Raw genomic sequence first — 55537 nt, forward strand, 5'->3', positions numbered from 1 at the left:
TTATTAGCTAAACATAATAATTGAAATTCAAAACCGTCTGCTATTTTCTCGGGGCAAGCCCACGAGGTTTGCTAGCAGACTATAACTTCTATCACACTTTGTTACTACACCCCTGCCGGGAACATCTTTTATTGCCCCTACCGGACAGACACTTACACACATATGGCAGCCAATACATCTGTCTTCATTGATTACTACTGCCCCTGTCTCATTTCTGCCAATAGCGCTGGCAGGACAGACATCCATACAGAGTGGGTCCTCACACTGTAAACAGGTAAGAGGAACGGTCACCATCTCCTCCGGAAAATAAACTGCTTTGATAAGTGCCCGCATCGGATTAAATTCTCCTTCTTTTGTCATTGAGCACACCAGTTCACAGTCACGACATCCAGTACATTTTTCAGGTTCGATAACAATTTTTTTCAACTGTAAATCCCCTCCCTTTATATTTTATATCCTCCTTTGCACAATGGCAGGCCATAGAATTACTCCTATAACCCTGACGCCTGAGCCGCCTAAATATAGGTGGAGACAGGTCGGAAGAAGATTGTAAACAGCTTAATATTTAAATTGATATTTAAAAAATTATAATATTTGCCTTTTTATGTTTTTTGTGTTTATAAATATTTTTCTACAAATATATTTCTATAAAAATTTAAAAATACCTTTTAAAATTAACTAATTTTCATACAATTTGTAAAATTTTCAGTTCTTTAATAAATGTTATAAAATCTAAATAGCACCGATTGAATCATATTATCTCTTTAATTTTTAAAAAAATTATCAGATTAACTGGATTTTAAACATGATATCAGATAAAATTTATATAAATCAACTACATATATATAATTCTGCTGTAAAATGTGGCTGAAAAATACTGATTTGTAAAAAAATTAAAATTAAGGGTGAATAAACTATGAATAGCAATTCGGATTTAAAAAAACTTCGGGAATCTCTTTTTTCTGAAATAGAAAATTTAAAAGAAGAAGCCTTTTACATCAATGATTATATTGCTGAAAATCCTGAATTAGGTTACAGAGAATACAAAGCTGCCTCTCTACTAACAGAAATTCTTGCTGACCACAATTTTAGCATAGAAAAAAATCTCTCAGGTATCGAAACTGCTTTCAGGGCCAGCTATAATTTTAATGGAGATGGACCGACTATTGCTTTTCTCTGTGAATATGATGCACTGCCGAATATAGGACATGGCTGTGGACACAATATGATTGCAGCAATGAGTACAGCTGCCGGAATTGCTTTAAGTAAACTGAACATAAAAGGAGGTAAAATTGTAGTTATCGGCTGTCCGGCTGAAGAAACAGGTGGAGCTAAAGTACAGATGACAGAAACAGGTGTTTTTGATAATATAGACTGTGCAATGCTTCTCCATCCTTCCAATATTAATCAGGTCTATTCTACAACACTGGCAATAAAAGCAATTCAGTTTAATTTTCATGGTCAAACTGCTCATGCTGCTGGAGCTCCAGAGAAGGGCATAAATGCACTGGATGGAGTAATACAGTTTTTTAATGGCATTAATGCACTGCGAGAACATTTGCGGGATGATGCTCGGATACATGGTATTATTACAAATGGTGGAGAAGCTGCCAATATTGTACCCGATGAAGCTGAAGCTCAATTCTACTTCAGGGCCAGAGATAAAAAATACCTGCAGGAAATTATCAAAAAAGCGGAAAATACTGCTGAAGGAGCAGCTTTAATGACAGGATGTAAAGTCGAATGGAAGGAATACGAAAATCCCAATGATGATCTCAGACCAAATCGGATGCTGGCAGATATTTTTGAGCAGAGTATGAAAGAAATCGGAACCAATAAAATAGAACCAGCAGCACACCACTACGGATCATCAGATATGGGAAATGTGAGTCATGTTATCCCTGTTATTCACCCATATATTAATCTGGGCAGTGAACTTACAGGACATACAAGAGAACTCGCAGAAAAAACCACTACTAAAGAAGGTCATACTGTTTTGATAGATGGAATAAAAGCTCTGGCACTAACAGGACTTAAAATTTATGGTGACAGGCAAAAATTAGAAAAAATAAAAAAAGAATTTAAAAAAACCTGCTCTAATTAAAGCAGGTTTTGCAAAAATAAATATACTTCTTCTGGATTATTTAGATAATATTCAGCAGATGTGTGTAAATCACCACTATTTTTTACGTAAATACTCAATCCTTTTTCAATTACAGCAAACGCATCTTCATCAGTCCTATCATCACCAAGATAAATATTATACCCACTATTAAGATTATACTGTTTTTTAAATCTGTCAGCTATATAATTTACTGCTTTTCCCTTATTCCAACCAGCAGGCCTAATTTCTACAACCTGACGTCCGGAAATAACTTCCAGATTATCTAAAGATAATTTTTTAATTTTAGTTTCCAAAGTTTTTTGGACAGATACTTTCTCCAGATCATTATTACAGTGAAAAGCAGCTGCAAAACCCTTATCCTCAATTTTTATATCATCATTTATTTTTAATTCAATATCTGATAATAATTCTTCAAATACAGATCTAAATTCATCTTTTTTATAAATGGGATAAATAACCTCTTCTGCAAAATTGAGATCAATTTCCAGTCCATGGCTTCCTGCATAATTTAAACCCTTTAATTTCAGCATAGACTCCAGATCATTTAGTGCTCTCCCGGAAATCAAGCATATATATAGATCTGACCTGCAAAGCAGCCTTTTTAATACCGCTTTAATTCCCGGAAAAGCATCTGCCTGCTCCGGTTTATCAGAAAAAGGAGCCAGAGTACCATCATAATCGAGAAAAAGAAAAATATTTTCTGCTGCTTCAATTTTATTTTTTACTTCTTTTAGACTTCTCTCCTGCAGAAGGTATTTTTTATTCATATACTTCAGCCCACTGCTTTAAAAAAGAATCTCTCCACCAGTTAATATCATATTTTTTCAGCTTTTCTTTTTCAATCTTTAGACGCTCTTTCCTTTCTTTTTTCGGCATTGTTAGAGCACTATAAATGGAATCTGCTATTTCTTCCTGGTTATATGGATTTACAATCAGCGCATTATCAAGGTACTCTGCCGCACCGGCAAATTCTGACAGTATCAGTACCCCATCTTCCTGGACAGCAAGATATTCTTTTGCCACTAAATTCATCCCATCTATCAGAGGAGTAATCAGTGCTGCATCTGCTGCTTTATAATAGGGGAGGAGCTTTTCCTGTGGTAAGGAACCATAAAAATATTTAACCGGTACCCAGTTATCTTTTTGATATTTCCCATTGATTTCAGCAATCTTTTTATTTATTTTTTCCCTCATCTTCTCATATTCAGCCACTTTATTTCTGCTTGGGGAAACACGCTGAAGAACTGTCACTCTACCTCTATATTCAGGATATTTTTCAAAAAATTTATCGATCCCTTTAAGCCTCTGCCAGATGCCTTTGGTATAATCAAGGCGGTCAACTCCAAAAATCAATTTTTCTATATTATATCTCTTTTTTATTTTTTCTGCTTCTTTATAATAATTTTTGTTATCAATTAATTTAGAAAATTTATCATAATCTATTCCCAATGGTATACTGCTTATCTTAGTTTTTCTACATTTGTACTTTATTTCCTGTTTCCGATAGTTAACTTCTGCTCCGATCTGATCTGCACAGCTGATAAAATTATATAAAAATAATTCTGTGTGAAAAGCAATAAAATCCGACTGCAGCAAATTCTCTAAAATTTCTTTTCTCCAGGGAATGGTTCTAAATGCTTCCCAGGCAGGCCAGGGAATATGCCAGAAAACAGAAATTTTAGTTTGATCAGCTCTTTCTTTAATCATCCCCGGCACAAGAGCAAGGTGATAATCATGTATCCAGACCAGATCATTTTCTTTAATTTCTTCAATAATACTGTCTGCATATTTTCTATTAACCGTCTTATAGCTGTTCCAGTAATATTCTTTAAAATTAGCTTTGCTGATAAACGTGTGACAGATAGGCCACATAACTTCATTGGAAAAACCATAATAAAACCCATCCTGCTCATCAGAACTCAATCTAATTCTCTTAAGAGTATATCCATTTTCATCAGGAACCTTCACCTTATTATCTCCATCTACCACTTCAAAATCAGCATCTCCTCTTCCCCAGGCAATCCAGAGGCCGCCTTCTTCCTGCATAAGTGGATCTAAACCGGTAGTTAACCCACCAGCTAACTTCACTTTTTCTATTCTATCATCTATAAATTCATGTTTATAAGGTTCTCCATTGGAAACAAGTACTAGTCTGCTTTCAGAAAGGTCTGCTCCCATTTTTAACAACCCCCTCATCTCCTTATTATTAATATTAACAGCTAATATGACAGGTGTCAAAAGCATAATCTTAATTTCCTTAATTTTCTAACAAATTGTAGTTAAAATTTTTCTGCTGTGTTATAATAAAGTTAAATAAAGATTTAAGAAAGAAAGATTTAAGAAAGGATGAATATCTTGCAAATTATAACTATTTCCAGACAGACAGCAAGTGGTGGTGACGAAATAGCAGAAGAACTTGCAAATCGGCTGGGGCTAAAACTTATTAATCGTGATTTTATTTTAAAAAACTGGCTCCCCCAGGTTGCTGATGAACATCAGCTGCATATGCTTCAGCAGAGTTCCAAATTTTACACCAAAGCAATAGATAATAAATCCGATAATAATCAGACTTTTGCTGATTACATAGAAAAAAAATTAATAGAGCTGGCTGAAACACAGAATTTATTAATTGTAGGGTTGGGGTCTCATGTAATATTCCGCCATCACCCTGGTGGTATCCATATCAAGATAGCAGCTTCTCAGGAACAGAGAATAAAAAAACTAAATAAAAAATATGGCCTTCCCCGAGAACAGGCTGAACGGTCAATTGAATTAAGTGACCGCAAGCGGAGGCGCTATGTATGGAGAGTTTTTAATGAAGACTGGTCAGATCTCACCCTTTATCATATTTCTCTAAACAGTGATGGATTATCTACAGAACAGGCTCTTACAATTTTAATGAGTTTAATAGACTGCAAAAAAGAAAATCCGGAACCACTTGCTGATCCTGAAAAAAAAGAAAAACCTGAAAAAGAAAAAACAGAATATAATTTTGCCCATCCCAGTGAAAAAGAATTTGCCAAAATACTGGACATGCACCACATTAAATGGAAATATGAGCCGACAGAATTTCCTCTCGAGTGGGATGCTGAAGGTAATATCAGAATGGGATTTAGACCGGACTTTTATTTGACTGAATATGATACTTATATTGAATTAACAACAATGAACCGCAAATATGTTACAGAAAAAAACAAAAAAGTTCGCCTGCTGCAGGAAATTTATCCACATATAAATATAAAGATTGTTTACAAAAAAGACTTTAACAGCCTTATTGATAAGTTTGAATTAAATGGAAATAGTGAGGAGGAAAATAAATGAGAGAAGATGAAAGATTGGGGAAAATAGTACTGTCAAAAGAAAAAATAAAAAATCGAATTTCAGAATTAGCTGACGAAATTAATGCTGATTATCAGAATAAAGAGTTAATAGTTGTAAGTATCTTAAAAAGTTCTCTCTATTTTATGGCTGACCTGACAAGAAAGCTGGACCTTCCATTAAAACTTGATTTTTTAGAGTTAAGCCACTCCACAAATGAAGACAATACAGGTGTTATAAGAGTTATTAGAGATTTAGAATTTAGTATCACCGGCAGAGAAATTCTGGTGATAGAAAATATAATAAAAACAGGTTTAACCCACAGCTATCTTCTAAAAAATCTAAAAGCACGCAGCCCTGCCGGAATAAGCATCTGTACACTGCTTAATAATACTGATAAAAAACTAGTTGAACTTCCTATAGATTATGTTGGATTTGAAATATCTGAGCATTTTGTTGTAGGATATGGACTGGATTATAAAGAGAAATATAGAAATTTACCTTATATTGTAGAATATAATATAGAATAGAAAACAGTAATATATCTGCTGTTAACCCTTTCATATCTGCAGTTTTTCATCTGCCAGTATTAATCGTCCATCAATCTCAACCCGAGGCTTTCTAATAACAAGATCAAGATGGGCAGGGGCAGTATTAGAAACACCAAAACTATTACCTTCTCCAATGCCAAGATGTAGAGTGCCAAATTTGCTCTCATCTTCTCCCATACTTCCTTTACCAAATTCAGAGTTTGGATTACAGCCAATACCAATTTCAACAATATTATAGATATTTTCACAGTTGAAAAATGCCAGCAGCTTACTAAACTTTTGTGCTGACCTGCCCCCCTTAATTTCAGTAATACACCCCTGCTGAATTTCTATTTCGACAGGCCTATCAACATATCCACCGGGAATAATTACTCCATCAACAACAAATATTCCATTTAAAGTTCCAACATCCGGTCCAACTGCGACTTCAATATTGGGAAAGGGTGACCAGCTGCCCGCTTTATCTGCCAGTCCTGTCTGTTTAACACTCTCTCTACCACACAATTCTGCAGTAAAATCTGTGCCAGCCTCAGAACTTACAGAAATAGTTTTTCCTTCGGTCATTAAATTTCCTATCTTATCTATTATTTTTTTCTGTTCTTTAAAATCAACATCTAATGCTGAAGAATCAAAAAGTTCTTCACTGCAGTCTGGGATACTTATAATCCTTGTGCCAGATTCAACTGCTTTTCTTCTTGCTGCTGAATTAGTTAAAGAATAAACTGCTGCCAGTACAGCCGCATCTGCTCTGCATAAAGCAGATATAGCAGGTTCAGGCGGATTTTCTCCATGAGAACTTCTTTTAAAAAAATTAACTACAGCAGCCTCAGCTCCAAGTTCTTTACCATATTCTGCTAACACTTCTGCAACTTTTTTATTTTCAAAATCTGAAACTATGAGCAAGTTTTCTTTTTCACCAACATTCATACAATCTTTCAGAATTATTTCAGCACCTTTTTTTAAATTTTTAAGACTCAACTTCATTCCTCCCTGATAATTAAGTATTACAGCTATTTTATAATATATTATTGTTTTTCTCAATTTTATTATGCATTATTTTCCTATTATTTATATTTTTCTACATTAATTAATATATAGTTAATCACTCATATATAAAATATAGCTATTCAGTATAAGATATTATTATTTTAGTATTAATTATAGATGGTATATAATTATCAGTAGAATATGATTTTGTGAATATAATATTATTTAAAGAGAGGTGACAGGTATTTTTTTGCTTTTTTTTGCGAATTTAAGAACAAAGTTTTTATAAATAATATTTCTGCATATAATAATTTTAATTATGCTCTTTATTAATATAATTATTAAATCTAAAGATATATGAGGGAGGTAACAAAGTGAAAAATTTTGAAAGATTAATAGGATTTGCAGCTGCTTTAATAGTATTAATTGGCGCTAAATTCTTTTTAAAAACAGATATTTTATTTTTTAGATTGCTTGTTGGTACAGGAATAGGATATACACTGACAAGAGCGTACACCGGATTTGCTGGAAGTGTAAACAGAGCCTACAGAACAGGTTCTACTAAATTAATGAGAACCCTGATGTTTATGTTTTTTATAACAGCACTTCTTACAACTGCATTTCTTTTTGGAAAAGATCCTGCCAGCTATAATCTGTGGATCAACCCAATAAATACCGGTCTTCTTTTGGGAGGATTTTTATTTGGATTTGGAATGTCTCTTTCTGTATGCTGTGCAACTGGAGTTTTAACTGACCTGCCAGTAGGACTTCCAAGGGCATTTATTACACTTATTTTTTTCGGCATAGGTGTTTTCCTCGGCTTCCCGATACAAAATACAGCCAGCTGGGTTAAAGAATCATGGTACAGTACTTATATAGGTTATAGAACATCTGGTGGTGTATTTCTGCCTGACCTTTTCCAGGGAGATGGGTTTGAAGGTTATCTGGGAGGACTGGCATTTCTTGGCGGTCTCTGTCTTCTTTTCATAATTTTATCTTATTTCTATGAGCATTATCAGATCAAAACAGGCAAATATAAAGGTCTTCCAATAGAAAAGGTTCAGGATGAAGTAGATTCAATCGATCTAAATAATTTTAAACTATTTAGTTCAGATACCTATTATCACTTTTTTGAAAAACCCTGGACTCTAAAACAGGGTGGAATAGTTCTGGCGATGATCTTTACACTTATGATGGGTATTACCAGAGCCGGATGGGGTGCTTCTACTCCTTATGGAATCTGGTTTGGTAAATTTTTAATGCTATTTGGTATTTCTGCTGAATCTCTGGCAGAGTTTACACATATGTCAGCATCAGTATTTGATCTGCCATTTTTTGAACATCAAATTTCTGTACAGAATTTTGGTATTATTGTTGGTGCAGTAATTTATCCTCTTACAGCCGCTAAATTATCCGAATCATTTACTGCCGGATTAAATATTTCTAAAAAAGAAGCATTACTATATGCACTTGGTGGTATAACAATGGGACTTGGAACTCGTTTTGCAAATGGATGTAATGTTGGAGCTCTCTATACACCAATTGCAAACTTCTCACTGTCTGGATGGTTTTTCCTAGTATTTATGATAATTGGTGGTTTTGTAAGTAATAAATTTACTGATAAAATTTACAGCTAGTAATTTGGCTTTCAAAAATAAAATTTTACAGGAGGAAATTAATTATGAGTAATAAAATTGTTGTTATTGGTGGTGTAGCTGGTGGTGCATCTGCTGCTGCCAGAGCCAGAAGATTGGACGAATTAGCAGAAATAGTTATGTTTGAGAGAGGTCCACATGTTTCTTTTTCCAACTGCTGTCTTCCCTATCGTCTAAGTGATACAATTGACAGCTGTGATGACCTTGTCTTAATGAGTCCTAACTGCTTTAAAACTCAGTACAATATTGATGCAAGGGTAAATAGTGAAGTCACTAAAATAAAAAGAAAAGAAAAAAAGGTAGCAGTCAAAAATTTAGAGACTGGTGAAGAATATGAAGAATCCTATGATAAACTAGTACTCTCACCCGGTGCTAATCCAATTCTTCCAGGAAGTATCAAGGGAGTTAAAAAAGATAATGTATTTACAATCAGAAATGTAGTGGACATTGATAAATTATATAGTTATATTAATGAAAACAATATTGAAGATATTGCTGTTATAGGTGCTGGATTTATCGGTATTGAAGTTGCTGAAAATCTTCATAATGCCGGCAAAAATGTAAGTCTTGTAGAGGCAATGGATCAGGTAATGGCTCCTTTTGATTTCGATATGGCACAGCTGCTGCATAAAGAACTTTATGATAAAAAAGTAAATCTTGTTTTAAATGATGCTCTTGTGGAAATTACTGATGACTCTATTATCTTAAAGTCAGGAAAAAAAATCGATGCCAAAGCTGTTGTAATGGCAATTGGTGTTTCTCCAGAAACAGATCTGGCTAAAGATGCAGGACTGGAAATAGGAGAAACAGGTGGAATCAAAGTAGACCACAATTATCAGACAAGTGATGAGGATATTTATGCTGTTGGAGATGCTGTAGAAGTTTACAGCAGACTAACACACAAAAACACAAGACTGGCTTTAGCAGGGCCAGCACAGAGACAGGCAAGAGCTGCTGCTGACCATATCTATGGTATCCCGCACAGAAACAATGGCACTATTGGCTCCTCAATAGTTAGAGTCTTTGACTTAAATGCTGCTTCTACTGGTTTAAACGAAAAAACCGCAAAAGAAGCCGGTATTTCTTATGATGTTGTATATGTTATACCTGGAGACAAAGTTGGTTTAATGCCGGAAAGCAATCCAATGCATTTTAAACTTATTTATGAATACCCGACAGGAAAAATTATCGGTGCCCAGGCCATCGGTAGAGGTAATGTAGATAAAAGAATAGATGTAATTGCAGCACTTATTTTAATGGATGGAACATTAGAAGATCTCAAAGAAATGGAACTGTGTTATGCACCTTTATTTGGTACAGCAAAAGATGTGGTTAACCATGCAGCACTTGTAGGATTAAATCTACTCAATGGGGTATTTGAACAGGTGAGAGTTACAGAAGTAAGAGAACTGGTAGAAAATGATGCATTTATAGTAGATGTCCGCGAAGAAGATGAATATGCGAAAGGACATCTTGTTAATTCTGTTAATATTCCTTTAAGTGAATTAAGAGAAAGAACTGATGAAATCCCTAAAGATCAGCCTGTATATTTGCACTGCCGTTCAGCACAGAGAAGCTACAATGCTGTAATGGCTCTACAGGGAATGGGTTATGATAATGTGTATAATATCTCAGGATCATTTCTCGGCATCTGCTGCTACGAATATTATCTGGATCAAACAACAGATAGAGAAAAAATTGTAACTGAATATAATTTTGAGTAAAATAATGCTGGCTGGGGACTTTATTGTTTAATTGCAACTTGATAATTTCTTCCAATCAGCTCGGTTAATACTAGTTATAATCGAAAATTAAAAGAGCCCGGGTACCTGGATTAAATTTCTAAGTACCAGGTACCCCAATTAGGCCATCAGGATTAAACTTGGTGGTCTTTTTAATCATTTATCAGCTATTTTGAAATTGATAATTTACAGCAAATATGATATCTTGAATGGTAGTATATGACTTATGTTCAAAAAGATTGTGATAATTATGAGGATGTGTAAAAAATGGCTTTAAATAAAAAGAAAAACAATAAACAAAAAGAAAAGCCAGCAGCAAATCATCCAAAAGTTAACCGCGAATCTGAAAAAAATAAAAAAACTAAAACAGAAAAGGCCCTCACTTTTATAACCTGGGCTTCTATTTTTCTTACCTGGTATATAATTACTAAGTTAGGTATCTTTACTCCCACTCTTCTTCCTGGACCTGCAAGAGTCTGGATGGCGTTTTTAAGAATTCTAGAAAATGGTTATAATGGAGTTCCTCTCTGGCTTCATTTAGGAGCCAGTTTTAAACGCTTATTTGTGGCGCTCTTCTTTGCCATCTTTACTGCTGTTCCTCTTGGTTTATTAAGTGGTTATTTTGACAAAGTTGAAGCAGTAATTGATTCTGTTGTAGAATTTTATCGTCCCTTACCACCACTAGCTTATTATACACTTCTAGTGCTCTGGTTTGGAATCGATGATACCTCCAAACAGATTCTCTTATTTTTAGCTGGCTTTGCTCCTATTTATATCGCCTGTGTTTCTGCAGTCCGGAAGTTAAATCAGGACTTTGTCTTAAGTGCACGCTCACTGGGAGCAGCTCAAAAGGATGTTTTTTTTAAAATTGTGCTTCCTGCTTCTCTACCTGAAATTTTTACTGGAATTAGAACCGCCTTTGGTGTTGCCTATACAACCCTTGTCTCCTCAGAAATGGTTGCCGCAACATCTGGCATAGGCTGGATGGTTTTAGATGCATCCAATTTTTTGAAAAGTGATGTAATTTTTGTTGGAATTATAATTATGGGAATTACAGGTGTGATAATTGATGCTGGTTTAAGATTTCTAGAAAGAAAAATTATTTTTTGGAAGGGTCATGTTTAACTATATCTGGACTTTCCCCATTTTTTATATACTGCTGCAAAAAGGGGAGATGCAGGAATATTGAAATTTTTAGTCAATGAATCTTAACGAAATGTGCCCTATTTCACACCCGAATTGAGTTTTAGATAAATCTAAAAATTTCGTTGATGACTAAAGCCCCCTTTTTGCAGCTTGAAAATAAATTTTGGGGAAACTCCTATAACTATATTGTTTGAAATATATTAAAATATTGTGAGATAAATTTTAAAACTATTAGATTTGACGTAACGTATCACAAATCTGGAGGGAAAGACAATGAAAAATAAATATTTAAAAAAGATAATGCTTATTTTCTTAATCACATCTCTGGCTTTAACTTTAACTGCCTGTAGTAATGAGCAGGCTCAAAATGAAGGTCAAGAAATTAAAAATACAGCTGCTGAGGAAGAACTGCCAGAAGAGATTAATTTTGGGATTTTAAGGGTTCCAAATGATGAAACTATTGCTCTTGCAGAAGGTTTTTTTGATAAATATTTTACCGAACGTGGAATTAAAGTTAATACCAGAATTTTTGACTCAGGTGTAGAGGCCAATCAGGCTTTAGCTTCCGGCAGTATTGATTTTGCAACTATGGGAAACACCAATGCTATTACTGCTCTAGCACGTGAACTTAATGTTGAATTAGTCTGGATTCATGAAGTTTTGGGAGAAAATGAAGCTCTGGCAGTCAAAAATGGTTCTGGAATTGAAAAAGTTGAAGATCTAGTTGGAAAAAGAATTGCAGTCCCTTTTGCTTCTACTTCCCACTATATTCTTTTAAATGTACTAAAAGAAGCAGGCATAGAAGATCAGGTCCAGCTGTTGGATATGCAGACTGCCGAAATTGTAGCAGCCTGGGAGCGCGGTGATATTCAGGCAGCTTATACCTGGCAGCCAACCCTGGCCCAGCTTTTAAAAAGCGGCTATACTTTAACTGACAGCAGCGAAATGGCTGAAAAAGGGTATATAACTGCCAATGTAGAGGTTGTTCGTAAGAAGTTTTCAGAGAAATATCCCGAATTAGTTGCTGATTTTATTTCTGCTTTAAGTGAAGCCGGTGACATTTATAGAAATAATCCGAAAAAAGCAGCTGAAATTGCAGGTAATGAACTTGGAATTGAAACCGAAGTCGCTCTCCATCAGATGCGCGGCACCACCTGGAAAACTAGAGAAGAACTTTTAAGTCAAGATTTCTTTGGCACTGCTGATCAGCCTGGCAGCTTTGCTAAAGTGATGAAAGATACTTCTGACTTTCTGCAGCGGCAGGGCTCTATAGAAGAATCTCCTTCTCAAGCAGCTTTTAATAAATATGTTAATCCAGAATATATAAAAATATCTTTAAAAAATGATCAGAATAATTAAAGAAGTAATTTTCAATTATATATATAGTATGGTTCTCCCGTAAAAAGGTTATTTGCGTCTCTAACTCATTTTTCGTAAATACCCTTTTTGTGGACACACCATAGTATAGTTAATCAGGAAAGGATATCTTTTATGTCTGCTCAAACAAATAAAGAAAGCTTAATTAAAATTGAAAATATGAGTCTGGAGTATGGGGAAAGTATTAACTCTACTCTGGCTCTAAAAAATATCAACTTAGAAATTAATAAAGGTGAGTTCATCTGTGTTTTAGGACCTTCCGGCTGTGGTAAAAGTTCACTGCTTAAATGTATTGCTGGTTATGTAAAGCCTACTTCCGGCAGAGTTTTAATGCAGGGAAAAGAAGTTGATGGACCTGACTGGCATCGAGGTGTCGTTTTTCAATCTCCCACTCTTTACCCCTGGATGACAGTTAATGAAAATGTAGAATTTGGCCCCAAAATGCGCGATTTACCTAAAACTGAAATTAAAGAAATCCGAGAATTTTTCTTAGATGAAGTTAATTTAAGCGGTTTTGGGGAAAACTACACCTTTGAATTATCCGGAGGTATGAAACAGCGGGTAGCTATTGCTCGAGTTCTGGCAAATTATCCTCAGGTAGTTCTAATGGATGAACCTTTTGGAGCTCTGGATGCTTTAACCAGAGAAAATATGCAGAACTTAATTCGCAATATCTGGAAAGAAAACAACACTACTATCTTTTTTATCACTCATGATGTAGATGAAGCGCTTTTGCTGGCTAATAGAGCTGTTGTGATGTCCAAACAGCCGGGAGAAATTATAAAAATCTTTAATGTTGATTTTACCAATCAAATTTTTGAAAAAGGTTCTAAAGAAGTAATTTATAATGAAGATTATTTTGAAGTCAAAAATGAAATTATGGATATCATCCACAGCCAAATTGATTAAATTTAAGATCTTTAACTAGAGTGTAAATTTGATCAAAATCTTAAGAAAATATAATTGGCTTTAAAATAATCTATAAATATATGTACAAACAACATAAAGGAGCCCTTAAGGGCTCCTTTTTAATATCTATAAATTTTATTTTATCAGATATTCAGTTTTTTAATTTTCAATTTACTGCACTAAATTTACTGCACTACTACTTTACTACTTCATAACCTTTGTTAGACCAACCATAAGGCTTGTTAGCAGGAGTACCCATACCACCATTAAGTGATACAGCATCATAACCTAACATTCTTAAACCTGCTACGGCCTGACCTGCTGTTTGACCTGTGTAGCAGTAAACTACTATCTTTTTATCCTGCGGCAGCTGTCCAAAATACTGCTGCATACCAGCACCCCAGGGAATATTAACTGCACCTTTGATGTGACCTTCAGCAAAATCTTTAGGCTGTCTGATTGATACTATCATTATATCTGCACCAGAATCTACAGCCATTTTTAACATATCTTCAGCAATCTTATAGTTTTTATATATTGTATCACTAACATCAGCTAAACCTGCATAGTAATCTTCAACTGCAGCTTTAAGATCTGCATTAATCTTATAATCTGTAACTCCACCAAGTTGATGTGCTTCAGTTTCAACTATTTCTTCATAACCTGCAACTCTTGAAATACCTAAGTTCCAGCCAAATCTAACTGACTTAGCCTCAAAACCAGCAAAATTTAATAAAGCAGCTGTCTGGTTAGCAGTCTGAGCTGTATAGCAGTAAACATAAATTGTTTTATCTCCGGGTAACTTATCTAAAGCAGCTGGAATTGCTTCTGGGCCCCAGGGTATATTAACTGCACCTTTTACGTGACCTTCATTATAAACATCAGGCTGTCTGATATCTAAAATAAAGAGATCTTCTCCAGCCTTAACTTTTTCTACAAACTCTGCTTCTCCTATCATAGAATTATCGGAAGGCAGATCTGCAAAATAACCATTAACTGCATCTTCTACTGCATCTGACACCGCAAAAGCAGAGGCGGAAAGTACTAGAGCCATTACAACAAAAACAGCTGTTAATATAATTTTTCTTTTCATTTTATTCCTCCTAGATTTTTTTAATAAAGATTTTTAAAACTGAATCACAAAACTGCAGTATATTACCATATTTTTCACAAACTTCATTAAATAAAAAGTTCTTAACCACAGTATTTATAATCAATCAGTTAAGAACTATTTATTTTTTTAAGAACCATCCTGGGCACTGGGTTTGGCTGGTGCACCAGTAGGCACAGCCTTAGGTGTTGAACTATCTGATGACCATTCAATCCAGGCACCATCATAAATCTTCAAATCTCTATATCCTGCATTGTGCAGAGCAAGAAAAGTCTGTGCTGCTCTAATTGAAGTCTGGCAGTACATAATAACTTCTTTGTCCGGTGTTATACCATTATCAGGATAATATCTCTGAATATAATTTGCTGGATAATACTCTCCATTATCTTTATTATTATCAACATAATTAACGTGAACAGCTCCTGGAATAATTCCTTCATTAATTTCTTCTAAAGTTCTGACATCAAGTATTACTACATCTTCAGCAGGATTATTAACCTGGGCAAGTACTTCCTCTTTATCGGCTATAAATTCTTCATTTTTTTCAGATGCTGAATATTCTGCTGCCTCTACCGTATAATCACCGGAAATAAAGTCGGCTCCTGCTCTTTTTAGAGCATTTAAACCACCACTAATTACCTTCATATTGTCTGTATCATGACCGTAAACAAGCATTGTCCACCACAGACGAGCTGCATCCATATTATTATTATTATCATAAATAATTACTTTTGTCTGATTTCCTATACCATTTTCACCTAAAGTAGATTCTATCTTAGCTGCTGATGCCAGCATATTCGGAAAAGGACCAAAAGTAGTTATGCCACTTCTGGTAATATTAACCGCACCATTTAAATGCCGATCTTCAAAATCACCAGAATTCTGAGTATCAACTACTACTACCTCTTCATCCTCAATCATCTTTAAAGCCTCATCTGCTGTAATTATATCCTGGTTAATTTCACCCGGAAACGTTATATTACCTGTACAACCTGTTAAAATTAAAGAAAAAGCTAAAATAATTAACAACAAAATTGATAATTTTTTCACTTCTTCACCTCCAGAAATTAAAGTATATTGTTAAATTTAGAACAATCTATATATATTATAAAACACAAAGTGAGTTTATAGGTATAACTATTTTAAATAGTGCATTCGATTATCTAATAAATAGCTTTACTTGCAGCTCTGAATAATTAAATGGTATACTGGAAGCAAATAAAACAAATCTTAAATGAGGCTAAAAAATGAATTATCTCAAAAAAATAAAACCCATATATTTTATAATTATAATTTTTTTCGCTGTTAATCTTCTATTTTTAGATAAATTCCCTTTTGTCCACTCTGATGAAGCATGGCTGAGCGGGCTATCACGCCATATGCTTAATCAAAAGAGTTTTGCTGTGACTGAACCTTTTTTTGACCTCTATCCACGCAGTCCTCACGCTGTGAAAATTATTTTTCATTTTCTGCAGATTATTTTTATTAAACTTTTTGGTTATAATATCTTTTCTTTTAGATTGATTTCCCTCATTTTTGGAACATTTTCTATTTATTTTTTCTACAGATTGACAGAAATCTTTATTGATAATAAAATTTTAAGGTATTTAACAGTGCTTCTGCTGACTTTTGATATTCATTTTATCTATAGTTCACATTTTGCCAGACAGGAAATCATATTAGTCTTTATTTTCCTGGCCGCTTTCTATTATTTTTTACTTAACAATAAATCTATATATCAGAATGATGAAAATTACAAAAAAACTAAAGTATATCACAAAGACTTTATTCTGGCCTGTATTCTGGGTATAAGTATGGGAATTCATCCAAATATTTTTATTATTTCACTGCCTTTTATCCTGCTTTATACATATGCTCTTTTCTTCTCATCAGCTGTAAATATAAAAAATTATGCAGTCTTTGCCCTCACACTTGCTTCTTTTGCTGTTATATATATATTGATTAGTCTGGGCTTTGATGCTGATTTTTTTATAAACTATGCCAGATATGGAAAAAGTCTGGGAGTTTTAAATACCTTTTCCAGTAAATTTGACAGCCTTGATTATTTTTATAAAAAAATTTTTTACAGAGTAAGCGGCACTTATTACATACCTCCTATAAAAATACAGCTCACCCTATTTTTTTTCAGTTTTGCCGCCGGCCTGATTAAATGGATTAAAGATAGAAATAAGTTAATATTTATTTTGTTGATTTCCATTATTTCCATCAATCTTGGCTATGCTATCATCGGCAGATATAATCAGACCTCTATTATATTTATTTTTCCCCTATTTTATCTGCTGGCCGCAAAACTTTTGGCAGACTTTAAAATCAAATATGCCTGTTCTGCTGTACTGGTTCTGCTTTTAATACTGTCTATAAATACCTTTACTGCTGTTATTAATAGCTCATTTTCTGATTACAATGATTATCTCAAAAATATATCCTCTGCTGTTAAGGCAGAGGATAATGTTCTGGCCAACCTAAATTGTGATTACTATTTTGAAGATGGCAGTTTATTTGATTATAGGAATTTATCTTATCTAGAGAAAAGTAATCTTTCTTTTGCTGAATATATAGACAAAAATAATATTGAATATATTATTTATCCTGAAGAAATGGATTTTATTTATAATACACGTCCAGAATGGAATATTCTTTATGGAAATCCCTACCCTTATTATAATGAGATGAAAGAATACCTGCATAATAATACTCAACTTATATATCAATTTAACGATAAAACATATGCTGTACGTATTGTAAGATATATTGGTGAAAAGAACTGGTCTGTAAAAATTTATAAAGTTATAACAAAATAATCTTTAAAACACTTCCCCTATTTCTCTTATAATAAGATTTTTTCCCTGATTATCAACAATTTTAAGCCTGTCGTAAACTTTTTTGAGACGTTCTTTTAATTCAGTTCTGCTCTCTGCTCTTACAATAAAATAGCCTGCTCTCTCAGTAGCATTTTCTATTTTCTTTATTTTATCACCTTTTTTAAAATTAAATCCAATTTGAGAAACACCATCCAGGCTGAGAATTTCTTCAGTACTGCTTATATCTGCTATCCTGCCGGGAAGTGCAAAAAACAGCTGAACAGAAAGCCAGTTTTGGTTTTCTTTTAATTGATATCTGTTTAGTGAACTGTAATCTATCTCCTGATTTAATGCTAAATTTACCATCATCTCAAGAATATCAACTCCTGTCAGTGATGGCATAAAATCACCTTCATAAGCACCACCGATTCTGCAGGCGATTTCATTAACTTTTATACCATTATCACCAATTAACATTTGGAAATATATCGGTCCATTTTTAATTTGAAAGGCTTTTACTATTTTTTCTGACATGCTTTTTATTTCCTGATGATATTTAGACAGAAATTTTGAAGGGAAAATATGTGCTGTACAGATACCGATATGTGGTCCATTTTCGTAAGTTACTCGATCTGTGATAGTTAAAATTTTTAATTTTCCTTTATTGACCCATCCACTTACTGTAATTTCCCCACTATTGTAATATTCTTCTATCAAAATTTTATTTTCTCTGGAAAAGCTTAATACTTCTGCAAAACGCTTTCTTACTTCCTCGATACTATTCAGCTTAAAGACTCCTCGCTGGCCCTGACTGTCCAGAGGTTTAACTACAGCAGGAAAAGAAAATTTCTCTAATTCTCTATCTAAAAAATTCTGCTGAAGAAATTTATGTTTTACTGATGGAATATCTGCTTTTTCAAATAATTTTTTCATCTCCATTTTATTTGTTACTTTTAATGCAGTATCCGAAGATAAAAATGAAGGCAGATTAAGCTCTTCTGCGGTTCTGGCTGCAGTATATACCGGCTGATCGGTACCTGAAGTTAAAACTCCATCAACACTATATTTTTTGGCAACCTCTATATTAGATTTAATATCAAATGTACTAACAGTTTCTCCATAATCAGCATATTTTTTTCCTGGTGCATCTGCATAATAGTCAGATACAATAACCTGATGACCCATTTCTTTTGCTTTTTTTATTATACTTATCTGTCCACTTCCTCCACCCAATACAAGCAGCTTCATTTTATTCACCCTTAGATAATATAATTAATAATCTTTTCTATTTTTCAAATAAATCTTCCTCAGCTTATTTATTTATAGTATTTAATTCTTTTCAATTACTCAAGATTATAGGTTGTTTTTTCAACTATAAACTGTTCTTTTTCGCTCCGCAAATATTTCAAAAATGAAAATTTTCCATAATAAATGTACAGTTTTAAAAATAATCTGGTGAGCTTAAAATTGTTATAATTTGAATCTCCATATTTTCGTTTACTGTGTGAAACATATATGTTAGCAATTTTATCTGTATGTTTAAGCAGAACAGCAGAAATGTATACAAATGATGTCTTTTCTGCTCTAATCTTGTTAACAAGCTCTTTTTTTATTATTCTAAAACTGCTGACTCTTGTACTATGACTTTTATTTGTTATCAGGTCAAAAAGATAATTAGTCAGCTTGGAGCCTAATTTCCTATAAAAGCTGTATTCTCTATCTTCAGGAACAGCATATACAGCATCATACCCTTCTTTAATTTTTTGGTACAAATTAATAATATATTCCGGATCATGCTGAAGATCATCGTCCATTGTCACAGTATAATCTCCATTAACATAATTAAAGCCACAGATTAGTGCATTCTGCTGGCCAAAATTTTGAGCTAATTTAATTCCCTTTACTCTTCTATCCCTTCTGCTCAGTTCTACTATTTTGCTGTAACTTTTATCCTGACTGCTGTCATCTACCATTATTATTTCAAATTCATCTGTTATTTTTTCAAGAGTTAGTTTAATCTGCAGGTAAAGTTCTTCCAGAGAGTTTTCCCCATTATATACGGGAATAACTACCGAAAATAATGCTGACATGTTCACACCTCACTGACATAAATCACAAAAAATATTTTCTAATTTATCTGCTATATAAGATAGCTCTTTTGCTGTTAAATCAGGGTAGAGCGGCAGGCGCAGTATAGTGTCGGCTGCTTTATTGGTTATACTGAAATCATTTTCTTTATAACCCATTTTTTTACCCATAGGTGAAGAATGAAGGGGAAGATAGTGAAAAGAAGCATTGACACCTGCTTTTTTCAGCCTTATAATTACATAATCTCTATATGACTTTTTATTGAATTTCAAAAAAAATATATGATAACTGCTGTCACAGTATTCTGGTATATAAGAAATTAAATCTAAAAATTTATAATCTCTATATTTGCTTAATCTCTGATAATAATAGCTGTATATTTTTTTTCGCATGTTCTTAATTTTATCCATTTTTTCAAGCTGAGCCAGCAGAAAGGCCATCAGAAGATCTGAAGGTAGATAACTTGAGCCTTTATCAAGCCAGGTATATTTATTTAAATCTCCTCTTAAAAATCTGGATCTATTTGTTCCCTTTTCTCTAATTATTTCTGCTTTCTCTATTAAGCCTTTATTTTTAGAATTGATTAAAAGCGCTCCTCCTTCTCCACTGACATAGTTCTTACTTCCGTGAAAACTGAAGCAGCCAAAGTCACCTATCCCTCCCAAATAATTACCTTTATATCTGGCATTTACTGCATGAGCAGCATCTTCTATTACATACAGGTTATATTTTTCTGCAATTTCTTTTATTTCATCCATGCGGCAGGAAACACCTGCATAATGAACAGGTATTACTGCTTTTGTTTTTTCGGTAATATGCTGTTCTATTTTTTCTGGATCCAGATTTAAAGTATCTTCACAAATCTCAGAAAATACAACTTTCCCCCCTTTAAGCAGTACAGAATTAGCAGTTGAAGTAAAGGTAAAAGACGGCATTATTACTTCATCACCGTCTTTTAAATTAATTAAATCTGCTGCCATTTCCAGAGCATGTGTACCTGAAGTTGTCATAAAAATTTCATTTAACTTGAATTTGTTTCTGAGCAGTGTAGAAACTTTTTTGGTATAATAACCGTCACCACTCAGCTGGCCCCTGTTAAGTGCATCCTGTATATATTTTATTTCATTTCCAGTTAAATAAATTTTGTTAAAAGGTATTTTCATAATTTTATTTCTTACCCCAATCTTTAATAACAAATATGTTTGCCCAGAGCTTTAAATGTGTTTATAAATTCTTTTACAGAATCACTCAGAAATTCCGGCTTTTTATGAATAATAAATATATCATAATCAAGATTATAATCACTGACACGTGATATCTGAAAATCATTGGCAGCATATTCCTCTTTAACTGCATTATATGGAACAAAAGCTACACCAAAGCCCCTGCGGACAAGTGTTTTAGTTGCTTCTGTAGATTCCAGGCGAGAAATAATATTTATATTTTCAAAATTGTAATCTATATTTTTAAGTGCTTGTTTAAAATTTTCTTTTATTATACAGTCTTCTTTTAAGACTATAAACTTCTGATCCAGAACATCCACCAGATTTATTTTTTCTGGAAGATGATAGCTGTTGGGAGATATAAGTACTACCTTTTCATTTACAACTTTTTCTGCTATAAGCTCATTTTCTTCTGTCGGTTTTGTTATAAATCCTATCTCATAAATATCATTTATTACATCCTGCTCTATTTTAATCGAATTATCAGAAATCAAATTATAATTGTGTCCGGGAAACTTAAATTTCATATTTAAAAGCGCACAGGGCAGGCAGTAGGTTGCAATGGTATATTCTCCAGCAATTTTAATTTCTTCATTATGCTGCTCGGTCAGCTCAGATAACATTTTATTATATGTTCTAATAATGTTATCTGCATATTTTAAAACTATTTCTCCAGCTTCTGTCAATTTAACTCCTCTGTTGCTTCGCAAAAAGAGCTGTTTGCCAAGTGAATCTTCCAGCTTCTGTATCTGCTGACTTAAGGCTGGCTGTGAAATATGTGAAGAGTTTGCCACCTTTGATATACTTTTAACTTCAGCAATTTTTTGAAAGTATTCCAGACTTTCAATATGCATAAATATCCCTTCCCGTTTCATTTTTAATTTTACACATGTTTTTGATTACCTTTTTATTTTGATTTTTAAATATACTTTTAGTTTCCTTATATTTACAAATAATTTTTGACCTATGTTCTTAATATATTATATTATGATCTGCAGATTATAACAAGAATTATTGCAAAATAAAAAGGTTTTACCCAATTATTCCCACCAGTCTACATGCTGATAATACCAGTCAACTGTCTTTTTAAGTGCAGAATAAAATTTATGCTCTGCCTCCCAGTTGAGTTCATCTCGTATTTTATCTGTATTTAAAGCATAGCGGTAATCATGTGCTTTTCTATCTTCAACAAATTCTATTAAATCCATATTCCTGTTTAAAATTTCAATAATATTTTCTGCCACTTCCAAATTTGTTTTTTCGCTTCCTGCTCCAATATTATATATTTCTCCAGATTTCCCCTTTCGCATCACTGCATCTACTGCTCTACAGCTGTCTTTTACATATATCCAGTCTCTAATGTTTTTTCCATCACCATATAAAGGCAGCTGTCTGCTGTTAAGTGCATTTATTATACAGAGTGGTATTAATTTTTCTGGATGCTGATGAGGCCCAAAGTTGTTGGATGATCTACATATATTTACACAAACCCCATAAGTTTTATAAAAAGAATTAACTATCATATCTGCCGCAGCTTTGGATGCAGCATAAGGATTTGTTGGATTTAAAATATCAATTTCTCTAAAAGAGCCTCTGTCATCTAAAGAACCATACACCTCATCAGTTGACATCTGGACAAATTTTTTTATATTGAAATCAAGCGCCAGCTTTAAAAGATTATGAGTGCCTTCAATATTGGTCTTAATAAACTGTGAAGAGTCGCTAATACTCCTGTCCACATGAGATTCAGCAGCAAAATTTACTATACAATCAATATCCTCTTTTAAAAATATTTTTTTCATCATATCTTTATCCAGAATATCACCTTTAAAAAATTGGTAATTATCCTCTGCTTCTATATCTTCTAAATTCTTTATATTACCCGCATATGTCAATTTATCAAAGTTAATTATATAATCATCATAATTATCTAATATATAGTGAATAAAATTGCTGCCTATAAATCCCGCTCCTCCTGTAACAAAAATTTTCATAAGAATCGCTCCTATAAAATAGATCTCATATTAATTATATCACTCTGAACAGAAAAAAGAAAAACCCACCCTAATGTAGGCCTTTCTATAATTTGTTTAAAAAGCAAATAACAATTTCAAATCCTGCAGTAAATTATTTTCTAATTTAGATTCAATATTTTAAAAATTTAAGAATCAAGTAATTTAAATTCAATCATTTTACTAAATAATGTTTCAAACCCACCAGCAGCTTCAAATGCATCTTCAATCTCTAGCTGTAGATCATATTCAGAAAATACATTGAATATGATTGAATCTTCGTTAATATTAATTTCTACTTTCTCTACAAGTCCCTTTCTATTCAGATCAAGGCTTTCAGCAATTTCTAAAATAATGCCCGCTTTCCTTATCAGTTCCTTATCCTCACCTTTAAGATTTATAATATCCTTAAAATTTTTGCGGTTCAAGTTATATTTATGCAGGCTGTATTTATTGTGCCTGTGAGAAGCAGAGATATATGCTGCTAAAAGATGTTCCCTATGATTTAAACCATATAAATCAGCATTTAAAATAACATAAAATGAATGTTCATGATGATCATAATAATTAATATTTGTTCCAACATCATGCAGCAGTGAGGCAGTTTTTAAAATTCTATCTATTCTTCCTGAAAATTCATCTGTTTTAAAAGAGAAACTTGTCTTTAATTGATCAAAAATACTTTTACTTAATTTATAAATCTTAGCTGCATGAGCTTCATTCATATCAAAATTATGCAGCAAATTTCTTATAGAGTAATCAAGTACATCCTCTATAATACCTTCACCTTCAATTAAATAGTCATATACCAGTCCTTCTCTAATTCCTTTTCCACTAATTATCAAATCTTCAATACCTGTATAACTCATCAAATAATTTACAAGGGCACTTGCACCTATAAAAATATCTGCTCTTTTTTTGGATAAACCATCTATATTTTTTCTTTCTTCAATATTTTTACTTGATACTTTCTCATAAACTGAAGTTACATTTTCTTTCTCCATACTGTAATAATGGAGCAGATCAAGTGGATAGTTAGTTTCTCGCTGCCATATTTTAGCTATATTTCTTATAGTGCCGCCCACTCCAATTAAAGGTATAGAATTAATTTCCTGAAGCCAATCTAATTTAGAAAATTGCTCATAAAGATATTTTTCTATTTCTTTATCATACTTATTTTCTTCATATAAGGCAAATTTTTCTGTAATAGTCAATGCACCAAAAGAAAGGCTAATACTTTCCTTTATTTTCCTTTCTTCCATCAGGATAAGCTCTACACTACCACCACCAACATCCATAATCAACGCTGAATTTTGGTCAAAACTATTAGATACCCCCATATAATCATAATACGCTTCTTCTTTACCAGAAAGAACTCTTACTTCAAGACCAGTTTGTTTGTAAACCCGATCAAGAAATTTCTTCCGATTTACAGCTGCCCTTACTGCAGCTGTAGCCACTGTAATAATTTTATCAACCTCTACAGCATCACATAGATTCTTAAATAAAGTAAGAGTCTGTAAAGCTTTATTTATTCTATCTTCTTTTAAATAGTTATTTTTATACATTCCTTCTCCCAATCTCACAGTTTCTTTTAATTCATCTATAATTCTAAAAGAATTATCCTCCCTATAGTCAACTAAAATCATCTTTATTGAATTGGAACCTATATCAACAATTGCTAATTTATTCATTGTCAACTCTCCTTTTGATAAATAAACTTTATGTAAATTTTACATTAATTTTTGATCACAACACTATTATTCTTCATAATCATATGTTAAAATTAAGCCACAGTAAAGCTGTTTTGAAAAATTTAACATAAATTTAAAGTAGGATGATTAAAATGATAAAAAGAGCAGCGATAATTTATATCGATTCTAATGATGTAATTATGAAAATTTCCGATTCTTTAGATAAAAGTCATGAAGAACCTTTTTCTAAAATTGAAATTTCTTTAAATAATAATAAACTAGAATTAACAGTTAATACAGAAAAAGATATTCTGTTAGAGAAATGGACATTTGACAATAAATCCAAATTATTTAAAGAAGTGTTTGAATTTGATGCTATTTTAAATAAAAAATACAAATATATAAAGAGGTAGTTTTAAATGAATCTTGACAATTCAAATTTTTATTTAAATAAATTGATAAGCTGGTTAAAGTTTAATATTAGAGTTCTAGAAGAAGCAAATGTTCCAGAAACACCACTTCTGGAAAAACTTAAATTTCTAGCAATAACTTCAACAAATCTCGATGAATTTTTTATGGTCAGAGTTGCAAGACTAAAATATGACATTGAATCCGGTTATAATGAGATGGATAAATCCGGCTATTTACCAAGAGAACTATTTAATAAAATAGCAGACATTGTGCATGATCTTTATAATAATAAATACAATTATTTACAAAAAACACTCAAAGAACTTGAGTCTGAAAAAATATATTTTAAAAAGTACAAAAATTTAAATAAAAAACAAAAAGCTCACCTGGATAAATATTTTGATGAAATTATTTTTCCCGTTTTAACACCTGTAGCAATAGATACCAGCCACCCATTCCCATTAATCTCAAATAAAAGCTTAAATCTTGGGGTTATGATTGAAAAGGACAAAGAAAAAAGTGCTTTTTCCCATATTGAAGATCAAAAAATCTTTTCAGTGGTAGAAGTTCCAGCAAATTTAAAGAGGTTTTTTAAATTAACTACCCCAGAAAATGATATTATTTTTGTTCTTCTGGAAGATATAATAAAAAATAATATTAAAAAAATTTTTAGCGGCAATAAAATTATTGAAGTCTGTACATTCCGTATAACAAGAAATGCTGAAGTGTTATTAGATGAAGAAAGCGAAAATTTACTCAATGAAATGGAAAGATATATTAAAAGAAGGCGCTGGGGATTTGCTGTCCGTCTTGAAATAAATTCAAAATGTAATGATTATATGCTTAACTTCCTAAAAGATAAGCTGAATTTAGATGATAAAGATATTTATAATGTACCAGAACCAGTTAACATCGGTTCTTTTATGAATTTTTCTGATTTATTAAAAAACCATGAACATTTAAAGTTTAAAAAATTAATACCACAGCCACATCCGATTTTATATAATTCAAAAGATTTATTTAAAACTCTCAAAGAAGAAGATATAATACTCCACCATCCTTTTGAACAATTTGATTATGTAATTGATCTAGTTAAAAATGCTTCTAGAGATCCAGGAGTTTTAGCTATAAAACAAACATTATACAGAATTAGCGGTAATTCTCCACTTATTGAGCATTTAATCAAAGCTGCAGAAAATGGCAAACAGGTCACTGTGCTGGTAGAATTAAAAGCTAGATTTGATGAAGAAAAAAATATTGAGTGGGCCAAAAAATTAGAGGAAGCAGGCTGTCACGTCATATATGGAATAAAGGGACTAAAAGTCCATGTTAAAGCTTTATTAATAGTAAGATTGGAAAATGAAGGTATCAAGCGTTATGTCCACTTAAGTACTGGAAATTATAATGACAAAACTGCTAAATTATATACTGATATAGGTTTTATGACTTCCAAAGAATCCTTTGCAAGTGATGTTTCTGCTCTTTTTAATTTGCTGACAGGTTATTCTAAACCTCCCCACTGGAAACTTATTTCTGTTGCACCTCTTGATTTAAGAGAAAACTTACTAAAATTAATTGATAATGAAATTAAAAACGCAAAAAACAATTTATCTTCCAGAATAATAGCAAAAATGAATGCACTTATAGATACTGAAATAATTAAAAAATTATATCAGGCTTCACAGGCTGGAGTAAAAATAGATTTAATTGTTAGAGGTATCTGCTGCTTGAGACCAGGGGTGAAAGGATTAAGTGATAATATAAGAGTTATTAGTATTATTGGAAAATTATTAGAACATAGTAGAATTTTTTACTTCAGCAATAATAATGATCCATATGTATTTTTATCTAGTGCAGACTGGAGACCTAGAAACTTCGACCGTAGAGTTGAAATTGCTTTTCCAGTGGAAAAAAAAGAAAAGAAAAATAAAATAATCAATATTTTATGTACAATTTTAAAAGATAACAAAAAAGCATATCTGCTCAAAGAAAATGGTAAATATATAAAAATAAAAAGCGAAAATCCTTTTGACTCACAGTTAGAACTCTATAAACTATCTAAAAATATTTTTCAAACTGAATTTTTGAACAATAATTTTAAATTACCTCAAGATTATATAATGTAGTATATATTTGCTGTCTAATTTTAATGTTAAAAACTCTTATAATCTAAGCTAATTTTTTTATTTTTACTTTTATTTTATAAAAGCTTTCCCCATTTCTCAAAATTATTTTCAGTCAACTTGATTTATTAGTAAATAGCTCTTTATTTTCACTTTTTTCTGAAGATTGACGCTCCACGGGGCAAGCGCGTCAGGTTTTCTAGTGCCTAACTTCTATAACCTCTAAAAATTTTCCAGTAAGCAAGGCTGATTAGAATTCCTCCACCAATTATATTCCCCAGTGTAGCAGGCAGCAGATTATAAAATAAACCTCTCAAATTTAAATTAGCAAGTTGTGAGACAGAAATAGCTGTATTTTGAGCAAATTCTGCTTTGGCAAGAATTCCGGCTGGAATATAATACATATTGGCAATACTATGTTCAAATCCACTGGCTACAAAAGCCATAATTGGAAACCAGCAGGCAGCAACCTTGCCCATCATATCCTGTGCCCCCACACTCATCCATACGGCAAGACAGACGAGAAAATTTGCCAAAATAGCTCTAATAAAAATCTGCATAAAATTTAAATTTACTTTTGAAGCTGCAATTTTGACATGTAATGCACCAAGTTCACCTGCCGAAGTATTGAATAAACCTGAATAATAAATTAAGTAAACAAAGATTATTGAACCAATAAAATTACCAATATATATTAAAACCCAGTTATTTAATAATTCTTTAATTGTGACTTTTTTATCAAGAACAGCTAAAAATATGAGTGTATTACCTGTAAATAAGTCAGCCCCTGCTACAAGTACTAGAATTAAACCAACAGGGAAAACCGCCCCCTGAATAAACTTAAACAACCCATAATTATCAATATTATGACTAACTACATTGGCTGTAAAAGCCCCTACTGCAATAAATGCACCAGCAAGTATTCCCAGTATTAACATTTGCACATTATTTCTGCTGACTTTTTTCTTTCCGACTTCAATCATCGATTTAGTAATTTCTTTAGGTCCTAGTAAAACTTTCATTTTTTTCCTCCCTATTGTGTTATCGTTACGTCAAATCTAATAGTTTTAATTTATCTGTTTAACGACTCATATAATATAATAATACTAGGAGTTTCCCCAAAATTTATTTTCAAGCTGCAAAAAGGGGGCTTTAGTCATCAACGAAATTTTCCTGCATCTCCCCTTTTTGCAGCAGTATATAAAAAATGGGGAAAGTCCAGTAATAATACTTATTGACTAAAAAAACAAGGATAGAACATGACGGCAAGACGGCAAAGCCGATAAAATTATATTTGAAAGAAAGAAGAAACATCAGACTGATTTTTATTAATTTTTTCTCTAAAATCTTGATAATAACCACTGGCACTCTTTTGTCTTTCTATTCTTAATTGATTAATCTCATTATAATTTTCTAAAAGAGTTTGCACGATATCTTTATCAATTTTATTGCTGACACTCATTTCTATCAAAATCTTTTCAACTTGATTTTTTTTCATACCCTTTCTGTAAGGTCTATCTTCAGTTATTGCTGTAAAAATATCTGCCACCGCCATAATTCTTTCACTTAAGCTGAGTTTTTTCTCATCAATTTGAAAAGGATATCCAGTACCATCCAACTTTTCGTGGTGATAAGCTGCTATATTTCTAATTTTATTTAGTTTAGGACTGGTAGATAGTGCCTGATACGTATAATATGTATGGCTCTTTAAAATATTCCATTCTTCCTTTGTTGGTTTTCCTTTTTTATTCAAGATTTCAGTTGGTACTATTAATTTTCCAATATCATGCAGGTAAGCTGCAGCCTTAATTTCTTTACATTCGCTTCTGCTGTAATTATACTTTTCTGCTAATACAGGAGCTACTGCAGCAATCCCCTGAGAATGTGCAGCAGTAAAAGGACTGCGAAAGTCTGTAATATGACTGATTAATTTAGATACATTGATTAATTCATCCAGATCTATCTCCCAGTCAATATCTTCAAAAAAATTATCCAGCGTTTTGCTTATCACTTCCTCAGAAACTATATCAAGGCAAAATGCTTCATTTTCTATTAGTTCTGAAAATATTTTAAAACACTCAGGACAAAATCTTTCTTTATTATTCTCAATAACTTTTTTTATATGGTCAACCTGATTTAAAATTGATTTATCATCTAAAATTAAAACAACCATTCGATCCGCAAAATGGATAATACTGCTCAATTGATTCGGATTATTAGGATAACCATGGTGATGATATTTAATAATATCAGCAAATTCGGGGTCAAAAGAGTTTTGCTCAAGCAGTTTATATCCTACTTCAGCATGATAATTGCTTTCGTTATCAAATTTTAAATCCTGGTATTGCTGATCTAAATAAAATATACCTAGATCATGAATTAAAGAAGCTACAATTAATTTTTTCATTTCTTTGATGTCTAAACCTAACTTTAAGCCAAATCTATAGCTTACATAAGCTGTTCTTTTATGATGACCAACTAAAGTTTTACTGACTAAATCCATGGCATAGCTTAATGATTTTATAATGTTGTAAAAATTATAATTCTCCTTCATACTACTCGCACCTTTCCTGATTTATCATAAATTCAATAACTCGTTTTATTATATTTTCTTCCTTTATTTGCATACATCTTCTGGTCAGCTTTATTAAAAACCTTATCTAAATTCTGATTTTTATCATTCAATACTTCAAAACCTAATGATATAGATAATTTTTTTGCTGTTTTCTGCTTTTCATTAAATTCAGTAATATTTTTTTGTATTCGCTGACAGAATTTTCCTGCTTCATTATGATTAGTATTTGGTAAAATTACAGCGAATTCATCTCCTCCTATGCGAGCAATTACATCTTCAGCTCTAGCTGTCGATTTCAAAATATCTGCAGCATTAATTATATACTCATCACCCTTTTTATGACCATAAGTATCATTAATAAATTTTAGCCCATCAAGATCACCGATCACAATTGTTATTGGATATTTTCTTGAAGATTCCAGGCGTTTTAACTCATTTTCAAAATATCTTCTGTTATAAAGACCTGTCATTTCATCATGAAAAGAAAGATATTCTATCTTTTTTTGCCTTTCTTTACTTTCCGTTATATCCTTATATAAGGCATAAATACCTACCTGACCATTTGCTAATCTAATTGGAAAGCCCTGCAGAAAAACATGGATTTTATCTCCATTTTTTGTTTTTCTAATACTTTCAGCTTCAACTTTTTCGCCCTGTTTAACTTTTTTAGTATATCCGACCCCGGTTTCAAATAGCTTATCAGGTAAAATAAAATTATCAAGATTTTTATTTATAATTTCTGACTCTTTGAATCCAAATAAAGATTCGAATTTTTTATTTATTTTTATTACTCTATGTTTGTTATCCAGAAGAACTATTGCCTCAGTAGAATTATTAAAAAGCTGTTCAAAATATACTTTTTGATTTTTTAATTCTTCCTCCTGCTTTTTCCTTTCAGTAATATCGATTCCTGTTGCTACGATATATTTTATTTGACCCTGCTCATCTAAAATAACATTATTAGACCAGGAAATCAATCTTTCTTCTCCTTTTTTAGTCAGCAAGTAATTTTCATATTCATTTGGGTAGTCTCTATTTTTTAACTGATTAAAAACTTTTTTAACTTCTTTTTTTTTATCATTTTTTATAAATAGATCCCAGATCGTTTTCCCTTTTACTTCTTTTTCTGCATAACCGGTTAGTTTTTCACAGGCATTGTTGAAACGAACAATTTTCCCCTGACAATCAAGCAGTAAAACCAGTCCACTCTGAACTTCTAAAATAGTTGACAGAAATTTTTTCTGTTCTTTTATTTCTTGCTGAGCATATACCCTATCCAGAACAGCTGTAACATGTGAGGTTAAAATTTCTGCCAGTTCTAAATCATTTTCATTAAAAGCATTTTTTTCTGGTGCAGTAACCTGGAAAACACCGTAATTATCTATGGGAATACTTATTGCAGATTTATAAATGTTTTTAATTTTAACAGCCTCATGATTATTTTGAAGGTCATCAATAATGAAACTTTTAGTTAGATTATAGGTTTTAGCGGCTATGCTTTTTTGGGAAATTGAAATTCTTTCCTGTTCAAAATCACTTGATGAAGCTAAAGTTACAAATTTATCCTCTTTAACTATAAGAATATTGCAGAGATTAAAATCCAGGAGATTTTCTGCTGCTTCAACAGCAGCCTGACATATTTCTTTTTCCGTTTCTAATTTTGTGAAGTTAACAGCTATTTTATGGAGATCTTTAATTATTTTTTCAGTTTTTTTATCTTTTGTAATATCCCTAGCTGAACAGACTACATATTCTACTTCCCCTTTTTTATTTAATTTTGGATTTTTAGTTACTGCAAGTAATCTTTTTTCCCCCTCTGCATTTTTCAGCCATTTTTCAGTTTGTATTTTCTTTTTTTCTTTAAATACCTTTTGGTTTCCCAGTTTATAAGCTTCAACTTCATCTGGGTCAAAAAATTTCTTTATGTTTTTATTCTCTATCTCAGATTTATCCAGACCTATAAAATCAGCGTGAGCCTTATTAACCCTACCATAAGTTACTGAATCTTTTAGATACCAGATTTGAGTATCGACTGTATCAAGTATCATTTCCTTTTCTTCATTACTCTTAAGCATTTTCTGATAAATATCGTGCTTATAGAGGGCAAGTTCTATATTGTTTTTTAGCTCTTCATTATTAAATGGTTTATTTAAATAGACTGAAGCTTTAAAATCTTTAATTTCAGCTGATCTGCCAGACAGAAATATAAAGGGGATATTACCTTCGGAACTGATTTTTTCAGCCACTTGATAGCCGTTCATCTTCCCTTCTAATATAATATCAATAATTATTAGGTCAGGTCTATTATTTTCTTTTAAAATATAATCAACTGCTTTTTCGCCACAACTAAAAATAGCAGCAACTTTATATCCAAGTTCTAAAACTACATCTTTTATTTTTTGCTGATGTAATCTAGTGTCTTCGATAATAACTATTTCTTTCAAATTTTATCACCCCTATTTTATCACCAATCCTCCAATATTTTTTATTTTTTTTCATGTATAATAGAATACAAATATTCTTTCTCCTCAAAAGGTATTGGCTGACTATAGACCTCTACATCCTTAGCTTCTTCATTAACTGTTCGATGCTTAAAATTAAAATAGTTTTTGTTTTTATTCCTTGCCTCTTCCATTTCTTTTTTTACCTCTTCTTTATTTAAGACATTTATATCTGATATTTTCATTGAAGTGAGTTTATCCTTACTCCAGCCATAAAAATTTACAGCTGCAGGATTAGCATCAACTATCTCACCATTATCAGGATCAATAATCAACATAATTGTGTTATCATTTTCAAAGAGTGCTTTATATCTACCTTTTATATTCTCATATTTCCTTTTGGTTTCTTTAAGTTCATTAATATCTCGGTAGATAATATAATATCCCATATTACTACCATTTAAATTAATCGGAAAAGCCTGGATTGAAACATTAATCAGTTCGCCATTTTCTTTTTTTCTGACAGTTTCTGAGTTAATATCTTCACCCTGAATTAATCTGTGGATATAATTATCAGTTTCTTTAGTTTTATCTTCAGGAACAATCTTTTTGATATTTTCTCCTATTATTTTTTTCCGATCATAGCCAAACATGTCAAGAAAATAATTGTTAGCTTTGATAATAGAAAAACTATGATCAACAATTACGATCCCTTCTTCAGATTTTTCAAATAATTTTTCATATTCTTCTTTTCTTGTTAAAATATAATTTCTGTTTTTAGAATTGTTAATCTCATTATTTAAAACTTTCACTTCAAGCTGGTTAATTTCATCATCTTCGATAATCCTGATAAAGGTATCTGCCACCTGAGGTGAAAACTGGCTGCCTCTATTTCTTTTTATCTCCATCAGTGCTTTTTCAAAGCTTAAAGAATTTCGGTATGCTCTTTTAGATAACATTGCATCCCAGGCATCTGCTACTCCTAAAATTTGAGAAATCAAAGGAATCTCATTTTCCTTTAACCCTTCAGGATAGCCCCTACCATCCCATCTTTCATGATGGTGCAGCAGATATTTGGCAATCGGTTTTAATATTTCAGAACTGCTCAATGCTTTACTTCCCCAAACAGGATGTTTTTTGATCAATTCATATTCCTGGTCAGTTAATTTTTCTGTTTTATTTATAATATCGAGTGGTATAAGTAATTTTCCTATATCATGAACTAATCCTGCCCAGTAGGTGTTTCTAATTGTTTGTTTGGAAAGATTCATCTCCTTAGCTATAGCGGCTGCTATTTTTGCTACATTTTCAGAATGCCCCTTAGTATAGAGGTCATACATTTCCATAATTTTAATAATTGAAGTTATAAGTTCTTTTGTAAAATTAGTCTGTAAATTATCAAATCTCTTAAAGGCAAAAAAGGAAGAAGCCAGACTTGAAAAAGATTTTAATACTTTTTTACTAGTCTCACTAAAGTTTCTACTGCTTTCTTTTTTAATATCAAGCCCTATCCGACCAACTATCTGACCTTCTATTACAATATTTATATAGAGAGAATCTTTAATTGGTTTTAATGCTTTCAATAAGCTTTCTTTTTTATCTAATTCCATCCTATCTATATCAAAAAAATAATTTTTAGTATTATTTACAGATTTATTTCCCTCATCAATTAACAGTTCATGGTCAAAAGTTATTTTTTCTAAAATTTTAATATCATGGCCAACTGCATCTACAAATTTACATTTGTCCTGCCTGTTTATTATACAGATTTTCCCATAGTCAGCTTCTGGAATTATCTCTACTGCACTTTTTAATAAATCAGCAAAAAATTCTTTTTCACTGAGTAGGGTTTTGTCTTCCATATTAGATACAAGCTCAATCATATTAACAAATCTCTGGTTGAGTAAATTTATTTCTTCAAAAGACTGTTCTAATTCCTCGTTCATAGCTATAACTTCTTCATTATAGGCAGTTAACTGTTCAAAAGCAGCAGAAAGTTCTTCTTTTTGTTCTCTAATTTGTTCTTCTCTTTTCTTTCTTTCAGTAACATCAAAAGCAAAGCCTTCAATTACGTAAGTACCATCTTCTTTTATTCTGCTTTTTCGAGCATTCATACTAATCCATTTATGAATTTCATTTTTTCCTATCGCTTGATATTCAAAATTTTTAACTTCACCATTTTTATTTAATATTTTTATAAATTCTTCTCTTCGCTTTTGATTTAAATAAAGGTCTTTTTTTAAGTCATTATAATGTTTTAGAGTATCATCTATACTGGAAAATCCAATAATTTCTGCCATGGTTTTATTAATAGAAATCACTTTACCGTTAGAAGTGGTTTCAAAAATGCCTATTGGTGCTTTATTAACTGTATCATCATATTTATCATTTTTCTTTTTTATTATTTCATTAGCTCTTTTTATTTCAATATTTTTATCAATTATTTCAAGGTGAGATTCTATTAATTCTTTAAACTGCAGCATAATTTCCTGTGTGTTTTCAGAAAAATGATGTGTTTTTTTGTCATAAATACACAGTGTACCAAAAATTTTACCATCAGCCCATTTTAAAGGATAGCCTAAATATGCATTTATTCCAGCCTGAGCATCAATTGAATCTTTCCACTTGCTGTTTTCTAAAGCATTGACAATCATTACTTTCTTCTCATTTTTAATAACTGCCTCACAATAATGACCTGATAGTTTAGTTCTCATGCCCTCTTTGAAGATATTCTCAATATTATCACCTGCTTTAAAAACATCAAGAAAAGGAGGTTCAAACCTTGTTATCAAAGCATCTGTACTGCCTGCTGTTCTAACTAATATATTTACAATGTTCTGCCATTTATCCTGAATTTTTACTGGGATTTTTTTGTTATAAGCTTTTTCACTCACTTAAAATTCTCCTTTTATAATTCAATTCTGGTTTGTTTCCAAATTTAGAACATTAAATAACTTTTCCGTATCGATTACTATTACTAATTTCTCGTTAAATGTTAAAATCCCTTCTATTTAATTCAATTACATATTTCCCTGACCTAAAAAATGAAACTCCACCTAAATCCTTTTTTGCTTTAGGTGGAGAGGTTCACATAAAAAGCAAAACTGGAAATCACAGATTTTAATTTAATAAACATGGACAGCCGATGCTTTAAATGTTAAATAAACTTCTTTTTCTTTTTTTAAATCAAATTCTTTAAGTGACTGTCTGGTAATATGAACAGCAACATCTACCCCTATATCTACTATTACCTCCAGATAATTAAGCCTATCTTTTATCATTTTAATTTTTCCTTTAAATGAATTGCAGGCTGATGAGGAAAAAGTTCCAGTAGAAATTATTATGTCTTCAGGTCTAATTGTCAAATTTGTTTTATCATTAATATTATCAATTATTGTTATTTTAATATCTTCACTCTTTCCCTTAATTAATACTTCATTCTCTGCATCAGTAGCTTTTGCCTCATAAATATTTTTAGTTCCAACAAATTCTGCAACAAATTTTGAGGCAGGTTTCTGAAAAATTTCTTCAGCTTCACCTTTTTGTTCAATTTTACCATTATTCATAACTGCTATTCTGTCTGCCAAAACAAGAGCTTCAACAAAATCATGAGTTACATGAATGGTAGTTGTCCCCAATTTATTATGAATTTTTTTCAATTCATTTATTAATTTTTCTCCAGTAACGGGGTCAACTGCGCTTAAAGGTTCATCTAATAGTAATACATCAGGGGAGGTTATTAACGCTCTGGCCAGGGCTACCCTCTGTTTTTCTCCTCCACTTAGAGTATTTACATCCCTATATAAAAGATTTTCTATATCGAAGAGATCCAGCATCTCCTGCAATTTATTCTCTATTTCATTTTTACTATATTTATTAGAAATTTTTAACCCAAAAATTATATTGTTTTTAACATTAAGATGGGGAAAAAGCATATAATCCTGATATACCATTCCTATTTTTCTTTCTTCTGGTGAATAATTTGTTATATTTTCATCTTTAAAAAATATGGACCCTTTATCTTCTTTTATCAAACCTGCTATTATTTCCAGAATAATAGTTTTACCTGTCCCGGTAGGTCCCAAAATAACAAAATATTCTCCACTCTCAATCTCTAAATTAATATTTTCCATCTTAAAATCATCATATTCTTTTTTTATATTTTCTAATTTCAGCATTTTATCCCTCAGTCCTATCTTCAATAGAACTCATTTTGGTATTAACAAGTCGAAGAACAACAAAAATTATTAAACTTGCTAAAACCATTATAGCAGAAATTGGCTGCGAATATTTTAAACCAAATGAGGTGAATCTTTCATAAATCAACACTGAAGCACTCATTGGATGATAGGCTAAAATAACTACTGCTCCAAATTCAGATAATCCTCTGGCCCACATCATAAGAGAACCAGAAATAATATGACTTAAATTAAGTGGTAGGGCAATTTTAAAAAAAGTCTGAGCAGGTGAAGCGCCAAGACTTCTGGCAGCTCTTTCAAGTCGGGGATCTATAGCTCTAAAACCCTCGACTGCATCATTTAAAAGAAAAGGCATACTAACAAACATCATAGCAATAACAATACCTGCAAATTCGCCAACAAAGCTCAATCCAAAATTACTAAAAAACTTCCCAAGAAAAAATCTATTACCAAATACAGTAAGTAAAGCTATACCAGCAGCAGGATGAGGAATGATAACTGGAAGGTTCATTATTCCCTCAATAAAAACCTTCCCTGGAAAATTAATCCTGGCTAAAAAATAAGCCAGGGGTACTGCTAAAAAAATTGAAACTACAGTAGCAACTAGGGATGCTTTAAAAGTTCTCAAAATTGTACTATATACTTCCCTTTCTTTTACAGTATCTAAAAGCATATTTACACTACTTCCAGCAATTAATTTAAAAATGGGCGCAATCACAAAAAATATTAATATTAAAGATAATATTGTAATTACAAAATTAAAAAGGGATTTCTTAATCATATTTATTCTTCCTCAACAAGCGGTTTTAAATTCTCTGGAATTGCTTTCATATCATTTACTACAGGTGGATTGATAGCTGGCTGACCATTTTTCTCCATTATTTTTTGACCTTCTGGACCGGCCAAAAATTTAATAAAGGCAACTGCACCTTCTCTATTAGGGGGATTGTGCGGAATGGTCAGCCCATAAACCATTGGTTTACCGGTTTTAGTTATTGTTTCTCCAGGTTCCTTACCGGAAACTTCAAAACTGGCTTTTGCATAAAAATCAGCATATTTATTTGTTCTGAGATTTATTTTATCTGAAAGAATTACAAAAGGAGCTTCATGCTGTTTCGCAACTGAACGATAAATAAATATATAGTCCAGCTCTCCTGTTTCCAATAAAGCAAGTAAATCAGCTGATTTAGGTCTTGTATTTTTAGGTGGGCAGTTTTTTCTCAACTTATTATAAAGATTTTCTTCACCGTAATGTAATTCAGCAAGTTTCCAGACCAGCTGACTTCTATAACCAGCAGGATCTGCATCTGGATCAGAATGACCATATTCTACATCATCTCGGAGTAAAATTTTATACCAATTTTCACTATTAATTTCATCCTTATACTTAGAAAGCTCATTATACATAATAACCAGCTCATTTGTAGCAAAATTTAGATACCAATCAGCATAATCAGGCATCATTAAACTTTCAATAACTGTATAATCAGCTGAGGCAACAATATCAGCCTGTCTACCTAAATCAGTTACTTTTCTGGCTGTTGTTCTGCTCCCAGCTGATTCTCTTACAATATTTGCTGCAGGATATTTATCTTCAAAAGCTTTTTCCATGTCAAGAAAAGGAATACTCAATGATCCGGCATGAAAAATAATTATTTCACCAGAAACTTCCTCAGCCATAACATTATTACCTGCAAAAACAAGACTAAAAGACAAAACCAATAAAACCGCTAATACCTTCTTCATTTTATTAAAAGCCCCTTTTGAGTTTTTTGAATCTTAAAGAAAAGAAGATTAAAAAAAATAAAAATCCGATGTTAAATAAAAATAAAGAGATAGGATTAAATGTCTTCTTTCCCAGCCAGGAAGTAAATTAGTTTCCCAACAGACCTATTGATCTTATAATCATAATTTATACCTTAGTTTTTAAGAATTGAAGACTCATATTTTGCTTTTTTAATTATATCCTATTTTTATGTCTAATTCAAACCGTGCATTTAATTATGCAATCAGTCAGGAATTAAATTTTCTGCATAAATAATTGGATTTTAATGTGATTCTGTATTTTGCAAATCATATTAAAGTTTAACCAAAAGAAGACAGGCTAGATCAGTTTCTTTCACTTTTTAAAAATCTAATTTCACTATTGTTACTTCACTATATTTGTTATTCTTCCTATATTTTCTATCTCTACTTCTATTTTATCTCCAGATTTTAGAAATATTGGAGGTTTCTTATTATATCCTACCCCTTTTGGAGTGCCTGTTAAAATTACAGTTCCTGGATTTAGGGTAAAGTTTTTCGAACAATAACTAACTAATTCTTGAATATTAAATATCATGTTAGATGTATTAGAATCTTGCACAATTTGGTTATTTAATATAGTTTTTATTGCACAATTATTAGGGTCAGCTAACTCAGTTTCTATCCAGGGACCAATTGGTCCGAATGTGTCAAAAGATTTACTGCGAGCCCACTGTGAATCAATTTCAAACTGACAATCTCTTGCAGTTATATCATTGGCACAAGCATAACCAAATATATATTCATTAACTTCATTAACAGAAATATCTTTAGCCTCTTTCCCAATAACTACCGCTAATTCACCTTCATAATCTGTTTTATTTGGAGCTATACTGGGAAGAACTATCTTCTCTCCATCCCCTATAATACTTGTAGTAGCCTTTAAAAAAATTAGAGGCTTTTCTGGGAGTTTTTCATTTAGTTCTTTTGCATGTTTTTTATAATTTAAACCAATACCAATAATATTAGGCGGATTTATTGGAGCTAAAAATTCAACTTCTTCTTTGCTAAATTTATCATTAATACTATAATCGTCATCAAAAATGTTCCCTTCAATTTTATAAACATAATCATCTACTAATTTGCCGTAAAATTTTTTGTTGTTATTTTGAAATCTTACAATTTTCATTATATTACCCCTCTTTTTATAATATTTTTTCGCCTTTAAGAACTCGAAGACCAATTTCCATTTCCTCATCAGCATCATAAGTTTTAGGCATTTGCTTTTTACCCCCCTATAATTATTATCAAAAGAAAAGCTACTAGAAAAATATATACTAATGACGTGAAAAAAACTGCTAATATAATGCTCGACAGCGTGGAATCGCTTCTTTTTGTGATGAATGGCAAGGAATATTTAAGATAATATATTGAATTGTTACATCTGCTCCATTATATACTTAAGGACAAAAGTTTAAAAGAGAGGAATAAAAAAACATGAATGACAATTCAGTTTTAAATATGACGATATATGAGCTGGAACAGTGGATTATTGCAAATAATATTGCTGATAAAGAAATATATTTAATTACAGCATTTTTATTTTTCGCATTTTTGACAGTATTACTTTCAAAAAAATACCATATACATGAGGTTGTAGGCTATGTATTTCTTGGTATTTTATTGAGTCCGGATATAGTAAAACTTTTTCCTTATGTAAGCGTAGATTTGAGAAATCTTTATACCTTTATTCTAGCAAATATGAGTTATATAACCCAAATGGCTCTAGCATTTATAGCTTTTACAATCGGTAGTAAGTTATGAGCTTCCCCCATTAAATTAGACACTTATTTTAGATATTTAGATAGTTTTACTTATTTTGTGATCTTTTTGATAAATTAATTCTGTTTTATAGTGAAAAAGCTTTATGCTCCTGCATTGTCCAAGCAGTCTCCTTGGCAGCTCGTTGAAGAACTTATTCCTTTTTTCATCAGTATCATAAGTGGTAAATTAAACCTTTAATCAGCACACTCTCTGTTTCCATATTAAACAGCTATTACTTTAAAGTTGGGCTACCACTATTAATAACAAGTAATTTCATTTTTCCCCAATAAATTTTATTTAATTTTTTATAACTTTTTCAACCCATTCTGAACACAGAACCCAGACAGCCGCTCCCCTTTTTGCAGAGTTAAACCCATCATTTTCAGACTCAAAGAGCTTCTGCCAGCTCTGTCTAATCTTATTTTTCAAAACTGGATAGTATGGAGAAAGCATAACTTCTGAATCATCAGTTATTCCCCACTTTTTTAAAGCTTTCTGATGCTCTTCTAAATCTTTTTGATCATCTGCAATATAACTGAGATTTAAAATTTTATTCCATTTCTTTTTATCAAAAAATATTATTTTTTCTTTAGGCACCTGCAGTTTAATTAAAAAACCTCCCCCACCATTCAGTACAGACTTTGGGTCAGCTGCAGCCCAAAATGGATATTCAGCATCTTCAGGTTTTTGAACTATCTTTTTAGCTTCACTAACAAAAAAGTCATATGCTTTCAAAAATATTTCAGCCTCTGAACCATACTTCCGCTTAATATATCTTTTCTTAACCGTCAGCCTTTTCTCTTTAAATAATAAATCTTTGACTTTTTTGCTCTGCTGAGTCCAAAGTTTAACTTTTGTACTCATAATCAACCACCCATTCCTCTTTTAGCTCCCAACTTATTGCAACTTTTTGATCTGAAAGCTCTATATTTGGGTCAAATAGTCTTTTCCAACTTGAAGTCATTTCTTTTTTTAATCTTGGATAAAAATTCTGTAAATAAATATCTGATTCAACATTAATATTGTACTTTTTAAGTTTTTCCTTAAATATTCTTCTATCATCCCTATCTTTTGGTAAATATAGATAATTAACAATATAATCCCATTTCAACATATCAAAGATCATTATTTGATCTTTGGGTATTTCAAGCTCAAAAAAAACCATACCCTCAGCTGCAGGAAGTTTAAGTTCCTCCTCGACACTTAGCCAGATAGGATATTTAACTTCTGCTGGAATTTTCATTCTTTTAGAAGCCTCATGACGCAGCCATTTATATACATTAAGATAAATATCAGCACAGTCATCTAGCTTTTTTCTTATATATCTTTCTTTTACTCTATAAACTCCTTTTTCTTTAATTATTTTAAGCACATTTTTATGCTGCCTGCTCCAGACTCTAGCCTTAAGCTCTCCGTTTTCGCTCATTATTTTTTCCACAGTTATCACCCAGCCTTATTCTTGAAAAGTTTAATCAGTTTAAAAAATCTTAATTAAAAAGCACTCTGGATCTTTTATTATTTATTGTTCCAATAATTTTATAAATCTAAAATTATTTCCAGCTAATATCAACTTGTTCACGGGGAACCGTTCTAAAGTATTTTACATCCGGATAACCAATAACCAAGGCTGTTACTATTTCTTTATTATTTTTAATTCTGAGAAATTTTCTGACTTCTTCTTTATTTTTAGCTCCTCTTAAAGTAAAACCACTAAATAAAACACCTAAATCTAAAGCATTAGCCATTAATTCCATATTAGAAGCAGCCAAAGAACCATTAATATTAGAGCTAGCTGAAATAACAATTACGATTGGAGCGTTAAAAAATAAACGGTCATTATGTACAGATTCGTTTTGATAATTTTGATACATCTGTATCCACATTTCAGCATATTTTTTAAATTTCATCGTCTCTGGGTTCAGGTTATTAAGTATTGATCTGCCTTTTTCATTTAAATTTTTCAATATTAGTTCTCTAAATTCATCTATTTTATCCTTCACTACGGTAAAAGAGACATCCTGCTGATTGCTGCCAGTTGGTGTATAACGTCCTGCTTCTATAATTTTCATTATTTTCTTTTCCTCTACATCTATTTCTTTAAATTGTCTAATAGACCTCCTAAATTTTATAAAATTGAGTAGATTATCTGCAGGTATTGAAAATTCTTCTTCATTATATTCTTTTACTTCGCTCATATTATATTCAGAAGTTGAAACTGCATTTGCGGGACAGATGGCAATACAGTGTCCACACTTAAAGCAGTTTTCGTTTTTCATTTGGGCCCTTTCTTCAACCATTATGATATCATTTGCTAAACAGTCATCAATACATTTAGTACAGCCAATACATTTTTCTGAATCAACTTTCATCATTTAGAAATCACTCCTAGTATTTTTATAATTTTAAGTTAATTTACTTCTTTGTGTAATTATACATTTTTTAGAAAATTTAACAGTACAGGCTTTTTTACTTCAGGTGAGCGCTTTGTATTTTTACTAATTGCTATTTTCCTTTCTAGTTATTATTTTGAAGGAAGAAAGCAAACATGTCAAGTTAGCTGACACAATTTAAATTGATATAAAAACTTTTGGAAATCTCTTTGACGGGCTTAGAAACATTATAATATTTTGTTCTATTATACTCAAATGTTAGGATCTACCCCTTAAAACACAAAAAACCCGCCTCTCGGCAGGTTTCTTAAAATGGGCATCAGCCCTTAATATTCAATGGCGGAGGGACAGGGACTCGAACCCTGACACCTTTCGGCTTCACCGGATTTCAAGTCCGGCTCCTTAGCCAATTCGGACATCCCTCCACTTTTGTCACAAATTATATTCTACTATATTAATTCAATACTGTCAAGAGTTAAACCATTTTTTTCTGCACGTATAAATTGCAAGTTGCAGTGCACGGTTTTATTATTTTTTAACTCTTAACTTTATAACCAATTTTAAATAAATATATTACACTCCAACCAGAATCCCTCTTACCATACCTCCAATCATAAATCCAAGACTGAGTTCAATATAAGAAAAAGGGGCCAGCAAAAAATCCATAATTATACCATCTCACTTTATAGATTAACTTGATGTTCCACTTTATTCCCTGCAAAAAAATCGATCAAATTTTGTGCTGCAATCTCAGCCATTTTATTTCTTGTCTCAGTAGTAGCACTTGCTGTGTGAGGTGTCAAAACAACATTATTCATCTTCAGCAGTTCAGGATGTACTGCAGGTTCATCTTCAAATACATCTAAAGCTGCTCCAGCAATTTCTCCTTTTTTAAGTGCTTTTACCAGTTCACTTTCATTAATAATTGGTCCTCTTGCTGTATTAATTATAACAGCCGTATTTTTCATCAATTTAAATTCATTTTTCCCTATTAAATGATGAGTTTCATCATTCAATAAGGCATTAATAGTTATAAAATCTGACCTTTCGAGAAGTTCATCCAGTTTATAGTATGTTACATTAAGTTCTTTTTCCTCTTTATCTGAAAGTGGACTGCGTTTATTATAATAAACTTCCATACCAAATCCTTCTGCACGTCTGGCAACTGCTCTACCTATTCTTCCCAGACCAATTATACCCAGCTTTTTTCCATAAATATCTTTACCCAGCAGCAGTTTCGGCGCCCAGCCTTTATATTTTTTATCTCTTACAAATTTATCAGATTCTACAATACGCCTGGATACTGCCATCAGAAGTGCCCAGGTCATGTCAGCAGTTGTTTCTGTAAGAACACCAGGTGTATTTGTAACAACAATATCATTTTTGCTGGCATAATCAATATCTATATTGTTATATCCAACTGCATAATTGGAAATTATTTTTAAATTAGGATTGCTGGCTATAATTTCTTTATCTATTGTATCGGTTAACAGAGATAAAAGTCCGTCACATCTGTCCATATTTTCTATAATTTCTTTTTTGGTCAGTACTCGGTCTTCCTCATTAACTTTAATATCAAATTTTTCTTTCAGCATATTGAGACCTATGTCAGGTATTTTTCTTGTAATATAAATTTTTTTCTTCAGCATAAAATTTCCTCCCTAATCAGTATATATTCAATAAAACAGATAGTTTCTTTATTCATTATATCAAAGGTAGTACAATAATTCTTCCTTTTTAAATAATTTTTAAATATTCCTGCAAAATAAAGGATTTTTCAAAAAAATCTTTAAATATATTACTGTAGAAAGTAAATAAGATTAGTTAACAACAAATTATTTTCTTTATTTACTCAGACTGGAAAATTTAATTATTTTTAGAATATAGCTGTATTTATATACAAAAGAGGAGGAAGAAAAATGGTTGACACTATAGGTCTGCTGGAATTTAAAAGAATTGCCTCAGGTATTGAAGCCTGTAATCAAATGATTAAAGCTGCAGATATTGAACTCCTTAATGCCAGATACATCTGTCCTGGAAAATATATTGTTTTAATTGCTGGTGATGTAAGTGCTGTTAAATCATCTATTAATGCCGGTCTTAATATAGGGAAGAACGATGTAATAAAAGAACTAACCATTCCTAAAGTAAGCAAACAGCTAATTGATTTAATCCAGCATAAAAAGAGTAAACCAGAAAATTTTATAGCTCTCGGAGTTTTAGAATATTCAAGTATTGCTGCAGGTATAATTGCTGCTGATGCTGCAGTAAAAGCAGCAGAAGTAGAGCTGGTAAAAGTAGTACTGGGTATGGCAACCGGAGGTAAGTCTTTAATCATATTTACAGGCAGTATTGAAGCCTGTAAACAGGGATTAAATACAGCTGAATCAGCTAATAAAGATAATCAAAAATATTTATTGGGTAAAAAATTGATCTCTTCACCAGAAAAACCTCTAATTGATTCTCTCGTATAATTTGACTTATAATCTGATTATATAATAATCAGTTGAAAATCATTTTTGAAACAGAAAGACCACAGTTAGGTTTAAAAGCTTAACTGTGGTCTTCTTTAATTATTTTATTATTATCTTATTTTTTAAACTTTTATCGACTTATTTGAATCAAAATTTATCTAACCCATCTAAAAAAATTTTTCTAAATCTGCGATTTATTGAAAAAGCATTACTTCTTAATTTCAATACCTCTATCTAAAAGTATTTCTGCTGTCCACATTGCTGATTTACCGGTTACATCCGGACACTGATCTTCATGTGCTCCTGCTTCTTCAAATTTTCTGAAATCATCCTGATCCCAGAGATCAAAACTTCTTCCCATCTTTTTCGACTGAACATCATTACAAATTACACTTCCAAATTCATCAATAAATTTTTCCCTCAATTTTTTTGCAATTTTAGAAGAACCGGTCCACCCATCTGCACTACTTTTTCCAAACTCTTCTCTGCTGCGGCCAAAAAAACATCCTAATGCTGCCATACCGCCAACAAGTCCACCACATGTTCCATCACCACATAGTGCTCCTCCGCCAGCAAGTGTGTGATTGGCTTTAATCACCTCATCATCAATTCCATCAAAATAATCCTGCAGTGCAGCTAAAACTGCCTGGGGACAAAAACCATAATCTGCTTCATATTCATAAGCTCTTTTATAAATACTGTCCAGCAATTCTTTACGTTCTGAATTTTCCATAGCTATCCCCTCCAAGTGATTTTATTCACTTTTATTATATTACATTATTGAACATATGTCAATAAACATTTAATCTAATATTATATCTGTTTCTAAACAAAAAAAGAGATTCCTCTTTATGAGAAATCTCTAATACAACATTAATTATACAACCAAAATTCAATTCTATTGATGAATATGTTATACCTATGACTACAGAAAATGGCGTTGTTAATATATTTCAATTTCTATATCTTTAATATCTTTTTTAAAAAATGCCGCAATTTCTTCAATTCTTTTCCTGGAAATCTTTTTAATATCTGAGATTGCACCAGGTCTATCAAGAGTATTTAATTGAACTTTTTCTGGATTAATCCTTTTGACAGCTTTTTTAAATAGCTGAAATTCTACTTCATTATCATTAATTCCAGGCACAAGAAAGATTTCCAGCCATATTTTACCATTCTGCTCTCTTCGCAGGGAAATAATATTTTCAATGACTTCTTTAATATCAATATCCAGGTGTGGTCTATCAATTTTAGCAAAGGCTTCAACAGAAATCCCATCAAGAGAAGGAACAATTAAATCAAAATCTTTTATTTCTTCTCGAACCTCTCTATTTAAAAGGGTACTGTTTGTCAGCAGTGCTGTATTATACTGAGAGAAATTATTTTTAATAAACTTTAATATTTTCCCTAGACCACTGTGTAAAGTTGGCTCCCCAGAGCCAGAAAATGTTATATAATCTAATTCTGGATTTTCTTTTAAATAGCTTGATAATTCTTTTAAAACTTCCCCTGTATCTACATATTCTTTTCTTTCTAAAGTCAGCTCCTTTGTTGGGCCACATTCACAGTAAATACAGTCTAAACTGCATATATTATAGGGAAATAAATCCACTCCAAGTGAGCGCCCCAATCTGCGCGAATTAACTGGACCATATATGTATTTATAACTCATTTCTGCCTGTCTCCTTTTTTATGGTTGATTAAGAACCAGCAACAAATTTACAGAATGATATTACTGCCAAATCAACAGCATTAATTTCTCGCTCCTGCATTGTTATATGAACACTAAATTATGTTATTTTCCCAGGAGATAGAGCCTAATTATCTGTTCTGTCAGCTCTTCTAACAAAATATCACCTGATTGCATTGCTTCTTCTAAAGTAATTGGACTTTTTAAAATACTAAAAACTGCATCAATTCCAGATTTATTAACTTTTTTATAACCTTCTGCTAAAGAACCAGCCACAGCAATTACATCGATATTATGTTTTTTTGCTCTAGAAGCTGCACCAGCAGCAGCTTTGCCTGATACAGTCTGGCTATCTATCATTCCTTCTCCAGTAATTAATAAATCAACATTTTTAAGGTAATTATCAAATCCAACTTTATCTAATACAATTTCTATACCTGATTTAAGTTCAGAATTCAAAAATGTAATTAAACCTCCACCAAGGCCACCCGCAGCACCAGTACCAGGAATTTTTTGAAGATCAATATTAAATTCTCTTTTAATGAGCCCGGCAAAATGTTTTAGATTTTTATCAAGTATTTTAACCATTTCTGCGTCTGCACCTTTTTGAGGTGCATAAACATATGCAGCACCATTTTCCCCATAAAAAGGATTATCAACATCACATGCAGTTATTACTTCTACTCCTTTTAAAGTTTCTTTTAATTTGCTGAGATCGATTTCTTTAATTTTGCTGAGGTTTTCACCACCGAAAGATATCTCTTCTGCATTTTTATCAAAAAAATGAGCCCCTAAAGCCTGGGCCAGCCCCACTCCAGCATCATTGGTTGCACTACCTCCAATAGCAATAATCAACTTTTTCGCTCCCTCATTAAGAGCATCTGCTATTAGCTCTCCAGTACCATAAGTTGTAGTAACAAGAGGATTTCTCTCTTCTGGAGAAAGCAGAGTGAGCCCAGAAGCTTCAGCCATTTCAATTACAGCAGTCCCATCATCAAGTAGAGCATATTCTGCTTCTATAATCCTTCCCAGAGGGTCATGCACCTTTTTAGAAATTTTTCTACCACCAGTAAAATCAATCAAAGCCTGGATGGTGCCTTCACCACCATCTGCCAGCGGTATTTTTTGGGTCTCAATATTCATATCAAAATTCTTTATTCCTTTTTCAACTGCACTGGCAGCTTCCAGAGCAGTTAAAGATCCTTTAAAAGAATCAGGAGCTATTAAGATTTTCAAAATAATACGCCACCCTTCTCCGGTTTTAAAATTAAATTTTATAAGTTGATCTAATTAATCAAAATAATTAATGAGATTTGCTTCTTTATCAATAAAAGTCTCAATTAAATTATTTTTAGCAGTAAAAAGAGTAGTCACACCTGGTCCATGTCCCATCTTTATACAATCACTGTGAATTACAACACCAATACTCCCCGCACCACGCTTAAATTCTCTACCATAAGTATTATCACAATCTTTTAAATACACAATATCGCCCAGGCGAAGTTTATCAATCTCCAGTTCTCTGATAAGTTCAGTATCACCTGTTGTAATATCATAATCACCTCTGCCGACAGAAGAAGATCCTATACCAGATCCCATTATTTCTCCAGGTATTTCTGCAGCAACACCTATTTTTAATTTGCCGTCCTCTTCTTTAATATTCAGCTTTTTTAATAATGTCGGATCAATATTAAAGACTTTAATCTCTGGATAATCTCTAATCTTTATCCCCTGTCCATATGCCTTAATGAGGATCTCATCACCAATTTTCATTTTTTCCAGTTCTTCAGCTTCAAAATATATTAGAACATGGTCAATACCACCATGTGTACCGGTAACAAATCCTTCAGCTCCTTCTGCCTTTCCACTTACCACCTTTGCCCTATTTCCTATACATGCAAGTGTAGCCAAACCCATATTTTCTGCTCCCTGATTATTATCAACTATCTTCATACTTACACCAGGTTCAATATGATCTCCAGCCCAGCCAAAAGCTGGATCTCCAATACTTACATTGTAAGTTATACCACCAGTCGCAGGCAGAATATTCCCCATACCCTCTCTATCAACTCTGTAAGGAGATGCTCCTGCTTTTGGATGAGCAATCACTCCCTGTACAGACTGCATAACAAGATTCTTTTCATTAAATTTCATCTTTTATTCCCTCCTGTAAAATATTTTTTTGACAGCAGTATTTATCATTCTTTAAAACGATTTTACTTATTTTTTGCTGTTCAAAACAATTCAAAAAAATGAAAGCATAAATATTGCTGCTTATCTGCAAAAATACAATATAAGTTATCAATTATATTGTATCACAAATACTTAATTCTTTATAATTAAACAAATTTCCTTCCTAAAATAAATTTAACTTATTTTTAACTATTTGTAAGTTTTTCCTCTTACTTATTAAAATTACTTCTTTTAATTATTTAAAATTTTATCTCTGTTTAAATTCAACAAAACAAGTAAAACAAGTGCGGCTACAGGCAGCATTAATATTACTCTTATAGAATAAATAATGCTAAAACTATCTGCTATATATCCCAGTCCAGTGGCCCCCAGTGCCCCTAAACCTGATCCAAAACCAGTCATCAGTCCGGCAGCAAGGCCTGCATTACCGGGCATAACTCGCTGGCCCAGTATTACTGTTATACCAAAAGTGCTCATTAAGACAAAACCTGTCAAAACTGCAGCAATATTTGTAATAAAACTGCTTGTATTAAAAATCAAATATGTAAAAGGTATAGTTAAGGTAATAAAACCAGTTAAAATTTTAAGCATCCCTATTTTATCCCCAAGCCGACCTGCTATTACAGTACCTACAGCCCCTGCAGTTAAAAATAAAGTTAATAATCTACTGCCAAAAAACCCTGCTTTTCCCAGATAATCAATAAAATAAAGTGGTATAAAATTCAAAATACCTGCACTTAACCACGATCTAACAATAACAAATAGGAGAAGAATAATGATAGAATTTACTCTTTTCTTTTCATCTTCAGGATTTCCCTTTTTAGCACTTTTTTTAAAAGGATCCTCAAGTACATATTTACCATCTATTTTAAAGAGATAATATCCGGCAGCTGGAATAACTAAAATAGCCGGTATTAGAAAATAGATTGTTCCTTTAAGACCAGAAAGACCAATAAAAAATGACATCAGCACCGGTGCAAAAGCAACTCCCAGGGTTCCACCAAGTGAAAAAATAGACATTGCCTGTGCCTGATTACCACCTCTGCTGAGCTGAAAAACCAGTCTGGAAGCATAAGGATGAAATGCAGCTACTCCAATTCCAGAAAGAAATACTACAAAAAGCAGCAGTTTATAATTATCGATAAATCCAAGTGAACTTAAAGCAGTGATAGAAAGAACTGTAGAAGCAGGTATAATCCATACTTTATAACCTTTATCTGAAATATAACCTAATATTGGCTGCAGAAAAGAAGATGTAACTTCAATCATTAAATAAATTAATGTTGTCTGAAAATAACTTAAATTTAAGAGTGTTTTCATGTGTGTCATTATTATTAATATGGATCCTGGCGCAAAATCAGTTACTAGATGAACAGAACTTAAAATATAATATTTTAGCATTTTAATCCCATCACTCCCAGATATTTTATATAAAACAGCATATCTTGGAATCAAAGATAAAGCAAGTATTTTTTATTTTTTCTTTACCAAAATATTCTTATCAATAATAATTCTCCATAAAATATCTCAGGATACCACTGTTTTTTTACAATAAATGAAAAAACTATTATTCTGTGGTATAATAAATGTAATCATATAAAATATTAAAAAAGAAGGGATCAAATGAAAAATAATACATATATTATCTTATCAATTTCAATTATAATTGCTGCTTTAATACTGGGAGGATTTTTCTACCAGGCAGTTAATAAAGAAAATACAATTAAAGTAGTAGGAATTGCAAAAAGACCATTTGAAGCTGATACTTTAAAGTGGTCTGTCAATCTGGAAACAGAAGTAAATCCAGAAGAACTGCAGCAGGGCTATTTAATAATGAAAGATCGGCTGTTAAATTTTAAAGAAGAAATCAGCAAAATAGGCATAGAAACTGAACAATTTAATATCCAGCCAATACAGGTAACAAAAGAATTTAATTATATTTATAAAGATGGAAATAGTGAAAGGGTTTTTAGAGGTTACAGATTGAATCAATATATTTTCTTAATAACAAAAAATATCGATCAGGTAGAAAACCTTGTTCTCAATCCATTAGAACTTTATAACAAAAATATCTTTATAGAAAATTCCAACCTCCAGTATTATTTTTCGGAAATAGATAATCTCAAAAAAGAAATTATTGCTGAAGCCACAGTAAATGCACGTGAAAGAGCAGAAAGAATGTTAGAGGAAACTGATCTTAAACCAGATAAGGTTCTTTCTATGAACTCAGGTATTTTTCAAATTACAGAACCTTATTCAACCAATACCTCAAGTATGGGAATCTACAATACAAGCAGTAGAAACAAAGAAATCAGTGTAACAGCACATGCTGCTTTTTCTTTAAAATAAATTCTTTATGCTTATAAAAATAAGCTCATAAATTAAAACCCTGCCGTGACATTATATATCTACAGCAGGGATTTTTTTAATTATTTAAAAATTACTTTATAATATCTGTTCCCATATATGGCCGCAGAACTTCTGGCACAGTTACAGTTCCATCTTCATTTTGATAATTTTCCAGAATGGCAGCAACAGTTCTTCCAATTGCCAGACCTGAACCATTTAATGTATGCACAAATTCTGCCCCTGCATCCTTTTTGGGGCGATATCTAATCCCGGCCCTTCTGGCCTGAAAATCTTCAAAATTACTGCAGGAAGAGATCTCACGATAAGTATCATATGCAGGCAGCCAAACTTCGAGATCATAAGTCTTTGCAGAAGAAAATGTTAAATCTCCGGTACATAAAGTAACTATTCTATATGGCAGTTCTAATTTTTGTAAGATATCTTCTGCATCAGCCGTTATTTTTTCTAGTTCATTATAAGAATCTTCTGGTTTAACAAACTTAACCATCTCTACCTTATTAAACTGATGCTGTCTAATTATACCTCTGCTGTCCCTTCCATGAGCACCGGCCTCTGCTCTAAAGCAGGCACTGTAAGCACATAAATACTGAGGTAAATCTTCTGCACTCAATATTTCGTCACGGTAGAGATTTGTCACAGGAACTTCGGCAGTTGGAATTAAATAATAATCCAGCCCTTCTAATTTAAACATATCTTGTTTAAATTTAGGCAGCTGACCTGTCCCGGTCATACTATCAGCATTAGCTACAAAAGGAGGAAATACTTCTTTATAGCCGTGTTCCTCTGTGTGGAGATCAAGCATAAAATTAACCAAACTGCGCTCTAACTTTGCCCCAGCACCTTTAAGAAAAGTAAATCTCGCTCCAGTCACCTTTCCACCACGTTCAAAGTCTAAAATATCCAGCTCTTCTCCAATATCCCAGTGAGCTTTAAATTCAAAATCAAATTCTCTAGGTTTACCCCATCTTTTAACTTCTTTATTATCTTTTTCATCTAATCCAACTGGAACAGACTCATGTGGTATATTGGGAATAGTAAGCAGAATATCATTTAATTTTTCTTCGATTTCTTTAACTTCCTGGTCATATTTCTTAATTTGTGCAGAAACTTCCTGCATTTCAGAAATTAATTCAGAAGCATCTTTCCCATTTCTCTTAAGTTCACCTATTTTTTCAGAATTAATATTGCGCTTATGTTTAAGCTGCTCTGCCTCATAGAGCAAATCTCTTCTTCTGTCATCCAGCTTCTTAAATTCAGGCACTGGTGAATCCATATCTCTCTTTTCAAGTGCCTTCTCAATAATTTCTGGATTTTCCCTGATAAATTTCATATCTAACATTTTTTATTCCTCCTTCTTTAAGTTAAGTTTATTATAATTAAATTAAAAAACTCCCATCCCTAAAAAGGGACGAGAGTTATATTCCCGTGGTGCCACCCTACTGGCAGATTATTATTATCTGCCTCTTTGAAAAAATAACGGATTTTTCCCGGAAAAGACTACTTGATTTCATCTTTTCAGCTCCCAGGTGGATTCAATAATCAATCTGGCTGGTTTTCATCATCCACCAGCTTTCTAAGACAGATTAGATAATTTACTATTCCTGTTCAATGCTTTTCTAAACTGGCTATTAATTTGAATTTTATTATAATACAGCAGCTAAAAAAATGCAAGTCTTTAAAGAAAAAAGAGTTTCCGAATTTTTAGTATTAAGATGCAAAAAAGCAGGCAGCTTAAATGCCACCTGCTTTAATAATATCATTTTTCAGATTTATGATTCAATTTATGCTTCAAAATCAGCTATAAGATCAGAAAGTGGTGTATAATCCATATCAAATGCATCTGCAACTGCTTTATATGTCAGTTCACCTTCATGAGTATTTAATCCCTTTGCAAGTGCTGGATCATCTACCATTGCTTTTTTGTAACCTTTATTGGCAAGTTTAAGTGCATAAGGCAGTGTTGCATTTGTAAGTGCATATGTAGATGTTCTGGCAACCGCGCCTGGCATATTTGCAACTGAATAGTGAACTACTCCATGACGTACAAACACAGGATCATCGTGAGTGGTAGGATAAGTTCCTTCAACACATCCACCCTGGTCAATTGCTACATCAACAATTACTGCCCCCTCTTTCATTTCCTTTATCATTTCTTCTGTGACAAGACTTGGAGCTTTAGCACCAGGGATTAAAACTGCTCCAATAACTAGATCAGCTTTTTTTACCTCTTCCATTACATGATATGTATTTGACATTACTGTCTTTACTCTACCATTGAAAATGTCATCTATATAACGCATTTTTTCCTGATCAATATCCATAATAGTTACATCTGCTCCCAGACCAACAGCCATTTTTGCTGCATTTACTCCAACAATTCCCCCTCCAACAATTACTACTTTAGCAGGTTCTACACTAGGCACTCCTCCCAGCAGAACACCTCTACCACCATTAGGCTTTTCTAAAAATTTAGCACCTTCCTGTGCTGCAAGCCTGCCTGCAACTTCGCTCATCGGTGTCAAAAGCGGTAAAGAACCATCTTCTGTCTGAATTGTTTCATATGCTACACCTACAACTTTTTTGTCCAGCAGAGCTTTGGTTAATTTCTCTTCAGCTGCCAGATGTAGATAGGTAAATAGAAGTTGGTCTTCGTGGAAGTAATCATATTCTTCAGGTAGCGGTTCTTTTACCTTCATAATCATTTCTGCTCTTTCAAATAATTCTTTTTTATCACTAAGAATTGTTGCCCCTGCAGAAATATATTCTTTATCATCGATTCCACTGCCTTTACCGGCATATTTTTCTATTAATACTTCATGCCCGGCTTTAGTCAAAGCTTCAACACCTGCAGCTGTAATAGCAACTCTGTTTTCATTGTTTTTAATTTCCTTTGGTACTCCTACTATCATCAAAATCATCCCCTTTAATTTTTTTACAGTTTAAACACTGTATTTTTAATATAATAAAAGTGTTCTAAAAATTTACATTTTAACTTTTGATATAAAAATTAAAATGATATTTCCCACTTTTATTTATACTCATTAAATCATTTAATTTCTGCTTTAAACAAAAAATTAATCTCTATTAATTTGTAAAATTTCATCAAAATCTCAACTTAACAATTAACAACAAATTTTTTTAAAGTCTATCTCCTTTTATACCGGCCATTTTTTGTTTTTAAATTTTCTGCAAGTCTAATAAGACAATTTATTTCTTATTTACTGTGACCACTCTACGACATAAGTCCATAATCTATAATCTTTATCAGCAAACTGAAACTTCTATCACTTATAATATTTTTTTAAATCATAGGGGGAATATATGCCTTTTCCGGTCACTACTCCACTTACAAATTTGGGTGGTGTTATATCAAAGGCCGGATAATATCTTTTAACACCTTCCACTGCAGTTCTTTCTCCCATTGCCTGGAGTACAAAGTCCCCATCTCTTTCTTCAATCTCAATACTATCAATATCAGGATGATCTCTATCTGGAGCTCCTGTTACAAAATAAGGTATATCATTATAATGAGCAGCCATTGCTATTTGAAAGGTTCCTATTTTATTAACTACATGACCGTCCATAGTTATTACATCTGCTGCTGATGTAAATAGATCAACATTTTCTTTTTCCATTACATATGCAGGCATATTATCTGTTATAACCCTTACATCAAATCCCTGCTCACAGGCTACACTTGCTGTCAGACGAGCCCCCTGAAAATATGGTCTTGTTTCGGGACAGATTACTTTAATATCTTTGCCCCTATTTTTTGCTTCTCTAAGCATAAGTCCAACTATTGATTCTGCAAAACACTGTGTAATTATTGTTCCTTTATCAGGAAAAAAATCAACTAAATTACCGGCAATTCTATCTATTTTTTTATATTTATTATTAATTTCTTCTAATGCATGTTCAAATATTGCCTTATCTGCTTTTTGACCAGCTTTAATAGCTTTTTTTGCCGCATTAAGAGCTTTATTTACCACTATTTCCATTCTTTTAACAGTAGTTGGTCTAGCATGAGAAAGTTTATAAGCTGCTTTTTTCAAATAATCAATCTGTTCTTCTTCTTTTTTATCTCTAACTTCATATGCAGCAAGAGCCATCCCCATTGGAGCAGCAAGATAGGGGCCACCACTCTGAGTCACCATATCAGCAATTGCCTGAGCCACCTCTCTATGATTTTCACAGCAAACATATTCTACTTTTTGGGGATATATCCGTCTATCTAAAATTTTAACTTTCCCATCTTCATACCAGGCCACATTTTCATATTTAAGTATAAAAGCAAGTCCTTTATCTGCCCTCTCCATTTTTCCCTCCTACTAATATAATCGTGAA

The 55537-nt window shown here is 32.1% G+C and carries 46 protein-coding genes, 1 tRNA gene, 2 riboswitches and 1 other annotated feature; of the genes, 14 read left to right on the forward strand and 33 right to left on the reverse strand.

The genetic code is table 11. The features are described 5' to 3' along the window. Positions 1-27: 27 nt before the first annotated feature. A complete protein-coding gene (locus tag DFR78_RS07660; protein WP_114458253.1) occupies positions 28-426 on the reverse strand; it encodes a 4Fe-4S dicluster domain-containing protein in 399 nt (132 codons plus the stop codon). Positions 427-441: 15 nt separating this feature from the next. After that, positions 442-554: riboswitch (molybdenum cofactor riboswitch) on the reverse strand. Positions 555-916: 362 nt separating this feature from the next. Between DFR78_RS07660 and DFR78_RS07665 the strand changes: the two genes are divergently transcribed. Further along, positions 917-2104, forward strand: coding sequence for a M20 family metallopeptidase (locus DFR78_RS07665; protein WP_114458254.1), 1188 nt, complete (start codon positions 917-919; stop codon positions 2102-2104). On the opposite strand, the gene otsB is transcribed toward DFR78_RS07665, so the two are convergent. Beyond that, positions 2101-2892 carry a trehalose-phosphatase gene (gene otsB, locus DFR78_RS07670; RefSeq protein WP_114458255.1) on the reverse strand — a complete coding sequence of 264 codons (792 nt, stop codon included), beginning with the start codon at positions 2890-2892 and terminating at the stop codon, positions 2101-2103. The two genes, DFR78_RS07665 and otsB, sit on opposite strands and share 4 nt — an antisense overlap. After that, a complete protein-coding gene (locus DFR78_RS07675) occupies positions 2885-4303 on the reverse strand; it encodes a trehalose-6-phosphate synthase (RefSeq protein ID WP_114458256.1) in 1419 nt (472 codons plus the stop codon). Before DFR78_RS07675 ends, otsB begins: the two co-directional genes overlap by 8 nt. 168 nt (positions 4304-4471) lie before the next feature. On the opposite strand from DFR78_RS07675, the gene DFR78_RS07680 reads away from it, so the two are divergent. Together DFR78_RS07680 and hpt are read left to right on the forward strand one after the other, a co-directional pair. Beyond that, positions 4472-5446, forward strand: coding sequence for a cytidylate kinase family protein (locus DFR78_RS07680; RefSeq protein WP_114458257.1), 975 nt, complete (start codon positions 4472-4474; stop codon positions 5444-5446). Beyond that, the gene (hpt, locus tag DFR78_RS07685; protein ID WP_114458258.1) at positions 5443-5973 is read left to right on the forward strand and encodes a hypoxanthine phosphoribosyltransferase; all 531 of its coding nucleotides are present in this window, start codon (positions 5443-5445) and stop codon (positions 5971-5973) included. The genes DFR78_RS07680 and hpt overlap by 4 nt, the downstream gene beginning before the upstream one ends. Positions 5974-6003: 30 nt before the next feature. Here hpt and DFR78_RS07690 read toward each other — a convergent pair whose 3' ends face one another. Beyond that, the gene (locus DFR78_RS07690; RefSeq protein ID WP_114458259.1) at positions 6004-6972 is read right to left on the reverse strand and encodes an aminopeptidase; all 969 of its coding nucleotides are present in this window, start codon (positions 6970-6972) and stop codon (positions 6004-6006) included. Between the two features lie 383 nt (positions 6973-7355). Here DFR78_RS07690 and DFR78_RS07695 point away from each other — a divergent pair, with 383 nt between their 5' ends. From DFR78_RS07695 to DFR78_RS07715, 5 genes are all read left to right on the forward strand, one after another. Beyond that, a complete protein-coding gene (locus DFR78_RS07695) occupies positions 7356-8618 on the forward strand; it encodes a YeeE/YedE family protein (protein WP_114458260.1) in 1263 nt (420 codons plus the stop codon). A gap of 44 nt (positions 8619-8662) precedes the next feature. Then, positions 8663-10360 (forward strand): FAD-dependent oxidoreductase, encoded by a 1698-nt coding sequence (locus tag DFR78_RS07700; protein ID WP_114458261.1) that lies wholly within the window; start codon positions 8663-8665, stop codon positions 10358-10360. A gap of 285 nt (positions 10361-10645) precedes the next feature. After that, positions 10646-11503 carry an ABC transporter permease gene (locus DFR78_RS07705; protein ID WP_114458262.1) on the forward strand — a complete coding sequence of 286 codons (858 nt, stop codon included), beginning with the start codon at positions 10646-10648 and terminating at the stop codon, positions 11501-11503. A gap of 294 nt (positions 11504-11797) precedes the next feature. Beyond that, complete coding sequence (locus tag DFR78_RS07710; protein ID WP_114458263.1) at positions 11798-12883, forward strand: MetQ/NlpA family ABC transporter substrate-binding protein; 1086 nt, start codon at positions 11798-11800, stop codon at positions 12881-12883. 132 nt (positions 12884-13015) lie between these two features. After that, on the forward strand, positions 13016-13810 hold the full coding sequence (locus tag DFR78_RS07715; RefSeq protein WP_114458264.1) for an ABC transporter ATP-binding protein: 795 nt from the start codon (positions 13016-13018) through the stop codon (positions 13808-13810). Positions 13811-14006: 196 nt separating this feature from the next. Here the strand turns inward: DFR78_RS07715 and DFR78_RS07720 are convergent, their stop codons facing one another. Together DFR78_RS07720 and DFR78_RS07725 are read right to left on the reverse strand one after the other, a co-directional pair. Further along, positions 14007-14903 carry a rhodanese-like domain-containing protein gene (locus DFR78_RS07720; protein WP_114458265.1) on the reverse strand — a complete coding sequence of 299 codons (897 nt, stop codon included), beginning with the start codon at positions 14901-14903 and terminating at the stop codon, positions 14007-14009. A gap of 147 nt (positions 14904-15050) precedes the next feature. Continuing rightward, positions 15051-15971 (reverse strand): sulfurtransferase, encoded by a 921-nt coding sequence (locus tag DFR78_RS07725; RefSeq protein ID WP_114458266.1) that lies wholly within the window; start codon positions 15969-15971, stop codon positions 15051-15053. A 197-nt stretch (positions 15972-16168) separates the two neighbouring features. Between DFR78_RS07725 and DFR78_RS07730 the strand changes: the two genes are divergently transcribed. After that, positions 16169-17743, forward strand: coding sequence for a glycosyltransferase family 39 protein (locus DFR78_RS07730; protein WP_114458267.1), 1575 nt, complete (start codon positions 16169-16171; stop codon positions 17741-17743). 3 nt (positions 17744-17746) lie between these two features. On the opposite strand, the gene DFR78_RS07735 is transcribed toward DFR78_RS07730, so the two are convergent. The 6 genes from DFR78_RS07735 to ppx form a co-directional block, all read right to left on the reverse strand. Beyond that, the gene (locus DFR78_RS07735; protein ID WP_114458268.1) at positions 17747-18991 is read right to left on the reverse strand and encodes an ATP-grasp domain-containing protein; all 1245 of its coding nucleotides are present in this window, start codon (positions 18989-18991) and stop codon (positions 17747-17749) included. 95 nt (positions 18992-19086) lie between these two features. After that, entirely contained in the window at positions 19087-19833 is a 747-nt protein-coding gene (locus DFR78_RS07740; protein WP_114458269.1) for a glycosyltransferase family 2 protein, read from the reverse strand. A gap of 9 nt (positions 19834-19842) precedes the next feature. Beyond that, positions 19843-20994, reverse strand: a complete 1152-nt coding sequence (rffA, locus tag DFR78_RS07745) for a dTDP-4-amino-4,6-dideoxygalactose transaminase (protein WP_114458270.1) — start codon at positions 20992-20994, stop codon at positions 19843-19845. 23 nt (positions 20995-21017) lie between these two features. After that, positions 21018-21908: a LysR family transcriptional regulator gene (locus DFR78_RS07750; RefSeq protein ID WP_114458271.1), complete on the reverse strand. Its 891-nt coding sequence runs from the start codon at positions 21906-21908 to the stop codon at positions 21018-21020. Positions 21909-22094: 186 nt separating this feature from the next. After that, complete coding sequence (gene rfbB / locus DFR78_RS07755; RefSeq protein WP_114458272.1) at positions 22095-23048, reverse strand: dTDP-glucose 4,6-dehydratase; 954 nt, start codon at positions 23046-23048, stop codon at positions 22095-22097. A gap of 167 nt (positions 23049-23215) precedes the next feature. Then, a complete protein-coding gene (gene ppx / locus DFR78_RS07760) occupies positions 23216-24760 on the reverse strand; it encodes an exopolyphosphatase (protein ID WP_114458273.1) in 1545 nt (514 codons plus the stop codon). A 152-nt stretch (positions 24761-24912) separates the two neighbouring features. Here ppx and DFR78_RS07765 point away from each other — a divergent pair, with 152 nt between their 5' ends. Together DFR78_RS07765 and ppk1 are read left to right on the forward strand one after the other, a co-directional pair. Beyond that, the gene (locus DFR78_RS07765) at positions 24913-25173 is read left to right on the forward strand and encodes a hypothetical protein (RefSeq protein ID WP_114458274.1); all 261 of its coding nucleotides are present in this window, start codon (positions 24913-24915) and stop codon (positions 25171-25173) included. Between the two features lie 6 nt (positions 25174-25179). After that, the gene (gene ppk1 / locus DFR78_RS07770) at positions 25180-27297 is read left to right on the forward strand and encodes a polyphosphate kinase 1 (protein ID WP_114458275.1); all 2118 of its coding nucleotides are present in this window, start codon (positions 25180-25182) and stop codon (positions 27295-27297) included. Between the two features lie 203 nt (positions 27298-27500). Here the strand turns inward: ppk1 and DFR78_RS07775 are convergent, their stop codons facing one another. From DFR78_RS07775 to DFR78_RS07810, 8 genes are all read right to left on the reverse strand, one after another. Further along, on the reverse strand, positions 27501-28316 hold the full coding sequence (locus DFR78_RS07775; protein ID WP_114458276.1) for a formate/nitrite transporter family protein: 816 nt from the start codon (positions 28314-28316) through the stop codon (positions 27501-27503). Between the two features lie 266 nt (positions 28317-28582). Continuing rightward, positions 28583-29848, reverse strand: a complete 1266-nt coding sequence (locus DFR78_RS07780) for an HD domain-containing phosphohydrolase (RefSeq protein WP_114458277.1) — start codon at positions 29846-29848, stop codon at positions 28583-28585. 32 nt (positions 29849-29880) lie between these two features. Continuing rightward, on the reverse strand, positions 29881-32313 hold the full coding sequence (locus DFR78_RS07785; RefSeq protein WP_114458278.1) for a PAS domain S-box protein: 2433 nt from the start codon (positions 32311-32313) through the stop codon (positions 29881-29883). 41 nt (positions 32314-32354) lie between these two features. Continuing rightward, the gene (locus DFR78_RS07790; RefSeq protein ID WP_114458279.1) at positions 32355-35204 is read right to left on the reverse strand and encodes a PAS domain S-box protein; all 2850 of its coding nucleotides are present in this window, start codon (positions 35202-35204) and stop codon (positions 32355-32357) included. Between the two features lie 231 nt (positions 35205-35435). Continuing rightward, positions 35436-36488, reverse strand: a complete 1053-nt coding sequence (locus DFR78_RS07795) for an ABC transporter ATP-binding protein (protein ID WP_114458280.1) — start codon at positions 36486-36488, stop codon at positions 35436-35438. Between the two features lies 1 nt (position 36489). Further along, positions 36490-37290, reverse strand: a complete 801-nt coding sequence (locus DFR78_RS07800) for an ABC transporter permease (RefSeq protein WP_114458281.1) — start codon at positions 37288-37290, stop codon at positions 36490-36492. 2 nt (positions 37291-37292) lie between these two features. Then, a complete protein-coding gene (gene wtpA / locus DFR78_RS07805; protein ID WP_114458282.1) occupies positions 37293-38255 on the reverse strand; it encodes a tungstate ABC transporter substrate-binding protein WtpA in 963 nt (320 codons plus the stop codon). An 87-nt stretch (positions 38256-38342) separates the two neighbouring features. After that, a riboswitch (molybdenum cofactor riboswitch) is annotated at positions 38343-38460 on the reverse strand. Positions 38461-38658: 198 nt separating this feature from the next. Further along, complete coding sequence (locus tag DFR78_RS07810; RefSeq protein WP_114458283.1) at positions 38659-39441, reverse strand: fumarylacetoacetate hydrolase family protein; 783 nt, start codon at positions 39439-39441, stop codon at positions 38659-38661. A 308-nt stretch (positions 39442-39749) separates the two neighbouring features. Here DFR78_RS07810 and DFR78_RS07815 point away from each other — a divergent pair, with 308 nt between their 5' ends. Continuing rightward, positions 39750-40076 carry a hypothetical protein gene (locus DFR78_RS07815; protein WP_114458284.1) on the forward strand — a complete coding sequence of 109 codons (327 nt, stop codon included), beginning with the start codon at positions 39750-39752 and terminating at the stop codon, positions 40074-40076. 297 nt (positions 40077-40373) lie between these two features. Here the strand turns inward: DFR78_RS07815 and DFR78_RS07820 are convergent, their stop codons facing one another. The 5 genes from DFR78_RS07820 to DFR78_RS07845 all read right to left on the reverse strand — a co-directional run bounded on the left by DFR78_RS07820 (position 40374) and on the right by DFR78_RS07845 (position 44115). Beyond that, on the reverse strand, positions 40374-40940 hold the full coding sequence (locus DFR78_RS07820) for a DUF3841 domain-containing protein (RefSeq protein WP_114458285.1): 567 nt from the start codon (positions 40938-40940) through the stop codon (positions 40374-40376). Further along, positions 40924-41514 carry a DUF3841 domain-containing protein gene (locus DFR78_RS07825; protein WP_114458286.1) on the reverse strand — a complete coding sequence of 197 codons (591 nt, stop codon included), beginning with the start codon at positions 41512-41514 and terminating at the stop codon, positions 40924-40926. The genes DFR78_RS07820 and DFR78_RS07825 overlap by 17 nt, the downstream gene beginning before the upstream one ends. 112 nt (positions 41515-41626) lie before the next feature. Then, positions 41627-42448, reverse strand: a complete 822-nt coding sequence (locus DFR78_RS07830) for a nitroreductase family protein (RefSeq protein WP_114458287.1) — start codon at positions 42446-42448, stop codon at positions 41627-41629. 355 nt (positions 42449-42803) lie between these two features. Next, positions 42804-42891 (reverse strand) — tRNA-Ser (locus DFR78_RS07835). Between the two features lie 258 nt (positions 42892-43149). After that, positions 43150-44115, reverse strand: coding sequence for a D-glycerate dehydrogenase (locus DFR78_RS07845; RefSeq protein WP_114458288.1), 966 nt, complete (start codon positions 44113-44115; stop codon positions 43150-43152). 270 nt (positions 44116-44385) lie between these two features. On the opposite strand from DFR78_RS07845, the gene DFR78_RS07850 reads away from it, so the two are divergent. After that, a complete protein-coding gene (locus DFR78_RS07850; RefSeq protein ID WP_114458289.1) occupies positions 44386-44940 on the forward strand; it encodes a BMC domain-containing protein in 555 nt (184 codons plus the stop codon). Between the two features lie 208 nt (positions 44941-45148). Here DFR78_RS07850 and DFR78_RS07855 read toward each other — a convergent pair whose 3' ends face one another. The 5 genes from DFR78_RS07855 to DFR78_RS07875 form a co-directional block, all read right to left on the reverse strand. Beyond that, complete coding sequence (locus tag DFR78_RS07855) at positions 45149-45673, reverse strand: C-GCAxxG-C-C family protein (protein ID WP_114458290.1); 525 nt, start codon at positions 45671-45673, stop codon at positions 45149-45151. A gap of 210 nt (positions 45674-45883) precedes the next feature. Further along, positions 45884-46612, reverse strand: coding sequence for a radical SAM protein (locus tag DFR78_RS07860; RefSeq protein ID WP_114458291.1), 729 nt, complete (start codon positions 46610-46612; stop codon positions 45884-45886). Positions 46613-46735: 123 nt separating this feature from the next. Beyond that, a complete protein-coding gene (locus tag DFR78_RS07865; protein ID WP_114458292.1) occupies positions 46736-47866 on the reverse strand; it encodes a glycerate kinase in 1131 nt (376 codons plus the stop codon). A gap of 54 nt (positions 47867-47920) precedes the next feature. Beyond that, positions 47921-48784, reverse strand: coding sequence for a DUF4438 domain-containing protein (locus DFR78_RS07870; RefSeq protein WP_114458293.1), 864 nt, complete (start codon positions 48782-48784; stop codon positions 47921-47923). 270 nt (positions 48785-49054) lie between these two features. Then, a complete protein-coding gene (locus DFR78_RS07875; protein WP_114458294.1) occupies positions 49055-50224 on the reverse strand; it encodes an MFS transporter in 1170 nt (389 codons plus the stop codon). Between the two features lie 222 nt (positions 50225-50446). Here DFR78_RS07875 and DFR78_RS07880 point away from each other — a divergent pair, with 222 nt between their 5' ends. Beyond that, positions 50447-51172, forward strand: coding sequence for an SIMPL domain-containing protein (locus DFR78_RS07880; RefSeq protein ID WP_114458295.1), 726 nt, complete (start codon positions 50447-50449; stop codon positions 51170-51172). A gap of 91 nt (positions 51173-51263) precedes the next feature. Here the strand turns inward: DFR78_RS07880 and serS are convergent, their stop codons facing one another. From serS to DFR78_RS07895, 3 genes are all read right to left on the reverse strand, one after another. Further along, positions 51264-52532, reverse strand: coding sequence for a serine--tRNA ligase (serS, locus tag DFR78_RS07885; protein ID WP_114458296.1), 1269 nt, complete (start codon positions 52530-52532; stop codon positions 51264-51266). 62 nt (positions 52533-52594) lie between these two features. Beyond that, positions 52595-52811: a binding site (T-box leader), on the reverse strand. A 163-nt stretch (positions 52812-52974) separates the two neighbouring features. Further along, positions 52975-54102, reverse strand: a complete 1128-nt coding sequence (gene ald, locus DFR78_RS07890; protein WP_114458297.1) for an alanine dehydrogenase — start codon at positions 54100-54102, stop codon at positions 52975-52977. 375 nt (positions 54103-54477) lie between these two features. After that, entirely contained in the window at positions 54478-55509 is a 1032-nt protein-coding gene (locus tag DFR78_RS07895; protein ID WP_114458298.1) for an S-methyl-5-thioribose-1-phosphate isomerase, read from the reverse strand. Between the last annotated feature and the right edge of the window lie 28 nt (positions 55510-55537).

The organism is Halanaerobium sp. MA284_MarDTE_T2 (assembly GCF_003337245.1).
Taxonomy (GTDB): Bacteria; Bacillota; Halanaerobiia; order Halanaerobiales; family Halanaerobiaceae; genus QPJE01.

Coding starts and splice junctions, on each gene's coding strand:
- ppx (WP_114458273.1), bottom strand. CDS start 24,760: ATGAATAAATTAGCAATTGTTGATATAGGTTCCAATTCAATAAAGATG.
- DFR78_RS07710 (WP_114458263.1), top strand. CDS start 11,798: ATGAAAAATAAATATTTAAAAAAGATAATGCTTATTTTCTTAATCACA.
- hpt (WP_114458258.1), top strand. CDS start 5,443: ATGAGAGAAGATGAAAGATTGGGGAAAATAGTACTGTCAAAAGAAAAA.
- DFR78_RS07680 (WP_114458257.1), top strand. CDS start 4,472: ATGAATATCTTGCAAATTATAACTATTTCCAGACAGACAGCAAGTGGT.
- DFR78_RS07875 (WP_114458294.1), bottom strand. CDS start 50,224: ATGCTAAAATATTATATTTTAAGTTCTGTTCATCTAGTAACTGATTTT.
- DFR78_RS07675 (WP_114458256.1), bottom strand. CDS start 4,303: ATGGGAGCAGACCTTTCTGAAAGCAGACTAGTACTTGTTTCCAATGGA.
- DFR78_RS07750 (WP_114458271.1), bottom strand. CDS start 21,908: ATGCATATTGAAAGTCTGGAATACTTTCAAAAAATTGCTGAAGTTAAA.
- DFR78_RS07795 (WP_114458280.1), bottom strand. CDS start 36,488: ATGCTGAAATTAGAAAATATAAAAAAAGAATATGATGATTTTAAGATG.
- DFR78_RS07815 (WP_114458284.1), top strand. CDS start 39,750: ATGAATGACAATTCAGTTTTAAATATGACGATATATGAGCTGGAACAG.
- DFR78_RS07775 (WP_114458276.1), bottom strand. CDS start 28,316: ATGAAAGTTTTACTAGGACCTAAAGAAATTACTAAATCGATGATTGAA.
- DFR78_RS07735 (WP_114458268.1), bottom strand. CDS start 18,991: ATGAAGCTGCTTGTATTGGGTGGAGGAAGTGGACAGATAAGTATAATA.
- rfbB (WP_114458272.1), bottom strand. CDS start 23,048: ATGAAAATTTTTGTTACAGGAGGAGCGGGATTTATAGGCAGCAATTTT.
- DFR78_RS07820 (WP_114458285.1), bottom strand. CDS start 40,940: ATGAGTACAAAAGTTAAACTTTGGACTCAGCAGAGCAAAAAAGTCAAA.
- DFR78_RS07780 (WP_114458277.1), bottom strand. CDS start 29,848: ATGAAGGAGAATTATAATTTTTACAACATTATAAAATCATTAAGCTAT.
- DFR78_RS07850 (WP_114458289.1), top strand. CDS start 44,386: ATGGTTGACACTATAGGTCTGCTGGAATTTAAAAGAATTGCCTCAGGT.
- DFR78_RS07705 (WP_114458262.1), top strand. CDS start 10,646: ATGGCTTTAAATAAAAAGAAAAACAATAAACAAAAAGAAAAGCCAGCA.
- DFR78_RS07830 (WP_114458287.1), bottom strand. CDS start 42,448: ATGATGAAAGTTGATTCAGAAAAATGTATTGGCTGTACTAAATGTATT.
- DFR78_RS07880 (WP_114458295.1), top strand. CDS start 50,447: ATGAAAAATAATACATATATTATCTTATCAATTTCAATTATAATTGCT.
- otsB (WP_114458255.1), bottom strand. CDS start 2,892: ATGAATAAAAAATACCTTCTGCAGGAGAGAAGTCTAAAAGAAGTAAAA.
- DFR78_RS07765 (WP_114458274.1), top strand. CDS start 24,913: ATGATAAAAAGAGCAGCGATAATTTATATCGATTCTAATGATGTAATT.
- ald (WP_114458297.1), bottom strand. CDS start 54,102: ATGATAGTAGGAGTACCAAAGGAAATTAAAAACAATGAAAACAGAGTT.
- DFR78_RS07810 (WP_114458283.1), bottom strand. CDS start 39,441: ATGAAAATTGTAAGATTTCAAAATAACAACAAAAAATTTTACGGCAAA.
- serS (WP_114458296.1), bottom strand. CDS start 52,532: ATGTTAGATATGAAATTTATCAGGGAAAATCCAGAAATTATTGAGAAG.
- DFR78_RS07665 (WP_114458254.1), top strand. CDS start 917: ATGAATAGCAATTCGGATTTAAAAAAACTTCGGGAATCTCTTTTTTCT.
- DFR78_RS07720 (WP_114458265.1), bottom strand. CDS start 14,903: ATGAAAAGAAAAATTATATTAACAGCTGTTTTTGTTGTAATGGCTCTA.
- rffA (WP_114458270.1), bottom strand. CDS start 20,994: ATGAAAATACCTTTTAACAAAATTTATTTAACTGGAAATGAAATAAAA.
- DFR78_RS07845 (WP_114458288.1), bottom strand. CDS start 44,115: ATGCTGAAGAAAAAAATTTATATTACAAGAAAAATACCTGACATAGGT.
- DFR78_RS07730 (WP_114458267.1), top strand. CDS start 16,169: ATGAATTATCTCAAAAAAATAAAACCCATATATTTTATAATTATAATT.
- DFR78_RS07800 (WP_114458281.1), bottom strand. CDS start 37,290: ATGATTAAGAAATCCCTTTTTAATTTTGTAATTACAATATTATCTTTA.
- DFR78_RS07870 (WP_114458293.1), bottom strand. CDS start 48,784: ATGAAATTTAATGAAAAGAATCTTGTTATGCAGTCTGTACAGGGAGTG.
- DFR78_RS07895 (WP_114458298.1), bottom strand. CDS start 55,509: ATGGAGAGGGCAGATAAAGGACTTGCTTTTATACTTAAATATGAAAAT.
- DFR78_RS07715 (WP_114458264.1), top strand. CDS start 13,016: ATGTCTGCTCAAACAAATAAAGAAAGCTTAATTAAAATTGAAAATATG.
- wtpA (WP_114458282.1), bottom strand. CDS start 38,255: ATGAAGAAGGTATTAGCGGTTTTATTGGTTTTGTCTTTTAGTCTTGTT.
- DFR78_RS07860 (WP_114458291.1), bottom strand. CDS start 46,612: ATGAGTTATAAATACATATATGGTCCAGTTAATTCGCGCAGATTGGGG.
- DFR78_RS07740 (WP_114458269.1), bottom strand. CDS start 19,833: ATGTCAGCATTATTTTCGGTAGTTATTCCCGTATATAATGGGGAAAAC.
- ppk1 (WP_114458275.1), top strand. CDS start 25,180: ATGAATCTTGACAATTCAAATTTTTATTTAAATAAATTGATAAGCTGG.
- DFR78_RS07855 (WP_114458290.1), bottom strand. CDS start 45,673: ATGGAAAATTCAGAACGTAAAGAATTGCTGGACAGTATTTATAAAAGA.
- DFR78_RS07700 (WP_114458261.1), top strand. CDS start 8,663: ATGAGTAATAAAATTGTTGTTATTGGTGGTGTAGCTGGTGGTGCATCT.